The organism is Cellulosimicrobium sp. I38E, from assembly GCF_001647255.1.
GTDB lineage: Bacteria > Actinomycetota > Actinomycetes > Actinomycetales > Cellulomonadaceae > Cellulosimicrobium > Cellulosimicrobium cellulans_E.
The window spans coordinates 1-57,435 of record NZ_LUAZ01000029.1; the positions used below are offsets into that span (position 1 = coordinate 1).

The 57,435-nt window shown below is 74.1% G+C and carries 49 protein-coding genes and 3 tRNA genes (1 of these 52 only partly in view); 17 read left to right on the forward strand and 35 right to left on the reverse strand.

Annotated features, from left to right (window positions below; translation table 11 throughout):
• The 10 genes from A0J59_RS10895 to A0J59_RS21595 all read right to left on the reverse strand — a co-directional run.
• The coding region (locus A0J59_RS10895; RefSeq protein WP_156532966.1) for an HK97 family phage prohead protease at positions 1-611 on the reverse strand (611 nt) is incomplete at its 3' end.
• Between the two features lie 3 nt (positions 612-614).
• Positions 615-1,766: a phage portal protein gene (locus A0J59_RS10900; protein ID WP_064316112.1), complete on the reverse strand. Its 1,152-nt coding sequence runs from the start codon at positions 1,764-1,766 to the stop codon at positions 615-617.
• Between the two features lie 50 nt (positions 1,767-1,816).
• The gene (locus tag A0J59_RS21585; RefSeq protein WP_156532968.1) at positions 1,817-1,987 is read right to left on the reverse strand and encodes a hypothetical protein; all 171 of its coding nucleotides are present in this window, start codon (positions 1,985-1,987) and stop codon (positions 1,817-1,819) included.
• A 3-nt stretch (positions 1,988-1,990) separates the two neighbouring features.
• A complete protein-coding gene (locus tag A0J59_RS10905; RefSeq protein WP_156532970.1) occupies positions 1,991-3,568 on the reverse strand; it encodes a hypothetical protein in 1,578 nt (525 codons plus the stop codon).
• A complete protein-coding gene (locus A0J59_RS10910; protein WP_064316114.1) occupies positions 3,565-3,894 on the reverse strand; it encodes a hypothetical protein in 330 nt (109 codons plus the stop codon). The genes A0J59_RS10905 and A0J59_RS10910 overlap by 4 nt, the downstream gene beginning before the upstream one ends.
• The gene (locus A0J59_RS21590) at positions 3,891-4,274 is read right to left on the reverse strand and encodes a hypothetical protein (protein WP_156532972.1); all 384 of its coding nucleotides are present in this window, start codon (positions 4,272-4,274) and stop codon (positions 3,891-3,893) included. Before A0J59_RS21590 ends, A0J59_RS10910 begins: the two co-directional genes overlap by 4 nt.
• A complete protein-coding gene (locus tag A0J59_RS10915) occupies positions 4,271-4,912 on the reverse strand; it encodes a DUF2637 domain-containing protein (RefSeq protein ID WP_064316115.1) in 642 nt (213 codons plus the stop codon). The genes A0J59_RS21590 and A0J59_RS10915 overlap by 4 nt, the downstream gene beginning before the upstream one ends.
• Before the next feature lie 229 nt (positions 4,913-5,141).
• On the reverse strand, positions 5,142-5,972 hold the full coding sequence (locus tag A0J59_RS10925) for an Lrp/AsnC family transcriptional regulator (RefSeq protein ID WP_064316117.1): 831 nt from the start codon (positions 5,970-5,972) through the stop codon (positions 5,142-5,144).
• Positions 5,973-6,066: 94 nt separating this feature from the next.
• Entirely contained in the window at positions 6,067-6,261 is a 195-nt protein-coding gene (locus tag A0J59_RS10930; RefSeq protein ID WP_064316118.1) for a hypothetical protein, read from the reverse strand.
• Complete coding sequence (locus tag A0J59_RS21595; RefSeq protein ID WP_156532974.1) at positions 6,258-6,461, reverse strand: helix-turn-helix domain-containing protein; 204 nt, start codon at positions 6,459-6,461, stop codon at positions 6,258-6,260. The genes A0J59_RS10930 and A0J59_RS21595 overlap by 4 nt, the downstream gene beginning before the upstream one ends.
• 101 nt (positions 6,462-6,562) lie before the next feature.
• Here A0J59_RS21595 and A0J59_RS10940 point away from each other — a divergent pair, with 101 nt between their 5' ends.
• On the forward strand, positions 6,563-6,874 hold the full coding sequence (locus A0J59_RS10940) for a helix-turn-helix transcriptional regulator (RefSeq protein ID WP_082918931.1): 312 nt from the start codon (positions 6,563-6,565) through the stop codon (positions 6,872-6,874).
• Here the strand turns inward: A0J59_RS10940 and A0J59_RS10945 are convergent.
• Positions 6,840-6,912 (reverse strand) — tRNA-Arg (locus A0J59_RS10945). The genes A0J59_RS10940 and A0J59_RS10945 overlap by 35 nt on opposite strands.
• Before the next feature lie 230 nt (positions 6,913-7,142).
• Here A0J59_RS10945 and A0J59_RS10950 point away from each other — a divergent pair.
• Positions 7,143-8,069, forward strand: coding sequence for an ABC transporter ATP-binding protein (locus A0J59_RS10950; RefSeq protein ID WP_082918932.1), 927 nt, complete (start codon positions 7,143-7,145; stop codon positions 8,067-8,069).
• Positions 8,066-9,439: a hypothetical protein gene (locus A0J59_RS10955; protein WP_064316120.1), complete on the forward strand. Its 1,374-nt coding sequence runs from the start codon at positions 8,066-8,068 to the stop codon at positions 9,437-9,439. Before A0J59_RS10950 ends, A0J59_RS10955 begins: the two co-directional genes overlap by 4 nt.
• Before the next feature lie 110 nt (positions 9,440-9,549).
• Here the strand turns inward: A0J59_RS10955 and A0J59_RS10960 are convergent.
• The 8 genes from A0J59_RS10960 to A0J59_RS10995 all read right to left on the reverse strand — a co-directional run bounded on the left by A0J59_RS10960 (position 9,550) and on the right by A0J59_RS10995 (position 21,910).
• Positions 9,550-9,638, reverse strand: a tRNA-Ser gene (locus tag A0J59_RS10960).
• A 102-nt stretch (positions 9,639-9,740) separates the two neighbouring features.
• Positions 9,741-11,018 carry a threonine/serine exporter ThrE family protein gene (locus tag A0J59_RS10965; protein WP_047231930.1) on the reverse strand — a complete coding sequence of 426 codons (1,278 nt, stop codon included), beginning with the start codon at positions 11,016-11,018 and terminating at the stop codon, positions 9,741-9,743.
• 109 nt (positions 11,019-11,127) lie between these two features.
• Positions 11,128-15,597 carry a collagen binding domain-containing protein gene (locus tag A0J59_RS22085; protein WP_064316121.1) on the reverse strand — a complete coding sequence of 1,490 codons (4,470 nt, stop codon included), beginning with the start codon at positions 15,595-15,597 and terminating at the stop codon, positions 11,128-11,130.
• A 253-nt stretch (positions 15,598-15,850) separates the two neighbouring features.
• Positions 15,851-15,935: transfer RNA gene (locus A0J59_RS10975), tRNA-Ser, on the reverse strand.
• Positions 15,936-16,037: 102 nt separating this feature from the next.
• Complete coding sequence (locus tag A0J59_RS10980) at positions 16,038-16,670, reverse strand: ATP/GTP-binding protein (RefSeq protein WP_047231929.1); 633 nt, start codon at positions 16,668-16,670, stop codon at positions 16,038-16,040.
• A 391-nt stretch (positions 16,671-17,061) separates the two neighbouring features.
• Positions 17,062-17,448 carry a DUF742 domain-containing protein gene (locus A0J59_RS10985; RefSeq protein ID WP_031317001.1) on the reverse strand — a complete coding sequence of 129 codons (387 nt, stop codon included), beginning with the start codon at positions 17,446-17,448 and terminating at the stop codon, positions 17,062-17,064.
• Between the two features lie 34 nt (positions 17,449-17,482).
• Positions 17,483-17,932, reverse strand: a complete 450-nt coding sequence (locus A0J59_RS10990) for a roadblock/LC7 domain-containing protein (protein WP_024839165.1) — start codon at positions 17,930-17,932, stop codon at positions 17,483-17,485.
• 36 nt (positions 17,933-17,968) lie between these two features.
• Positions 17,969-21,910, reverse strand: coding sequence for a nitrate- and nitrite sensing domain-containing protein (locus A0J59_RS10995; protein WP_172820046.1), 3,942 nt, complete (start codon positions 21,908-21,910; stop codon positions 17,969-17,971).
• A gap of 231 nt (positions 21,911-22,141) precedes the next feature.
• Here A0J59_RS10995 and A0J59_RS11000 point away from each other — a divergent pair, with 231 nt between their 5' ends.
• Both A0J59_RS11000 and A0J59_RS11005 read left to right on the forward strand, forming a co-directional pair.
• Complete coding sequence (locus tag A0J59_RS11000; protein ID WP_047231928.1) at positions 22,142-23,119, forward strand: NAD(P)H-quinone oxidoreductase; 978 nt, start codon at positions 22,142-22,144, stop codon at positions 23,117-23,119.
• A 70-nt stretch (positions 23,120-23,189) separates the two neighbouring features.
• On the forward strand, positions 23,190-23,834 hold the full coding sequence (locus A0J59_RS11005) for a bacterial proteasome activator family protein (RefSeq protein WP_047231927.1): 645 nt from the start codon (positions 23,190-23,192) through the stop codon (positions 23,832-23,834).
• A gap of 35 nt (positions 23,835-23,869) precedes the next feature.
• Here the strand turns inward: A0J59_RS11005 and A0J59_RS11010 are convergent, their stop codons facing one another.
• The 5 genes from A0J59_RS11010 to A0J59_RS11030 form a co-directional block, all read right to left on the reverse strand.
• Positions 23,870-24,790 carry a DMT family transporter gene (locus A0J59_RS11010; protein WP_064316123.1) on the reverse strand — a complete coding sequence of 307 codons (921 nt, stop codon included), beginning with the start codon at positions 24,788-24,790 and terminating at the stop codon, positions 23,870-23,872.
• A 107-nt stretch (positions 24,791-24,897) separates the two neighbouring features.
• Positions 24,898-25,848: a carbohydrate ABC transporter permease gene (locus tag A0J59_RS11015; RefSeq protein ID WP_047231925.1), complete on the reverse strand. Its 951-nt coding sequence runs from the start codon at positions 25,846-25,848 to the stop codon at positions 24,898-24,900.
• Complete coding sequence (locus A0J59_RS11020; RefSeq protein WP_047231924.1) at positions 25,845-26,828, reverse strand: carbohydrate ABC transporter permease; 984 nt, start codon at positions 26,826-26,828, stop codon at positions 25,845-25,847. Before A0J59_RS11020 ends, A0J59_RS11015 begins: the two co-directional genes overlap by 4 nt.
• 182 nt (positions 26,829-27,010) lie before the next feature.
• On the reverse strand, positions 27,011-28,417 hold the full coding sequence (locus tag A0J59_RS11025) for an ABC transporter substrate-binding protein (RefSeq protein ID WP_047231923.1): 1,407 nt from the start codon (positions 28,415-28,417) through the stop codon (positions 27,011-27,013).
• A gap of 257 nt (positions 28,418-28,674) precedes the next feature.
• Positions 28,675-29,685 (reverse strand): LacI family DNA-binding transcriptional regulator, encoded by a 1,011-nt coding sequence (locus A0J59_RS11030; RefSeq protein ID WP_047231922.1) that lies wholly within the window; start codon positions 29,683-29,685, stop codon positions 28,675-28,677.
• 232 nt (positions 29,686-29,917) lie between these two features.
• Here A0J59_RS11030 and map point away from each other — a divergent pair, with 232 nt between their 5' ends.
• The 3 genes from map (at position 29,918) to A0J59_RS11045 (ending at position 31,471) form a co-directional block, all read left to right on the forward strand.
• Complete coding sequence (gene map, locus A0J59_RS11035) at positions 29,918-30,709, forward strand: type I methionyl aminopeptidase (protein ID WP_064316124.1); 792 nt, start codon at positions 29,918-29,920, stop codon at positions 30,707-30,709.
• Between the two features lie 89 nt (positions 30,710-30,798).
• Positions 30,799-31,275: a hypothetical protein gene (locus A0J59_RS11040; RefSeq protein WP_052877483.1), complete on the forward strand. Its 477-nt coding sequence runs from the start codon at positions 30,799-30,801 to the stop codon at positions 31,273-31,275.
• Positions 31,276-31,294: 19 nt separating this feature from the next.
• The gene (locus A0J59_RS11045) at positions 31,295-31,471 is read left to right on the forward strand and encodes a helix-turn-helix transcriptional regulator (protein ID WP_156186311.1); all 177 of its coding nucleotides are present in this window, start codon (positions 31,295-31,297) and stop codon (positions 31,469-31,471) included.
• Between the two features lie 80 nt (positions 31,472-31,551).
• Here A0J59_RS11045 and A0J59_RS11050 read toward each other — a convergent pair whose 3' ends face one another.
• The 3 genes from A0J59_RS11050 to serS form a co-directional block, all read right to left on the reverse strand.
• Entirely contained in the window at positions 31,552-31,998 is a 447-nt protein-coding gene (locus A0J59_RS11050; RefSeq protein WP_064316125.1) for a GNAT family N-acetyltransferase, read from the reverse strand.
• Positions 31,999-32,094: 96 nt separating this feature from the next.
• A complete protein-coding gene (locus tag A0J59_RS11055; RefSeq protein ID WP_053369822.1) occupies positions 32,095-32,880 on the reverse strand; it encodes an HAD family hydrolase in 786 nt (261 codons plus the stop codon).
• A 35-nt stretch (positions 32,881-32,915) separates the two neighbouring features.
• Positions 32,916-34,199 carry a serine--tRNA ligase gene (gene serS, locus A0J59_RS11060; RefSeq protein ID WP_024839177.1) on the reverse strand — a complete coding sequence of 428 codons (1,284 nt, stop codon included), beginning with the start codon at positions 34,197-34,199 and terminating at the stop codon, positions 32,916-32,918.
• A 72-nt stretch (positions 34,200-34,271) separates the two neighbouring features.
• Between serS and A0J59_RS11065 the strand changes: the two genes are divergently transcribed.
• Both A0J59_RS11065 and A0J59_RS11070 read left to right on the forward strand, forming a co-directional pair.
• On the forward strand, positions 34,272-35,411 hold the full coding sequence (locus A0J59_RS11065; RefSeq protein WP_047231918.1) for a diacylglycerol kinase family protein: 1,140 nt from the start codon (positions 34,272-34,274) through the stop codon (positions 35,409-35,411).
• A 145-nt stretch (positions 35,412-35,556) separates the two neighbouring features.
• Positions 35,557-40,248, forward strand: coding sequence for a hypothetical protein (locus A0J59_RS11070; RefSeq protein ID WP_064316126.1), 4,692 nt, complete (start codon positions 35,557-35,559; stop codon positions 40,246-40,248).
• A gap of 6 nt (positions 40,249-40,254) precedes the next feature.
• On the opposite strand, the gene bsh is transcribed toward A0J59_RS11070, so the two are convergent.
• The 6 genes from bsh to A0J59_RS11100 all read right to left on the reverse strand — a co-directional run bounded on the left by bsh (position 40,255) and on the right by A0J59_RS11100 (position 46,663).
• Positions 40,255-41,202, reverse strand: coding sequence for a choloylglycine hydrolase (bsh, locus tag A0J59_RS11075; protein ID WP_047231917.1), 948 nt, complete (start codon positions 41,200-41,202; stop codon positions 40,255-40,257).
• Positions 41,203-41,318: 116 nt separating this feature from the next.
• Complete coding sequence (locus tag A0J59_RS11080) at positions 41,319-42,224, reverse strand: glycosyltransferase family 2 protein (protein WP_082918934.1); 906 nt, start codon at positions 42,222-42,224, stop codon at positions 41,319-41,321.
• A 187-nt stretch (positions 42,225-42,411) separates the two neighbouring features.
• Positions 42,412-43,236, reverse strand: a complete 825-nt coding sequence (locus A0J59_RS11085) for a DUF5926 family protein (RefSeq protein WP_064316127.1) — start codon at positions 43,234-43,236, stop codon at positions 42,412-42,414.
• Positions 43,237-43,246: 10 nt separating this feature from the next.
• Complete coding sequence (locus tag A0J59_RS11090) at positions 43,247-44,338, reverse strand: pirin family protein (protein WP_064316128.1); 1,092 nt, start codon at positions 44,336-44,338, stop codon at positions 43,247-43,249.
• 652 nt (positions 44,339-44,990) lie between these two features.
• Positions 44,991-45,998, reverse strand: a complete 1,008-nt coding sequence (locus A0J59_RS11095) for a hypothetical protein (RefSeq protein WP_047231914.1) — start codon at positions 45,996-45,998, stop codon at positions 44,991-44,993.
• Positions 45,999-46,087: 89 nt separating this feature from the next.
• The gene (locus A0J59_RS11100; protein ID WP_064316129.1) at positions 46,088-46,663 is read right to left on the reverse strand and encodes a DinB family protein; all 576 of its coding nucleotides are present in this window, start codon (positions 46,661-46,663) and stop codon (positions 46,088-46,090) included.
• A 131-nt stretch (positions 46,664-46,794) separates the two neighbouring features.
• Between A0J59_RS11100 and A0J59_RS11105 the strand changes: the two genes are divergently transcribed.
• The 7 genes from A0J59_RS11105 to A0J59_RS11135 all read left to right on the forward strand — a co-directional run bounded on the left by A0J59_RS11105 (position 46,795) and on the right by A0J59_RS11135 (position 54,382).
• Entirely contained in the window at positions 46,795-47,409 is a 615-nt protein-coding gene (locus A0J59_RS11105) for a TetR/AcrR family transcriptional regulator (RefSeq protein ID WP_047231912.1), read from the forward strand.
• A gap of 94 nt (positions 47,410-47,503) precedes the next feature.
• Positions 47,504-48,814, forward strand: a complete 1,311-nt coding sequence (locus A0J59_RS11110; protein WP_082379488.1) for an MFS transporter — start codon at positions 47,504-47,506, stop codon at positions 48,812-48,814.
• 100 nt (positions 48,815-48,914) lie between these two features.
• Entirely contained in the window at positions 48,915-49,583 is a 669-nt protein-coding gene (locus A0J59_RS11115) for a heme oxygenase (biliverdin-producing) (RefSeq protein WP_064316130.1), read from the forward strand.
• A 234-nt stretch (positions 49,584-49,817) separates the two neighbouring features.
• Positions 49,818-51,089 carry a hemin ABC transporter substrate-binding protein gene (locus A0J59_RS11120; protein ID WP_064316131.1) on the forward strand — a complete coding sequence of 424 codons (1,272 nt, stop codon included), beginning with the start codon at positions 49,818-49,820 and terminating at the stop codon, positions 51,087-51,089.
• A 152-nt stretch (positions 51,090-51,241) separates the two neighbouring features.
• Positions 51,242-52,252 carry an iron ABC transporter permease gene (locus A0J59_RS11125; protein ID WP_082918938.1) on the forward strand — a complete coding sequence of 337 codons (1,011 nt, stop codon included), beginning with the start codon at positions 51,242-51,244 and terminating at the stop codon, positions 52,250-52,252.
• Positions 52,249-53,121, forward strand: coding sequence for a heme ABC transporter ATP-binding protein (locus tag A0J59_RS11130; protein WP_064316132.1), 873 nt, complete (start codon positions 52,249-52,251; stop codon positions 53,119-53,121). The genes A0J59_RS11125 and A0J59_RS11130 overlap by 4 nt, the downstream gene beginning before the upstream one ends.
• Before the next feature lie 235 nt (positions 53,122-53,356).
• The gene (locus tag A0J59_RS11135) at positions 53,357-54,382 is read left to right on the forward strand and encodes an Abi family protein (protein WP_064316133.1); all 1,026 of its coding nucleotides are present in this window, start codon (positions 53,357-53,359) and stop codon (positions 54,380-54,382) included.
• Here the strand turns inward: A0J59_RS11135 and A0J59_RS11140 are convergent.
• Positions 54,379-56,484, reverse strand: a complete 2,106-nt coding sequence (locus tag A0J59_RS11140) for an elongation factor G (RefSeq protein ID WP_064316134.1) — start codon at positions 56,482-56,484, stop codon at positions 54,379-54,381. The genes A0J59_RS11135 and A0J59_RS11140 overlap by 4 nt on opposite strands.
• Before the next feature lie 119 nt (positions 56,485-56,603).
• On the reverse strand, positions 56,604-57,435 hold the 3' portion of the coding sequence (locus tag A0J59_RS11145; protein ID WP_064316135.1) for a MerR family transcriptional regulator. It continues 2 nt past the right edge of the window; 832 of the gene's 834 nt are visible here — the last part of the coding sequence; the start codon is cut by the window's right edge — 1 of its three bases falls inside, at position 57,435; its stop codon occupies positions 56,604-56,606.

Below are 57,435 nucleotides of genomic sequence, written 5' to 3' on the forward strand. Positions count from 1 at the left end.
GCCCCGCCCGCCCCGCCGGTCCAGGCCGACGCCGCGGCGTCGGCCTGGACCGGCGGGGCGGGCGGGGCGGTGCACGGCGGGGTGCCGGCGGCGTGGACCTGGCCGCAGATCGAGCAGGGCATGGTGGTTCCCTTCGTGGTGGTCGGGCGGGAGGCGGCGACGTCCAGGACGCGGGCGTCGTCGTAGGCGGGGACGGACACGAGGGAGACCTCGCGCAGGGTGGCGGCCTTGGCGATGAGGGTGCCGTCGTCGGCCCACGTGTACTCGGTGATCTCGGTCCCGACGCTGAATGCGTCGCGCAGGCCGTTGGCGGCCTCGGTCAGGGCGAGGTCGCCAGCGGGACCGGCGGGCAGGTGGAACGTGCCGGTGGCCTCGGCGTCGGTCATCGCGACGTCGGTCAGGTAGCCCACGGACCGCTCGTCGTCGTGCTGGACGAGCAGCTTCACGCGCCGGCGCTCGGCGTGGACCTCGAGCGAGCCGGGCTCGTAGATGATCGGGCCGATGGACGCGTTGCCCTTGACGCCGAACGGGACCAGGACGCCGGAGACCTCGCGCTTGGACGCGGAGGCGGTGACGAGGTGGGCGGCAAGGGTCGCGCGGATGGGGTCCATGAGTCATTCCTCCAGGGCGGCGCCGCGCTCCATGACGCGCAGCTCGTCGTCGGTGTACAGGCCGACCTCCTTGGCGACCTTGTAGGCCTCCATGCGGTCCTTGAAGTCGCCGCGGAGCAGTTCGAACGTGTCGAACGTGGCCCACTGGCCGGCGGGCAGGATGTCGTCCAGGGACAGCCGGCCGGCGATGGCCTCCAGGTAGCCCATGGCGAAGTAGTCGATGAGTTCGCGCGAGCGCGCCGGCGTGTTCGAGTACGTGAGGTTGGAGCCCTCGACCGCGACGTCCGCGACCCATGCCGGCGCGCCGGCGGCGCGGACCAGGGCGAGGTCGGTGGCCTTGCGGCCGTCGATGAGCAGTTGCTCGGGGGCCTGGCCCATCGTCTTGGCCTCGATGGACTGGTTGGTGAACGAGACACCGCCGTTGGCGCCTCGCCGGGCCTTGGCCCAGCGCGCGATGAGCGCGTCCACCTGCTCGTCGCTCATCGGCTGCCCGCCGGTCTGGTGCAGGTCGATCGACGGGACGGGGTTGTCCGACGCGCGGGCCGCGGCGCGCTCCAGGGCGTAGGCGGTACGGATCGTGGGGGCGGCGAAGTTGAGCAGACCCTCGTGGGGGCCGTCGATGCGGTAGATGTCGCGCGGGTCCAGGTCCTGGGACTCGCCGACGAGGCCGACGAGGTTGCCGTCGGTGTCGAAGCGGCCGTGGTACTCCGGGATCCACTGGAAGCGACGGGCGCGCCCGCCGTCGGACGCGGCGTCGCGCTCGACGGCGACCCACCACGCGCGGCCGTACCAGAACAGCGCGTCGGCGGTCCATCCGAGGGTGAGGAACCGGGACCGGTTCACCTCGGGCTGGCGGGTGACCCACGGCTGCTCGGCCAGCGGCTCGGCGCCGCGCATCGCGACGATCTGAAGCCGGCCGACGGTCGTGAACAGCACCTGCCGGCAGCGCGCGAGGACCGGGAGCGACATCGCGAGGGCGCGGTCCACGTGGACGTACTCGGTCCCGAACAGTTCCTGCATGAGGATGCGGGCGAGGACGTCGTTGTTCTGCCAGGGGGACGCCGGCGGCATCGCGCGGCCGGTGACGGCGACCTCGCCGAGCGCGGACGTGGCGCGCAGCGCGCGGCCGGCGCGCAGGTCCTTGATCCATCCCATGACGACTAGTAGCGGGAGGGTGGGGGGATTCCATCGAATCCCCGCGCGTGTCACTTGCCGCGCAGCTGCTCCGCGACGGCCTTGTCCCCGGGGTGCGCGCGCAGTTCGTGGTGGCGGGCCTCGCGCAGCGCGGCCAGCCGGTCCAGGTCGGGCAGGCCTCGCCAGCCGCACGGGCACAGGGCGAGGAACGATCCGCCGCCGACGTCGACACGAACGCGCATGGGTCACTCTCCGGGGACGTAGACGAACGGGTCGGGCATCGGCGGGGTGCCGTGGTCGTACAGGCGCAGGGCGACGGTGCCGGCGATGAGCCGCGGGATCGGGACGGCGGACTGCGCCCGGTCCCACGCCTGGGCCTGGCCCATGCGGCGCAGCGCGGCGCCGGCCATCTCGGCTTCCCACGCGGGGTCGCCGTCGTGCACGAGCAGCGGCTCGGCGTCGCCGGCGTCGTCGCGGTTCTCGATCGCGCCGAGGACGTCGCCGGTCGCGGTGGCGAAGTCGCGGGCGCCGGTCGTCTCGACGTGCACGCCGAGTTCGGTCAGGTCGTCGGTCGCGGACTTGGCCGGCCCGCCGTCGTCGGCGCCTATGCCGCGCACGGTCCAGTCGCGCGCGAGGTCCCGGACGGCCGGCACGAGCCAGCGCGTCCCGGGCGCGGACTGGACGACGCGCCAGCACGCGCGGCCGGCGTCGTCGCGCCACGCGGCGACGATCGCGGCCTCGGACCGGTCGAACGCGATGTCGTAGGCGATCGCGACATCGGCCGGGCCAGTCAGGGCCGGGTCGCCGCACCCGGCGAAGAGGTCCAGGTCGACCACGGTCTCCAGGCGCTTGGTCCACCGGTTGGCCATGTTGCGGGCGAACGTGCCCGGGGACAGGGCGCGGCGCTCGGCGCGCCAGCCGTCCAGGGTGATGAGTTGGCCGAGCGCGGGGTGAAAGGCCGCGGCCTCGTCGCTGTTGAGGTCGACGTCGTCGGGGACGGACCACTCGAAGTACGCCATGTCGCTGGTCGGGTCGTCGTGCTCGGCGCGGCCACGCTCGACCATGCCGAGTAACCACTCCGACTCGGCGGTGCCGGCGGCGCTGATGACCCACAACTGCTGGTCAGTGCGGGTGAGCATCGCGCCGCGGATCGCGGCGTCCAGGGCCTCCCCCTGGGCGGCGTCGAACGCCCAGCCCTCGTCCACGCCGACGAACGGCGGTGACCAGCCATGGATGGACTTGGGCGTCGGGGCGAACGGGCGCAGCGCGGACCCGTTGGGGAACGTCAGGGACTCCGAGCCCTGGGACTGGCGCACGGCGACGAGGTCGGCAAGCGGGGAGCCGTCGCCGGTCACGGCGTCGGCGGTGTCGTGCCAGCGGGCCACGGCGTCCTTGCCGAGCTGCGCCGTGGTGAACAGGTCCGCGCCGTCGGACGTCATGGCGCGGTCGACCGCGACGGCGCGCAGCAAGACAGTCTTGCCGGCCTGGCGCGGGACGAGGACGACGACGATCTTGTACCGCCACGGCACGCGGGCGCGCTTGGCCCGGCTGATCGCGGCGCGGGCCGCGACGTAGTCGCCCGCGGCCATGGCCTCGCGCGCGTCGGCGATCGCGGCCCGGCGGATCATCGCGACGGCCTCAGCGTCGGCGGGGCGGTACTCGAGCGCGACGTCCGCGACGTGCGACTGCCACGGGAGCAGGGGCGAGCCGATCATGGCCGCGACGCCGGCGCAGCGCGGACCCATCGTCGGCATCGCGAGGTCGCGCGCGGTGCCGAACCGGGGCGGCGGGAACGTCGCGACGTCGAGCGCGGCCACGCTCACGCGTCGACCCCGATGCCGCGCTCCAGCCGCTCCAGGTCCCGCTGGATCGCGTCCCACTTGTCATCGACCGCGGCCACGGGCATCGGCAACTTGTCGCGCAGGTCCGCGAGCAGTTCCTGGGCCTTCTGCCACGCGACGGACAGCCGGCCCTCGCGGTCGATCCGCGCGGCCAGGACGAGCAACTGCGCCACCAGCGGCTCGTGCTGGGGTTCGATGAGGTCGAGCGAGCGCAGGTGATCGATCGCGAGCCGCTCGGCTGCCTCCTGCTCGCCGCGGGGCGGGGCCGGCGGGGCGGTGCCGTCCAGTGCCGGCTGGTATGCGGTCACGATCGGCGTCCTTCCAGGTCAGACAGGTTTTTTCTGGGCCGCTCCGGGGAGGGACGGACAGAGGGCGCGGGGTGTCCGGCGGCTGCCTGGCTGAAAAAGGCGCGGCCGTCGACAGGCTCAGAGCGACGGAACGTGGCGAGCAGTTCGGGCGTGAGCGGTCGCGAGCCGCGGACGGCGTTGCAGCGCAGACCACAGACCGGGCAGGCCTTGTGATGGGCGGGGCGCAGGTTGGCGAGGTCGTTCGTCCCGCCGAACTCGACGGCGAGCAGGTGGTCCGCGCTGTCCGCGCCGCCGTGGCGGCACAGGTGGCACACCGTGCCGTAGGTCAGGTGGCACGCCTCCACCTGCCTACGCCACGGCCGGCCAGCGCGGCGCGTCACGCGGGGACCTGCTCGCGCACGATCGTGTGGACCGTGGACTTGGGCATCCCGACGCGCTCGGCGATCGCGCGCACGGACATGCCCTGGGCGCGCAGCGTGCGCACGGTGGCCTTGGGGTCCTCGGGCTGGCGACGCGCGGCGAGGCGGGCGGTCCAGTCGTCGGGCACGACGAACGGCACGAGGGACGACGACGGGCGCGCGGGCTCGACGGCGGGGCGGGCGATCATGCGCGAGGCGATCTCGTGCATGGCGAGCAGGGTGCCGATCGGGAACAGCGCGGCCAGGCTCGCGCCCACGATGCCCTGCCAGCCACCGGGGCCGAACGACCACGCGTGAGCGGCGTTCGCTGCCGACGACACGAGCGTCCAGAGCGCGACCCACGTCCAGGCGCGCGCGGCCGACTCGTCGCGCGCCGTCGCGGCCAGCGCGCTGTAGGTGTAGACGAGGATGGCCACGTCGATGAACAGCGGCACGAGCGCGGCGAGCGACGGCGGGACCGCGGCCCACGGCGCGATCGCGGACAGGCCGGCGAACGACAGGACGAACGACACGGACGCGAGGCCGGCGCACGCGAGCATCGCGAGGACGAGGGCCGGCTTGGTGTCGGGGTTGATCCGGGCGGGCTGGTGAGCGGTCATGAGTCCTCCAGGTGGTCGAGCAGGTCTAGGTCATGCGCTGCGAGAGCTGCGTGGTCGATCTGGTGGGCCGAGAGGTCCGGGCTCGCGTCTCGCGACTCCGTCGTCCGGGCTGCTTGTGCCTTGCGGGCCGCGATGGTGCGCCGCCGGCAGAACGGGCAGATGGGCAGTCCGTCGCGCGTCGTCCGGTCCGTGCGGTAGCCGTCGTCGCACGTCGGGGGCTCGGGCCACGTCATCGGTGCTCCAGGCGGCGCAGGGCGTCGCGCGCGGCGCGCGCGGCGTCCGTAGGCGCCGAGCCGACGGCCGGGAGCATGAGGTCTGCGCTCGATCCGTACCCGCGCGGCGCGTGCGCCGCTTCAGGAACGGCACGCGGAGCGTGCTCCTGAGAGTCTGTAGAGGCGAGGGGGCCGTCCGGGCGGGGACGAGGCCCGCCGGTCCCTCCCCGTAGGGGGGTGGGGTGTCCGCTCAGTTCCACATGGTCTGACCTGCGCGAACGCTGGTTCTTGATCCTCGTCCGGGTGTACTTCGTCTTGATTTCCGCGATCCGCGCGAGCGTGGCGGCGCGGTGCTCGGCCTGCCGCGCGTCGTTGAGCGGGCGGGCCGCGATGATGAGGTCCACGAGACGGCGCTTGACGACCTTGATCCAGCCGGGCGTGCCGTAGCGGCGCGAGGCCGACTCGATCGTGATGCCGCCGCGGGTCCACTCGATCACGCCCAGGTCCTCCAGCAGGGCCATGCAGCGGGCCGTCCACTTCAGGGACAGGCCGGCGCGCTCGGCGATGTCGGCCACGGTCGCCTTGCCGGCCGCGGACCCGAACGGGAGCGCGTTCACGAGGGCCTGGAGCGTCGAGCGGACGCCCTGCATCGCGCGGCCGTGCAACTCGCCCCACCCGCTGTTCGCGAGCGACGTCACGAGGGACGGCGCGGACCAGCCGGCAACCGGGACGCGCGGGGCGCCGTCGTAGGGCTTGGACGTCGCCCGGGTCGGCTTGCCCTTGCGGCGGCTCACCGGTCGACCGCCGGCGTAGTGCGCGGCCGTGCCGAGGAAGAGGGCACCCGGCACGGCCGCGGCTCGGCGAACTCCGGAGTCGCGCGCGGCGAGCGGCCGAAGCGCTCGGTGTACGCGGCGACGTAGCGCGAGCGACGCTCGGGGACGATCATCGAGCCACCCCGGCACGGATCGCGGCGAGGCGGGCGAGGCGGGTGGCACGGCGGACCGCGTGGTCGTGCTTCGCGTGCCACATGACGTTGACGGGGGCGCCGAACTCGTCGAAGCCCTCGCAGCTGTACCACGGGAACGGATCGAACGTCTGCCGCGCGATGGACGGCACCTTGCCGGCGTAGGGCTTCATCGTGCCGTCGCCGCGGTGCGCTCACGCTGGATGCGCTCGACCTCGGCCCTCTCGAACAGATAGGCGCCGTTCGAGCCGGGGTACTTGAACGCCGGCGTGATGTGCCCGGCCTGCACCCAACGTGTCAGCGTCGAGCGATCGATACCCAGCCACGAGCACGCCGTTGCGCTCGTGACCGTGGTCTCTTCGATGTCGTCCATGCGTGCAGCATCGTCCATTGGACGATGGATGCGCAAGTGCTGTGCATGGCGCGTATGGCGCGCTCTTGTGTGGTATGGGCCGGTCGTGCAATGCTCGTTGCATGAGCATCGAAACATCGGGCTACAGCGCGGCCGATCTAGAGCCTGACCTCGCCGATCGCATGCGCAAGGCGCTGCGACTGTCGGGGATCGGGGTGCAGGAGATGGCGGACTACCTGGAGGTCGCGCGCGGGACGGTTGGAACCTGGATCAACGGGCGGATCACGCCGAGCGCGCAGACCGTCCGTCTCTGGGCGCTGCGCACCGGGGTTCCCTACGAATGGCTCCGGGACGGCAAGAACCCCCGCCAGGATGATCCTGACGGGGGTTCCCGTGATGTGCGCCCGAAGGGATTCGAACCCCCAACCTTCTGATCCGTAGTCAGATGCTCTATCCGTTGAGCTACGGGCGCCGGTCCTGCGTGACCGCTGATCGCTCACCGGCCGTCGAGAACACTACCGTGTCCCCGCCCCGAACCCAAACCGATCCGGCCCCGGAGGGCCCGGGGTGACGGACGCCACGCCGTCCGACCCTCGCCGCACCCGACGCGCCGGGCGGTCCCCCCAGGGTCGGACACGGGCTTCTCGACGTCCCGTCCCCAGCCCGACGTGGCGGGACCGGCCGCCGTCGGACGATCGATCCATGACGTTCACCGGCCCCTCCCCTGCCCCCGGCGGCTCGCCCCTCGTCGCGAGCGCGCTCACCAAGGTCTACGGCTCCGCCCAGACCGCGACGCACGCCCTCGCGGGCGTGAACCTCACGGTCCACCCGGGCGAGTCGCTCGCGATCATGGGCCCGTCCGGCTCCGGCAAGACGACGCTCCTGCACGTCCTCGCGGGCATCATCACCCCGACCTCCGGCTCGGTGTCGTGGCGGGGCGAGGACGTGGCGACGCTCTCCGAGGCGCGGCGCACGATCCTGCGCCGCCAGGACTTCGGTTTCGTCTTCCAGTCCGGCCAGCTCCTGCCCGAGCTGCCCGCGGTCGAGAACGCCGCCCTGCCGCTCATGCTCGCGGGCACGGCGCGCGCCGAGGCCACCGCTGTCGCCGCGCGGTGGCTCGCGCACCTCGGCCTCGCCGGGATGGAGCAGCGCCGCCCGGGCGAGCTCTCCGGCGGTCAGGCCCAGCGCGTCGCGATCGCGCGCGCGCTCGTCGGGTCGCCCGGCGTCGTCTTCGCCGACGAGCCCACCGGCGCGCTCGACCAGTCGACCGGTGCCGAGGTGCTCGACGTGCTCACGCGCGCCACCCGCGACTCCGGCGCCGCGCTCGTCGTCGTCACGCACGACGCGGGCGTCGCACGCCACTGCTCGCGCACCGTGACGATGCGCGACGGGCGCATCTCCGGCGAGTTCTTCGCGCCCGGGGCCCAGCCCGCGCCGAGCGCGGGGCAGCAGCCCGTGGCGAGCACCGCCGTCGGGCAGCCCGCTCCCCTGCCGCCGGCGCCGCCCGCCGCCCCGTATGACGCCGCCACCCAGGCCGCGATGGCCGCTCACCCCGCCGCGGGGTACGCGTCCGGCGGTCCGGCCGCGCCCACCACCCCCACCGCATCGAGCCAGGAGAGCACGCGATGAGGACCGTCGACCTCTGGTGGCTCCTGCGCCGCCGCAGCGCCGACGAGCGCGACCCGCAGGGCCTGACGAACGTCCTCGCGATCATCGCCTTCGGCGTGACGACGGCGATCCTGCTCGTCGTCATGGGCGGCTTCCACGCGTTCCTCGAGCGTGCCGGCGGCATCGACGGCATGCGCGAGGGCATGGACTCGGCCATCACCCCGTACGCCACGCAGTACCCGCTCCTCGCGGGCGTCGCGTCGCTCCTGCTCCTCATCCCGCTCGTGACGCTCGGTGCGGCGGCCGCGCGCCTCGCCGTCGCGCGCCGGGACGCCCGCCTCGCGGCGCTGCGCCTCGCGGGGGCGACGACGGGCCAGGTCACCACCCTCACCGCCCTCGACGCCGCCGCGCAGGCCGTGATCGGCGCGCTCGCCGGCCTGCTCGGCTACGGCGCGCTGCTGCCCCTCGTCGCGCAGCTCCGCTTCCAGGGACGCACGTTCGCGATCGGCGAGCTCTGGGTGGGTGTCCCCGCGCTGCTCGGCGCGGTCGTGCTCGTCGTCGCGATCGCGCTCGTCTCGGCGCTCGTCAGCCTGCGCCGCGTCGCGATCACCCCGCTCGGCGTCGCGTCCCGCGTCACTCCACCTGGGCTCAAGGCCGTCCGGCTGCTGTCGATGGGCCTCGCGTTCGTCGCGCTGATCGTCGCGACGAACCTGTCCTTCGGGTCCGTGGCGGTCGTCCTGACCGTCCTCACCGTCATCCTGCTGGTCGGCTTCGCGACGGTGAACGTCGTGGGACCGTTCGTCATCTGGCTCGTGGGCAAGATGACGGCCGGGAGCGCACGACGCGTGCCGACGCTGCTCGCCGGGCGGCGGATCGTGGACAACCCGAAGACCGCGTGGCGCTCCGTCGGCGGGGTCGCGCTCGCGACGTTCATCGCGGGACTGACGAGCATCTTCGCGCTCCTCGACCCCGGCCTCGGCGCCGACCCGGACGAGGTGCAGTACCTCACCGACATGAAGACCGGCGGGTTCCTCACCCTCGCCATCGCGGGCGTGCTCGCCGCCGTCTCGACGGGCGTCATGCAGGCGGGACGCGTCATCGACCAGCGCAACGAGTACCGCACGCTCGTCCTGTCCGGGACGGACCTGCGCACTCTCGACCAGGCGCGCTTCCGCGAGACGCTCGTCCCGCTCGTCGTGAGCGTCGGTGTCTCGACGTTCGCCGCGCTGCTGTTCATGGTCCCGGTGATCGGTCTCAACGCGTTCGCGAACGTCGAGGTCGTCGTGCAGTTCCTGCTGTGCGTGGCGGCGGCGTCAGCCCTCGTGCTCGCCGGGGCGGGTGCCTCGCGGTTCGTCGTGCGGTCCGCGCTCGCGACCACGGGGAGCGCGTAGCCACCCGGAGCTGTCGGCGCCCCGCTGGTCCCCGGACCCGCGGGGCGCTGACAGCGCTCCGCCGGGCAACAGAAAAGGCCCCGGGCGCTGAGCACCGGGACCTTCCTGAGCGGAGACGGAGGGATTTGAACCCTCGAACGGATTGCTCCGTTACCACCTTAGCAGGGTGGCGCACTAGACCTGACTATGCGACGTCTCCTCGCAGGCTCGACGGGAGAGCCTGCGTCGCCCAGGGTACAAGGGCGCCGCCGCGAGACCAAACCGCCGGTTCCGACGGCGTCGCGCACCCCTGTCCGAACGCCTAGCGCTCGAACGTCCACTCGCGGTCCGTCAGCATGCGGGCCACGGCGAGGCCGATCGCGAGCGCGACGATGACCAGCCCGGCCTCGACGGCGTAGGCGAGCGCCTGCGCCGTCGCGCCGGTGTTGAACTCGTACACCGCCCGGTACGCCGTGACCCCCGGGACCATGATGACGACCGCCGGGACCGACACCGTGATGCGCGGGACGCGCAGCGCCGGGGCGACCGTGGCCGCGAGCAGGCCCACGAGCAGCGCGGCCGCCGCCGCGGCCGCCTGGGGCACGACGTCGGCGTCCACGAGGAGCAGCCGCCCGACGTTCGCGACCATGCCGATCGACGCGGCCCCGAGCGCCATGGCCCACGGGCTGTTGAACATCAGGGCGAACCCGAGCACCCCGAGGAAGCTCGCGACGCTCCGCAGGCCGAGGAACAGCGGCTCCGCGAGACCGGGCGGCGGCACCGGGTCCGGGGTGAGCCCCGCCGCGGCCGACACGCCCCACACGGCCAGCGCGGCCGAGGCGAGGATCATGAGCGCGTAGGTCACCCGGGCGACCCCGGCGGAGAAGTCGAGCTTGGCGAGGTCGAGCGCCCCCGTGACGAGGGCGAACCCGGGCACGAGGAAGAGCACCGCGGAGACGTACCCGGCCTCGTGCCCGCCGTCGACGCCCGCGAGCGCCGACAGCGCCAGGACGAGGACCAGGTAGGCGAGGCTCGCGACCGCCGCCGCGAGCATCGTCACGCCGAACTGGTTGATCCCGCGGTGCAGCATCGCGCGCCGCACGCCCTGGCCCAGCGCCGCGGCGACGAGCACCGCGCCGCACTCGACCAGGCCGCCGTTGTTGAGGAACGCGAAGGCCGCGCACGCGATCCCCGCCCACAGGGCGTTCAGGAGAGCGCCGTACAGCGGTGGCCGGCGCGCGATCCGGTCGAGCTCCGCGTCCACGGCGTCGAGGTCGGCGCCGGCCGGCAGGGCCGCGGAGAACCGCTCGAGCTGCGCCAGGCGGTCGGCGTTGATCCCGATGGACCGGACCTCGGTGAGCTCGGTGCGGAAGATCGGGCCCCGGTACGACGTCGCGGTGATCTCCGTGAGCGTCACGTGGGCGGCGATGTGGTCGAGCCCCAGCGCCCTCGCCGCACGGGTCATGTGCGACTTCACGCGATAGCTGCCCGTGCCGGCGGAGAGCGCGAGGCGGCCGATCCGCAGCACGGTGCCCGACCGGCGGATGAGGTCGACGGGCTCGAGACCGGCTTCGTCGGCCGGGGAGGGCTCAGGCGTCACGAGGCCATGATCCCGTAGGTCCGCGCGCGCGGCACTCGCCGAAGGTCCCGGTCGCCCGTGCCCAGGGGCCGGTCAGCGGGGTCGCCCGGCCGTCCGGACGGGGCGCTCGTCAGGAGCGTCGCACCCGGCGGACCACGAGGAGCCCCCCGCCCGCGAGCAGGAGCAGCCCGGCCGCCGCGAGCAGCCAGGCCGCGTCCGCACCCGTCGCCGGGAGCGGGCGGTCCGGAGCGGTCGGTCCGGGAGGCGCTGCGCCTCCGCCGTCGTCCGGGGGTCCCGGCGGCTGGGGGGGCTCCGGCGGCGCCGGTGCGGGCGCGCACGCGGCCGCCCCGGACTCGGTCGCGCCGTCCTCGCCGATCACCCCGACCGTGTTGAGGAATCCGCCCGCCTCCGTCCCGGCCGGGTCGCACAGCAGCGCGTCCGGGACGACGTCGGCCGGCACCTGCGCGACGACCGTCACCCGGTAGCGGTGCTCGGCGCCCGCGTCGAGCACCGCACCCGAGGTCACCGTCGGCTGGTCCACGCCGTCCCAGTCGTCCGCGACCGGAACCCCGTCGAGCGACTCCACCGACGCGTCCAGCACCACGATGCCGCCGCCGAACGCGAGCCGGTCGACGAGGTCGTAGGCCCGCGCCGCGGTCGCCGTGTTGCTCACCACGACCTCGTAGGCGATGCGGAACACGCCGGGCTCGACCACGTCCGGCCCCTCGACCACGCTCTTGGCGACGTCGAGCGCGGTCGGCCGCTCGTTGGTGAACGTGCACAGCACCGTCTCGCCGGACAGGACGTCCACGGTCGCGGTGGCCCCGTCCACGGTCGTCGAGCCGCTGGAGCCGACGCACACGAGGTCCGCGAGGGTCCAGCCCGGGGTCGGCGTCTCGGTCACCGTGTAGCTCCCGGGCGCGAGAGGACCGGGCGTGAACGGCTCGGCGGCGTCGGTCAGGGTGAAGGGGGCGGGCTCGCCGCCCTCCGGCGCCCACGCGAGCCCGAACTCCTGCGACGACCCGGCCGGCTCCGTGACCTTGTCGACCACGAGCGTGCCCCAGGGGGCGTTCGTGAAGGTGCACACCACCGTCTCGCCCGGGTCGAGGGCGATCGTCCCGACGCCGTCCGACGCCCCGGACCCGGTCCCCTCCGGGTCACCGTCGACGCAGACCAGGTCCGTGTTCTCGAATCCGTCCTGCGCGATCTCCTCGACCGTGTACGACCCGGGGACCACGTCGTCGAACGTCTCGGTGCCGACCCCGTCCTCGGTGGTGATCGAGAAGCCCTCCGCGTCCGGCCAGTCCCCCGTGAAGTCGAACGTGCCGTCGGCGCCGTCGACGACCTTCGCCACGACGATCGTGCCGTGCCGCGCGTTCTCGGCCGTGCAGGCAGCGACGTCGCCGGGGTCCACGGTGAAGTCGGAGAGGTCCTCGAGCTCGAACGGGTCGCCGCCGCCGGCGGGAGTGATCGTGCAGGTGAGCGCGCCTTCGACCCACCCCTCCATGTCCGACTCCACGAACGAGTAGCGGACGCCCGGCACGATCTGCGGGAGGTCGAGCGTCACCGTGCCGCCGACCGTCGTCACCGGTACCGCGATGGGGTCGACCGCGCCGTCGAGGTCGGTCAGCACGAACTCGAACGTGCCGTCCCCGCCCAGCGAGGTCTTGGTCAGCGTGCCGCTGCCCTCCACCGCCGTGTTGGTCAGGGTGCACGACACCTCGGCGGCCACCGGGGCGACGAACTGGATCCCTGGCGCGTCGGGGTCGGTGTCGTCGACGCCGGTGCAGTCGACCTCGACCGCGGTCCAGCCCGGGACCGGTGCCTCGGTGATCGAGTACGCGGTGCCCGGGACCAGGCCGGACCACGTCGCGACGTCCGCCGCCTGCCCGGCGCCCGAGACGGTCTGGGGAGAGGACGCCCCCGCGGGCACCGGGTCGATCCCGAGGTCGAACGACCACGGGAGGTCGCCGCCGATCCCCGTCGCCACCTTGGCCACGGAGATGCTCGAGGTCGCGACGGTGTTCTCCACGGCACAGACGACGTCCTGCCCGGGCGTCGCCACGAGCTGGAACCCGGGGGTCGCGAGGTCGGCGTCGGTGAGGCCCTCGCACGAGACCTCACCCCGCGTCCACCCTGGCGGCGCCTCCCCGGTCTCCCGCACCGTGTACGTCTCTCCGGGCACGAGCTCGCCCCAGGCGACCGTCGGCTCGGCCGTCGTCGCGGTGCGCCCGTCCACCGTGCCGTCCGGGGCGACGAGCTCGACGCCCACGGACCAGTCGAACCCGGGGCCGGCCCCGTCGACGGTCTTGGTCAGCGACAGCGACGCCGGCGCGGCCACGTTCGTGAAGAAGCAGACGATGACCCCGCCCTCCGGGAGGTCCACGGTGACCCCCCGCCCGTCCGCGGTCGAGGACCAGAAGTCCGCGTTGCACTCCAGGTCGCCGCTCGAGAGCGCCCACCCTGGCACGTCCGCGGGCTCGGTGATCGTGTACTCACCCTCGTCCAGCCCGTCGAAGGTCCGCAGCGCGACGTTCGGGGGCGCCGAGCTGCCGTTCAGGGAGAACGGGGTGGGGCCACCCTCTGGCCCTTCGAGGACGAAGTCGAACTCCTGCTCGTACTCGACCGGGACGGTGCGCTTCACCACCGCGATCGAGCCGGGCGTGACGTTCGTGAAGAAACAGCGCACCGTCTCGCCCGGGAGGACGGTCAGGTCGATCGTGCGTCCCGCCGGGTCGGCGGAGTGGTCCTCGCCGCCGTAGGTGCACGCGAGGTCGGCGAGCCGGGTCGCGGGATCCCCGGCGTCCGTCAGCTCCTCGATCGTGTACGTGCCCGCGGGCACGTCCTCGATCGTGTGCTCGTAGAGCGTGCCGTCGCCCTGCTCGACCGTGATGGAGAACGCGTCGTTCCCCGGGAGGTCGCTCTCGAAGTCGAACGTGCGCCCGTCCACCCCGTGCGCCTCCTTGGAGACGACGACCGTGCCGAGCTGCGTGTTGGTGAACGTGCACTCGATGTTCTGCCCGGCCACCGGGGTGACGGTCACGGACCGTTCGGTCTCCGCACCGGCCGCGGTGCAGTCGATGTCCGGGGGGAGCCAACCGGGGGCCGGGCCCTCGGCGACGCTGAACGGCACACCAGCCTGCACGGGGAACGACGCGCTCTGGCCGTCCGCGAGCGTGAAGCCCGGCTGGCCCGTCGCCTCGAAGGTGAACGGCTCCGTGGACCCGTCCGGGACGGTCTGCTTGGTGACCGTGACGACGGCGGCCGCGTTGGTGATGACGCAGTCGGTCGTGCTCTGGGGACGCACCGGGAACCGGTCCTCCGGGTCGTCGAGGACGAACTGCTCGGGTGGTCCGCCCGCCGCCGGGACGGCGGAGCACACGATGGACTGCAGCTCCCAGGGCGACGGCACGTCGGTCTCCGCGAGCGAGAAACCGGAGCCGAACAGGACGTCGTCGTACCTGACCGTCTCGCCGCTCGCGAGCGACCCCGAGACGGTCGGCACGGGCGGCGGCCCCGGCTGCACGGGGCCCGTGTCGCTCGCCACCGTGAACCCGAACCGGGCTCCGGTGTCGGCGCTCTGCGGGACGGTCGCCTTGGTCACCGTCAAGGAGCCGCAGTTGGCGATGGTCATCCGGTCCGGCGCGTGGTCGGCGAAGTCCTGGATGTTCGCGTTGGGCGAGTTCCCTGTCCGGGTGAGCATCTCCGCGATCTCGTACGTCGCGCACACCGAGGGCTCGAGGACGCCCGCCGTGTTCAGGTCGATCGCGAACTCGCCGAAGGTCTCCTGCGGCTGGTTGGTCAGCGGCGGCCCCTCCGAGCGCACGCCGACCGCCCACGCGAAGTCGACGGAGCCCGGGTCCGGGGTCCAGGTCCCCGCCCCGAGCGGGTTGGCGCAGCCGTCACCCGCGGTCGGGGTCCAGCGCTGGACGGCGGCCGTCGTCCCCGACGAGGCGTAGTTGAACTCGAGCAGGACGTCGTCGCAGCGTCCCGGCCCCGGGCCCTCGAGGTGCTGGAAGACGCTGACCTCGCCCGCGCCGACGTACCGCGTCCAGTACCCGTAGAGGATCGCGTGCCGCTCCCCGTCGCCGTCGACGACGTACTCGAGGCCGTACGCGGTCGAGCACAGGTCGCCCTTCTGGTTCGGGTTCGACGGGCCGGGCCGCCACGGGTTGGTGCTCGGGCTCTGGCTGGGCGGGGCGCCCGACTGGTCGGGATTGGCGTTGCAGGACTGGGCGAGGCTCCCGTTGTCCCAGGCGAAGCTGGCCTGGACGATCCCCGACGAGGCGAAGCCCTGCTCCGTCGTGTACGGACCGGTGGGGGTGAACGTGAAGTCGCCGTCCGGCTGGACGCCCGTGATGAAGTCGTCCCAGTTGAAGGTCTCGGGCGGGCTGGCGGAGCCCGACGTGCCGTCGACCTCCATCCCGGTCTGCAGGCCCGAGGGCTCGAGCGTGGCGGCGCTCGCCGTCGGCGGAGGGGCGACCGGCACCAGCACGACACCGAGCAGCAGCGCGGCGACCAGTCCCGCGAGGAGCCTCCGCCGGTCCGGACGCGTCGAAGGACGACGGCGCCCGTGCGCCACCGCGGTCGTGCTCGTCATGGCCGCTCCCCCCGGAGACTGCATGTCACACGCTGCTCGGACGTGCGCCGTCGCGCGGCCCCCGGCCTGCCCGAGCCGTCCCGTCGCGCGCGACCCCACCCGCCGGACCGTCCCTCGTGACCGCGCCCACGGCGGGCCGGACCACCTCGTCCGAGCCCGACGATAGTACGGAGCCGGTGACACCGCGCGAGGATGCGCGGGAGACACGTCGGGCCGGGTCGGAGCGTGCGCTCCGACCCGGCCCGACGTCGTGCGGAGGGCGAGGGATTCGAACCCCCGGTGCGTTGCCGCACAACGGTTTTCAAGACCGTCACATTAGGCCGCTCTGTCAGCCCTCCCGGCGAGCCATTGTGGCACGCCCCGGCCGGGCACGACGACGGCGGACCGCCCCGAGGAGGGCGGCCCGCCGTCGTGCGGTCGTGCGGGGTACCGACGCGTCGTCAGGCGGCGCCGCGGAGCTGGCGCATCGCAAGCTGGACCAGCGCGATGAGCGTCTGCTTGGTCGCCGCCCGCGAGCGGGCGTCCGTGTAGAGCATGGGCACGTGCGCGGGGATCTGCAGCGCCTCGCGCACGTCCTCGAGCTTGTGCTTGGCCACGCCGTCGAAGCAGTTCACGCCCACGACGAACGGGATGTTGCGCGACTCGAAGTAGTCGATCGCCGGGAAGCACTGCTCGAGACGGTCGGTGTCCACGAGCACGACGGCGCCGATCGCACCGCGGACCAGGTCGTCCCACATGAAGAGGAAGCGGTCCTGACCCGGCGTGCCGAACAGGTACAGCCACAGGTTGCCCGGGAGCGACACGCGGCCGAAGTCCATCGCGACGGTGGTCGTCGTCTTGCGGTCGGACACGCCGCCCGCGTCGTCGACGCCGACCGAGTGCTCCGTCATCGCAGCCTCGGTGTTGAGCGGCTCGACGTCGGAGATCGACCCGATGAACGTCGTCTTCCCGACGGCGAACCCGCCGGCGACGACGATCTTGACGACCGTCGGCGCCGTCCGTGCGGTCGCCGCGGCTGCTGCGGGCTGCGCTGCCGGGGGTTGCGCCGCGGCGGTCGGCTGCGCCGGCGCCACGGAGGGGGCGGGCCGTGCCGGGACGGCGGGCTGCGCGGCGGCGGCAGGCTGCGCCGGGGCGGCAGGTTGAGCCGGGGCGGCAGGCTGCGCCGGAGCAGTGGGCTGCGCGGCCGCGACGGGCTGTGGCGCGGTACGTGGCTGAGCGGCTGCCTGAGCGGCCGGGGCCGCCGTCGTCGGAGCGGGGGCCGAGACCGTCGGCGCCGACTGCGGCGCAGGTGCCGCCGGGGGCGTGGCGGGACGCGCCGGGACGGCAGCCGCCGGAGCCTGGGTGGGCACGCCGACGGGCGCGCTCACCGGTGCCCACGCGGTCTGACGGACCGCCGACTGGCTACCGGGCACACCCCCGATCACCCCGGACGGCTGCCCTGCCTGCGGCGCGCTGCCCGAGCCGTCAGAGGGTGGAAATGCCATTGAGAACACTCTCCAAGACGCTCAGGGACAGACCCGAGTGGTTGCTGCCGTGACCCGTGTGGACGTTCAGCGGGGTCGACGTGTGGACGGTGATGTAGTTGTCCTCCTGAAGGTCCGCGACGAGCACCTTCGTCACACCGAGCGGGAGGCGCAGGAGCGCGGAGAGCTCGGCGATCGAGACGTACGTGTGCGCGGCGTGCTGGAGGATCGAGCGCTTCTCGGGCGGGAGCCCGAAGCTGTTCACGGCGCCCGGCATGACCTCGACGAGCGCCTCGAGCGGGAGGTCGGACGTGGCGGAGCGCACACGACCACCCGTGACCGCGTACGGGCGGACCGTCGCCGCCTCGTACCCGTCGTGTGCTCCCATGCTGCCGAAAGGTACGTTCGTCATCGATCAGTCCTCATCCCACCGGGGCTCGCGTCGCGCCGTCGACGGGAAGGCTACCCCGCATCTCCGAGATGAGCTGCGGCGTCAGTGTCGCCTCGGTACGGGAGACCAGGAGCGCCATCTCGTAGCCGATGAGGCCGATGTCGCAGTTCGCCTCCGCCACGACGCCGAGGACGGACCCGTTCGAGACGTTCATCAGGAACAGGAACCCGTTGTCCATCTCGATGATGGCCTGGCGGACGTTCCCTCCGTTGAGCTGCCGGGCCGCCCCACGGGTCAGGCTCGACATGCCGGAGACGATCGCCGCGAGCTGGTCACCGCTCGTGCGGTCGAGCTGGTCCGACATCGCCATGAGCAGGCCGTCCGCCGACACCACGAGCGTGTGCCGGCTGCCCGGGACCGTCCGCACGAAGTTGTCGAGCAGCCACCCGAAGTTGGTTGCCTCGGTGCTGAGCGCGTTCACTCTTCCTCCTCGTCAGTTGCCGCAGACGGCATGTCGTCACCGCGCCTGCGGCGCTGAATCAGGGACATAATCCATGGCCTGGGGGGTCCAGGTCGAACTCGTCTCGTCCTGGCCCTCGACACGGCCACGGGCCGTGGCCGACTGGAACGCCGACAGACGGGCCCGGAGCTGCTCCGGGTCACGGTCGATGCGCGCCGTGAAGCGGTCGACGTAGCCCTCGCGCTCCTCGCCCCGCGAGCGTCGGGTCAGGCCTGCCGCCGTCGTGCCGTCGACCTGGAGGGGCTGGTAGATGCCGTCGTTCGGGTCCGCCAAGGTCGCTTCCTGGAAGTCGGTGCTGCCCTGCAGCAGGGTGGACATCTCCTCGTACAGCACCGCGGACGCCATCCAGTCCGACCGCGCCTCGACCGAGTCGGCGATGTACCCGGGCTCCAGGGGCTCGATCGCCTCCCCCACCTGCCGCCGGACGAGCGGTGTCGGCGGTCCGTACCCGACCGCAGCCGGGCTCGGCGCGGCCTCGGGGGCAGCGAAGGACGCCTCGGGCGCCGCGAAGCCGGTGTCCGCGGACGGCACGTCCTGCACCGGGGCGAGCGTGCGCGTCTCCTGCACGGGGGCGAGCGTGCGCGTCTCCTGCACGGGGGCGGCGAACGGCTCCGGGGCGAACGACGCCGCGGTCGCACCGCCCGCAGGCTGTGCTGCCCGCGGCGCGAACGCCGACGAGCGCGCGGGGGCCTGGTGCTCCTGCGACGGGACCGCCGGGGCCGCGACCGGAGGAGCGGCGACCACAGAGGCTGCGGGGACGGGCTCCGGCGTCGGGGCTGCCGGAGCCGGAGCTGCGGGAGCTCCGGCGGGGCGTGACGCCAGGGCCTCCGGGGACGGCCCGGCCGGGCGCGCCTGCGGCGTCGCGGTCGTCCGGGGGCGCCGACCGAAGAGACCGCGCTTGCGCGCCTGGCTCTCGCGCAGCGAGCGACGCGTCGGCAGGTCGGCCATCAGCTCCTCGAAGCGGGGGAGCGCTTCGAAGGTGAGCTCCGCGGGGATGTCCTCCGCCGGCTCGGCCTCGTCGCGCGCCGACACGACCGGGACCGCCGCCGCCTCGGAGTCGGCCACGGCGGGCGCCGGGGCCGGGGCAGGGGTCTGCACGTGAGCCGCCGCCGGCTCAGCGGCCGCAGGGGCACGCTCGACCAGCGGGACGCGCGCGACCGTCGCCTCGTCGACGGGCTCGGCCGCGACAGCGGGCACGACCCGGGTCGCGTCGAGCGGCGCGTCGGCCACGGACGACGGTGCCCACGCCTCGGCGGCCGGCTCCGGCGTCCACGCCTGCTCACCGGGCTGCTCGGGTGCCCAGGCGTCAGCAGCCGGCTCCGGCGTCCAGGCCTGCTCGGCGGGCTGCTCCGGCGCCCACGCCTGCTGGGGGGCCCAGGAGTCAGGGGCCGGCGCGACGGCGGGATCCTGCGGCGTCCACACGTCCTGCTGGACCGGGGTGTCGGCCGGGGCCTCGGAGACGAGGGGGATGTCCGTCGCCGTGACGTCCGGGGCGACGGGCAGCTCCACCGGGTTCTCGGTGGCCGGACGGTCGCCGACCGGGCGGAAGCTCGAGAAGAGGGCGCTGCGCGTGCTCACGTCGAGGACGGGGATCTCGGCGGAGACCGGCTCGACGGGGCTCGCGGCCGAGCGCGACCTGCTCGGGAGCGCGGCGCCGGCGTCGGCGACCTCGGCGGGCGGGCTCCACGCCTCGTCCGCCGCCGGGAGCTGCTCCGGCAGCGCAGGCGTGGCGAGCGGGGGCAGGACGATCGCACCGGTCTGGGGACCTGACGCGAAGGACGCGCTCGGCGCCGCGGCGGCCGGGTCGACCGTGCGCGAGCGGCGGCGGGGCATGCCGGTCTGCGTGGTGCCGTCCGTGAGCGCGTCGAGGTCGACGGGCACCGCGGCGGGTGCCTCGGGCTCCACGGTCGGGAACGACGCCGTCGCGGCGGGTGCCGGGATCGACGGACCGGCCGGGGCCGCGACGTCGGCGGCGGGGAGCGCCGGGACGGCGCCCGCGCCGGCGAGCTGCTGGGCCGCCGCCTGCGTGCTCGTCTCGAGCGGGTCCGTCGGCTGCGGGAGCGGCACGTTCGAGTCGGGGACGAAGAGGGCGGCCGGGAAGGACACGACGACCTCGGTCCCCTGGTCGTCGCCGCCCGCGCTGAACCGGACCTTGGCGCCGAGACGGTCGGAGAGGCGACCGACGACGAAGAGGCCCAGGCGCTGCGCGCCGACGACGTCCGACGCCGCGTGCGTCGCGACCTTGCGGTTCGCCTCCGCGATCTCGTCCGGCGTCATCCCGAGACCGTGGTCGCGGACCGTCACGTAGACGAAGTGCTCGTCGCGGCCGGTCGTGACCTCGACCGGCGTGTGCGGCTCCGAGAACATCGTCGCGTTCTCGAGGAGCTCGGCGAGCAGGTGGGCGGCGTTGAGCGCGTTGTGCCCGAGCATGAGCGGGTCGACGACCAGGTTCAGTCGGACGCGGTCGTACAGCTCGATCTCGGAGGACGCCGTACGGATGACGTCCGAGGCCGGCATGGGCTGCCGCACGCGGCGACCCGAGTCGATGCCCGCGAGGACGAGGAGGGACTCCGCGTTGCGGCGCATACGCGTCGCGAGGTGGTCGAGGCGGAAGAGGTTGGACAGCGTGCCCGCGTCCTCCTCGGAGCGCTCGAGGTCGTCGAGGAACGCGAGCTGCCGGTTGAGGAGCACCTGGTCGCGGCGCGCGACGTTGACGAACATCTCCGCGATCGAGCCGCGGAGGGCGGCCTGCTCGCGCGCGACCTTGATGGTCGTCTGGTTCACGTCGTTGAACGCGGTCGCGAGCTGGCCGACCTCGTCCGTGGACTCCACCGTGATGGGTGCCAGGTCGATGCCCGGGCCCTGGCCCGGGACGGCGACCTGCTCGACGAGCCGCGGCAGCTGGTCACGCACGTCCTCGGCCGCGTCGGTGAGGCGCCGCAGCGGGTTGACGATCGCACGGGCGATGAGACCCGCGACGAGGATCGAGGCGATGACCGCCGCGAGGGTCGCGAGGATCGTGACGACCGCGCGGGTCGTCGCCGCACCCGCGAGGTCGGACGCCTTCTCCGCGGTCGCGCTGCGGACGTCGTCGCGCACCGGGCTCGTCTGGTCGCGGTCCGCCTGCGACAGGTCCGGCCACTGCGCGGCCTGGCTGGGAGGCGTCGCCTTGGGCCGGGAGCCCGCGAGGTTCTGTCGGATCTGGTTGTACGTCGCGCCCGGCGGCACCAGTCGGAAGTCTCCCGGGAGCCGTCGGACGGCCGTGCCCGCGCGCGCCGTGAGGGCGTCGCCGTTGGTCACCAGGACCGCGGCCTGCTGGCTCGTCTCGTTGCTCTCCTGGCCGACCTGGGCGGCGGCGAGGACCGCTCCGGCGAGCGGCTGCTCGAGCGCCTGCTGCGCGAGGAGCTCGTCGAGGAGGACGTAGGCGTCGAGGTACTGCGCGAGGGCACGGTCCGGGGCGGTGTCGGCGAGCGTACGGGGCACGTCGAGCGCTGAGTCGATGAGCGCGTTGTACTGCGAGATGCGCGTGAGCTGGCCGATGGACGACCGGTCGATGGACTGCCGGACCGCCGTCAGGTCGTTCCGGTCCGCGATCGTGTCGGCGACCGCCTCTCGCACGCGCGGGTCGAGCGCCGACGTGTCGAGCCTCTCGTACGCGCGGTCGCGCGCGTCGAGCGCCTTGTCCGTCTTCTCGCGCTGCGCCATCATCTGCGCCTCGCTGTCCTCGGTCCCGGCGTTCGCGTCCAGGAAGGAGTACGTGCGCTCGGCCGCGATCTCGGTCCCCGCCGCGTCCTGCGCCGCGAGCGCACCGACGAGCGCGCTCGTCTGGCTGGCGTCGCGCGCCGACCCGATGGCCTGGGCCGAGATGATCGCGGCGGCCGCGAAGAGGACGAGGACGGGCACCGCGAGAGCCGCAAGGATCTTCCCGCGAACGCTCAACCTGCGGAGCATACGAACCTGCCTCCATCACCCTGGTCCACCCGTTCGGCGGCGCGGTCGGCGCGCGTGGCAGCGGCGCCTCCCGGGCTCCGCTCCCCGGTCGTGCGTACTAACTATCGGTGCACATCCCCCGGACACCTAATCCGCGAGGAGCGTGAACTTTCGCCCCGCTCCCGCGACGCCCCGTCGGCGAACCGGCGCCTCCCGGGCCGTCCGCGTAGTCTCGGCGATGTGCGAGGCGTCACGATATCGGCCCCCGGTGGCCCTGAGAAACTAACGGTTTCCGCGCTCCCTGACCAGACCCCCGGACCGGACGAGCTCGTGGTCCACGTCGCTTCCGCTGGCGTGAACCGCGCTGACCTGCTACAACGCGCCGGATCCTACCCGCCACCCGCCGGAGCACCGGACTGGCCCGGCCTCGAGGTCTCGGGCACGGTCGCGGCCGTCGGGGAGTCCGTGACGGGATGGTCCGTGGGTGACCGCGTCGTCGCGCTGCTCGACGGCGGCGGCTACGCGGAGCAGGTGCGTGTCCGGTCGACGCAGGTGCTCCCCGTCCCCGACGGCGTGGACCTCGTGGACGCCGCCGCGCTCCCCGAGGCGGCGTGCACGGTGTGGAGCAACGTCGTCGACGTCGGTCGCCTGGCCCCGGACGAGTGGCTGCTCGTGCACGGCGGGTCGGGCGGTGTCGGGACCCTCGCCGTGCAGGTCGGCGCCGCGCTCGGTGCCCGCGTGGCCGTCACCGCCGGCGGGCGCGACCGGGCCGACCGGTGCCTCGCGCTCGGGGCGAGCCTCGCCGTCGACCACCGCGAGGAGGACTTCGTCGCCGCGGTGCGGGACGCCTCCGGCGGGCACGGCGCGGACGTCGTGCTCGACGTCGTCGGCGCCGCCTACCTGCCGCGCAACCTGGAGGTGCTCGCCACGGGCGGGCGCCTGGTCGTCATCGGCATGCAGAAGGGACGACGCGCGGAGCTCGACCTGGGTCTCCTCCTCGCCCGGCGCGCGACCGTGGCCGGGACGACGCTCCGGGCGCGGCCCCCGGCGGAGAAGGCGCGCATCGTGCACGAGGTCCTCACGCACGTCTGGCCGATGGTGGAGGACGGGCGCGTGCGCCCGGTGGTGCACGCACGCCTCCCGCTCGAGGAAGCCGCACGGGCGCACGAGCTGCTCGACTCGGGCGAGGTCTTCGGCAAGGTGCTCCTCGTGCCCTGACCCCGGCCGACCGCACAGGAGAGCGTGCGCCGTCGGTGCGCGCGTGGGCACCGCGCGCCAGACTGGACCCATGGCTGACGAACCCCGCGACCCCCGTCCCGACGAGCCGACCGCCCCTGAGCCCGCGAACGGTGCGGAGGACGCCGTCGACGAGACCGACGAGCCCGCCCGCGCCACGGTCGTGATGCCGGACGGGACGGGGGTGAGCGTCGTCGAGAGCGACGACTCGACCGACCCCGACCGCAACCCGGCGACGGTCATCGAGGAGCCGGCCAAGGTGATGCGCATCGGCGGCATGATCAAGAAGCTCCTCGACGAGGTCCGGGACGCCCCGCTCGACGAGGCGGCACGGTCGCGGCTCGCCGAGATCCACGAGCGCTCGCTCACGGAGCTCGAGGAGGGCCTGTCGCCCGACCTCGTGGCGGAGCTGCACCGGATCACGCTCCCGTTCTCGGACGACACGGTCCCGACCGACGCGGAGCTGCGCGTCGCGCAGGCGCAGCTCGTCGGCTGGCTCGAGGGCCTGTTCCACGGCATCCAGACGGCGCTCGTCGCCCAGCAGATGGCGGCGCAGGCGCAGCTCTCGCAGATGCGTCGCGCCCTGCCGCCGGGTTCGCTGCCACCCATGGGCCCCGGCGCGCCGGGCGGGATGCCGGGGCACCCCGGCCGGCCGGACGAGCACGACGGACGGCCCTCCCCGGGTCAGTACCTCTGAGTCACCGCGCCCTGCCGCCCGTCCGGGCCCCGTGGTCAGGCGGGCGGCGGGTCGAGCGGCGCGACGTCGTCGGGCGGGGTCGCGTCCCGGCCGCCCGGGCGCGCGGCGGTCATGGCGATCGCGCCGGACACGAGGACGAGTCCGACCAGCTCCGGGACCGTGGGCACCTGGCGCAGCACGACGGCCCCGACGACGGCGGCCGTCGCCGGGAGCAGCGCGAGCAGCACGGAGAACGTCGCCGCGCTGACCCGGCGGAGGATGACCTGCTCGAGCGCGTACGGGACGACGGACGAGAAGAGGGCGATCCCGGCGATCGCGACCACGTGCCGCCAGTCGCCGAGCACGGGGACGGCGTCGGGCGCGAGGAACGGCGCGAACACGAGGGCGCCTACGGTCATCGCGACCGCGAGCGACGTCACGCCCGACCCGGAGACGGCGACCCGCCGACCCAGCAGGATGTACGCCGCCCAGCACGCGGCCGCGACGCCGATCGCGGTGAGCCCGAGCACGGCGTCCGCGCGCGGGAGGTCGGACTCGATCGTCACCCCGGCGAGCAGCACGACGCCGGCTCCCGCGACCGCGATCGCGCCCCGCTCGCGCCACCCGCTGCCCGTGACCGCCGCGACCGCGACGGGGCCGAGGAACTCGATCGCGACGGCCGTCCCGAGCGGCAGGTGGTCGATCGCGACGTAGAACGCGAGGTTCATCGCGGCGAGGGCGACGCCGAAGACGGCGACCCACGCGAGGTCGTGCCGGGTCCACCGGTGACGCCACGGCCGGCGCCACGCGAGCAGCAGCACCGCGGACGCCGCGATGCGCAGCCACCCGACCTCGATCGCGCCGGCCACGGCGAACAGCCCGACGGCGATCGCCGCGCCCAGGTACTGCGTCAGCCCCGAGACGACGAACAGCGCCGGGACCGGGACGCGGTCGAGGGCGACGGGGCGGGTGGGCACCGCCCGACTCTACGACCGCTCCGGCAGGGAACCGTCGCCCGCAGAGCGTGCGGTTGCGGCCCGTCACACAGGACCGACGGGCCGCGACCGCATGCTCGAGGAGTGCGTCAGCCCTTGACCGAACCCGCGAGGAGGCCGCGCACGAAGTACCGCTGGAGCGCGAGGAACACGATGACCGGGACGACCATCGAGATGAACGCGCCCGCGGGCAGCAGGTGCCAGCTCGCGCCGCGCGAGCCGGACAGCTCGGCGAGGCGCACGGTGATGGGCGCGGTGTCCTGGCCGGACGCGAACGTCAGGGCGACGAGCAGGTCGTTCCAGACCCAGAGGAACTGGAAGATCCCGAAGGCCGCGATCGCGGGCACGAGCAGCGGCATGAGCACCTGGAAGAAGATCTTCACGTGCCCGGCGCCGTCGACGCGGGCCGCCTCGACGAGCTCGCGCGGGATGTCCTTCATGAAGTTGTGCAGGAGGAAGATCGCGAGCGGCAGGGCGAAGATCGAGTGCGACAGCCACACCGGCCAGAACGACCCGTCGATCCCCCAGTCGACGTACTGCGTGAGCAGCGGGACGAGCGTGACCTGGATGGGCACGATCTGGAGCGCGAACACGGCGACGAACAGCAGGTTGCGTCCCTTGAAGTCCACCCACGCGAACGCGTACGCCGCGAGCGACGCGAGCGTGATGGGGATGATCACCGCGGGCAGCGTGATGACCAGGGAGTTGATGAAGTAGGTCGCGAAGCTGGTCGACCCGCCGAAGAGGGCGTCGGTGTAGTTGTCGATCGTGAACTCGGGGTTGGCGAACGCCTCCCACCAGCCCGACCGCCGGATCTCGCGCGGCGGGCGGAACGAGGTGACGAGGAGACCGAACGTCGGGATGGTCCACAGGACGGCGAGGACGATCGCGATGATCGACGCCGGTCGGGACGAGACCCTGCGGCGCACCTTTCCGGCGCGCTCGTCGAGGCCCGCGACGATGCCCTTGCCGCTGCCCTCCTCGGCGGTCTCGTCGACGAGCGGGGCGTCCGGGACGGAGGCAGACAGTGGGGTGCTCATCGGATCTCCTCCGCCTGCTTCAGCTGCCGCACGTTGTACACGATGATTGGGATGACCAGGACGAACAGGATGACCGCGAGCGCGGCCCCGAGCCCCTGCTCGCCCTGCCGCAGCGCTTGCGTGTAGAACTCGTTGGCGACGACCGACGTCTCGAAGCGACCACCGGTCATGGTGCGGACGATGTCGAAGACCTTGAGCGTGCCGATCGCGATCGTCGTGAGGACGACCACGAGCGCGGGGCGGATGCTCGGGACCGTGATGTAGCGGAACATCCGCATGCCGCCGACGCCGTCGAGGCGGGCTGCCTCGACGATGTCGTCCGGGATCGCCCGGATCGCGGCCGCGAGGATCGTCATCGCGAACCCGGCCTGGATCCAGATCATGACGAGGATGAGGAAGAACGTGTTCGCCGGCGCGCTGAGCAGGAACTGCTGCGGCTCGAGCCCCAGCCAGACGAGGACCTGGTTGAACAGGCCGATCTGCGGCTGGCTCGCCGGCTTGTACTCGTACATGAACTTCCAGATGATGCCCGCGCCGACCATGGAGATCGCCATCGGCAGGAAGATGAGGGTCTTCGCGAACTTCTCGAAGCGCGACCGGTCGACGACGACCGCGTAGACGAGGCCGAGGAACGTCGAGACGAGCGGGACGACGATGACCCAGATCGCCGTGTTGCGCAGGACGATCTGGAACTCGTCGCGCGTGAAGGCCGTGACGTAGTTGTCGAGACCGACGAACGCGGAGCCCGTGCGGTTGTAGAACGAGTCCCGGATCGTGCGCAGGCCCGGGTAGAGCAGGCCGAACGCGAGCATGACGATCGCGGGCCCGGCGAAGGCGAGCGCGACGACCCAGCCCGGCACGCGCCGCGGCCGGTCGACGAGGAAGAGGATCAGGCCCATGACGACGACGAAGAGCAGGATCGCGACGAGCATCACCGCGAGCTTGCCCCCCGTCCCGGCGGGTTCGAGCAACCAGTCCATGTGAGAGCTCCTGAGGTGGCCGGCGGCGGCCGGGCGACGACGTGGTGTTTCAGCGGGGACGGCCCGGGGACGGGCCGCCCGGGGATCGGCCCCCCGGACGACCCGCCCCCGGGGTCGACGCGTGGACCCGGGGCCCGGCTCGCGGCACGTGCCGCGCGATCGGGCCCCGGGTCACCCGCGGGTCAGGACGTCGGCCAGGACGCCTCGATGGCGTCGAGGACGGCCTCGTCGGACTTGTCGCTCGCGATCCACTCGGTCATCTCGGTCCAGAAGGAGCCGGCGCCGACGGCGGCGGGCATCATGTCCGACCCGTCGAAGCGGAACGTGTAGCTCTCGTCCGTGAGCAGCTCGTACGCCTGCTGGTCCATGGGCGACTGCAGCAGCTCGGGGTCGAGGCCGTTGTTGGCGCTGATCCAGCCCTGCGGGGTCACGCTCGCCTTGGCATTGGACCACTCCGGGCTCGACAGGTAGGCGTGGAACGCCTGGACCTCGGGACGGTCGGTGAACGCGGCGACGAACTCGCCGCCACCGAGCAGCGGCTTGTCCTCCGCGGTCTCGCCCGGGAGGTAGAAGGCCCACACGTCACCGTCGGGCGCGACCACCAGGTCGGGGTCCAGGGTCGTCCAGTTGGCCTGGTAGAACGTCGCCTGGCGGTGCATGTAGCACAGGCCGTCGATGATCGGGTAGCCGCCCTCGGTGAACTCGGTCGTCGCGATGGTGCTCACGTCGCCGAGGCCGCCGTTGACGAACTCCTCGTTCTTCAGCACGTCGCCGACCGTGGCGAGCGCCGTGGCGATCTGCGGGTCGTTGAACGGGATCTCGTGGTTGACCCACTGGTCGTAGACCTCGGGACCCGCGGTGCGCAGGACGACGTCCTCCATCCAGTCGGTGGCCGGCCAGCCGGTCGCCTCGCCGGACGCGATGCCGGCGCACCACGGCTTGATGTCGCCGCCGGGGTTGTCCGCGACGATCTGGTCCGAGAGCTCCATGAGCTCGTCCCACGTGGTGGGGACCTCGTACCCCGCGTCCTCGAACATCGACGGCGAGTACCAGACGAACGACTTCACGTTGGCGCCGAGCGGGGTCGCGTAGAGCGTCCCGTCGACGGTGCCGTAGTCCTTCCAGGACTCGGTGTAGTACTGGTCCACGTTCGCCGCGGCGTCCTCGCCGACCGGCTGGATCGCGTCGGGGAAGTCCGCGACGATCCGGCGGAGCAGGCCCGGCTGCGGCAGGTACGCGATGTCGGGCGCGCTGCCCGACTGGATGCGGACGGGGAGCTGCGCCTCGAACTCCTTGGAGCCCTCGTACTCGATCGTGGCGCCCGTGCACTCCTCGAACGGCTCGTACGACGCCTGCTGCTGCTCCGCCTCGGTGTCGACGATCGTCGCGTACACCGACACCGTCTTGCCGGACAGGTCCCCGTACTGCTCGTAGTCGGCGCAGTCCACCTCGGCGCTCGGCGACTCGTCGTCGCCCCCGCCGCCGCCACCGCCGCTGCACGCCGCGAGCACGAGCGCGAGGCTCGCGCCGCCGGCGGCGACCACCAGCGTGCGGCGACGCGCCGCGCTGGTCCTCGTGGTCCTGGTCATGTCAGCCTCCACCTCGTCGTGGGTACGGACGCCGTCACCCCGGTCCGGTGAGGACCGGGCGCATCGCGACGTCGCGAGCGCGGGTGCGCTCTCGCCCTAGGCACCATGCAAGCGGTTGCATCCCGCTGCCGCAAGCACAGGGGAGGCGAGTTTGCGTAACGATTCCGTCACGTGCGCCGGGTGCGCGCTCTCTCGCCCCTCCTCTCCTGGCCACGCTCCCACGCGGGGTCGTCGAGCGCGCGGCGAGACGCGGGACCTCAGCCTCCGGCGCCCGGCGGCGCCGTCGAGCCGCGGCGCACCAGCTCGGTCGGATAGGTGAGGCTCTCTGGTACCGGGGCGCCGTTGATCATCTCGAGCAGGAGGAGTGCCGCGTCGAAGCCTTGCTGGTACGCGTCCTGGGCGATCGTCGTCAGGCCGACGAGCTCCCCGAGGTCGTGACCGTCCACCCCGACGACGGACAGGTCCTCCGGCACCCGCAGCCCGAGGTCTCGCGCCGCGAGGATCGCGCCCATGGCCATCTCGTCCGACGCCGCGAAGACGGCGGTCACGTCGGGCCGGCGGCGCAGGAGCTCCGCCGTGGACTCGCGCCCTCCCGCGACGTCGAAGTCGCCGTTCACCTCGAGGTCCGGCTCGACGACGATCCCCGCCTCCTCCAGCGCGCGGACGTAGCCCCGTGCCCGCTCGACGGGCGGCGACCACGACGACACGAGGTCGGGCACCCCGGTGACGTGGCCGATGACCCGGTGCCCGAGCTCGAGCAGGTGTCGTGTGGCGGCCCGGCCCGTCGCGACGTCGTCGAGCCGGACCGTCACCTGGTCGGCCGGCCCCGACCCGACGAACGCGAGCGGCCGGGCGAGCCCGACGAGCGAGCGCACCTCGTCGTCGTCGAGCGGCAGGCCGACGACGAGCGTCCCGTCCACGCGGTGACGCAGCACGCTCGGGTCGACCCGGCGGCGCGACGACGTCCGGCGCACGTCGAACGTGTACAGCAGGACGTCGTAGCCGAGGTCCCGCAGCGCGCGCTCGGCGCCCTCGATGACGTTGGCGAAGAACCACCGGTTGACCCACGGGGTGAGCACGCCGATCGTGCGGGTGCGGCCGGTGGCCAGCGACGCCGCCGACGGCGTGGGCACGTAGCCGAGCCGTGCCGCCTCCGCGAGCACCCGCAGGCGCGTCGCCTCCGAGACGTTGGGCAGGCCGCGCAGGGCGCGCGAGACGGTCGCCGTGGACACGCCGGCGGCCTGGGCTACGTCGTCGATACCTGCCACGACGGGTGATGCTGCCACGCCGGGACGCCGGGTGGCGAGGCGCCGTGCCGCATCGTGAGCAGATCGATGCAAGCGCTTGCGCCCCCGCCCGGCGTGCCCGCGCCTCGCCCGCCGCCGCACCGCGGCACGGTGACCGATATCGTGGGAAGGCCCGTCCCGCGGCACCGCTCGGCACCGCTCGAGCCGGCCGCGCCGCCGTCGGGCACCCCACCTGCGAACCGGAAGGACCACGATGATCGAGCTGAGGACCCCGCGGGAGATCGACCAGATGCGACCCGCGGGGCGGTTCGTCGCCGACGTCCTCACCACGGTGCGCGCCGCCACCAAGGTCGGGACGAACCTGCTCGAGCTCGACGAGGTCGCGCACAAGATGATCCGCGACCGCGGGGCCGAGTCCTGCTACATCGACTACCACCCGTCGTTCGGCGCGAGCCCGTTCGGCAAGGTGATCTGCACGTCCGTCAACGACGCCGTCCTGCACGGCCTCCCCCACGACTACGCGCTGCGCGACGGCGACCTGCTGAGCATCGACTTCGCCGCGTCGGTCGACGGGTGGGTCGCGGACTCGGCGCTGTCGTTCGTCGTCGGGACGCCGCGCGCGGGTGCGCTCGGCGAGGCCGACGCGAAGCTCATCCAGACGACCGAGCGCGCGCTCGAGGCCGGCATCGCCGCCGCGCAGCCGGGCAAGAAGGTCGGCGACATCTCGGCCGCCATCGCGGACGTCGCGCACGCCGCGGGGTACTCGGTGAACACCGACTTCGGCGGGCACGGAGTGGGCCGCACGATGCACGGCGAGCCCCACATCCCCAACGACGGCCGCCGCAAGCGCGGGTTCCCGCTCAAGCCGGGCCTCGTCATCGCGATCGAGCCCTGGTTCCTCGAGACCACGGACGAGATCTACACCGACCCCGACGGCTGGACCCTGCGCTCGGCCGACGGGTCGCGCGGCGCGCACAGCGAGCACACCGTCGCGATCACGCCCGACGGCCCGGTCGTCCTCACCGCGCGCGAGCCGCGGGACTGAACCTCTCCCATGTCAAGCACGCTTGACAGCGTGCGCCGACGCTGGTTGGCTCGACCTGTCAAGCACGCTTTACGCATGAGGAGATACCCGTGAGCGACGCACCCGTCCCGGCCGACGACGGCAGGCTGCAAGACCACGAGCACGTGCTCGGCGACCGCGCCGCTCCCTGGTGGGCCTGGGCAGGGGCCGTGCTGGTCGCGCTCGCCGTCGCGGCGTCGGTCGGCGTCGCCGCCGGCCTGTTCCGGCGCGAGGACTTCTGGCTCGTCGCGGCTGTCTTCACGGTGTGCGTCCTGCCGCCCGCCGCCGCGCTCGGCTGGTTCCTCGTCGTCCGGCCGCGCACGAGCACGCCCGAGCCGCACGCCGAGGAGAACGTCGAGCGGCGCTGGACGGAGCGGGCGGCGGCCGGCGCGTTCTGGGACGTGCTCGTCGTCGCCGGGCTCGCGCTCACCGCGGTCAGTCTCACCGGGCTGGAGCTGAGCGTCTCCTTCGTCCTCGCGGTGGTCGTGCTGGTCGCGATGGTCGACTTCGTCGTCCGGCACGCCGTCGTCTCCCGGCGCGAGTCGTAGGGCGCCCGTGGACAACGACATGGCAGCCCGCCGCGCCGGGCTCGGCTGGTCGCAGGCCGAGCTCGCCAGCCGTCTCGGGGTCTCGCGACAGACCGTGATCTCGATCGAACGCGGCCGCTTCGACCCGTCGCTGCCGCTCGCGTTCCGCATCGCCGAGGTGTTCGGCTGCCGCATCGAGGAGGTCTTCCGCCCCTGAGCCCGGAGAGCCACCGAGCCGTCGCCGCACACCGGGACGGAACCTGATAGCGGTTCTCGACACCCTCGCGCACGAGATCCTCAGGGTTTCCGGAGGCGCTTGCGGAAGAATGTCGCCGACTCCTCGAACCCGAGCCTCGCGTAGAACCCGGCGGCCCGCCGGGTGGCCAGCGCGACGTACGCGGCACCCGCGTCCTCGGCCCACCGCTCGGCCGCGTCCATGAGCAGGCCGCCTACCCCGCGACGGCGGGCGTCGGCGTCGACCATGACCTCCTCGACCCACGCCACGGGCGCGTTGGCGAAGAGCGTCGCATGGCGGTGCGCCACGAGGTGACCGACGACGTCCTCCCGCGCCTGCGCGACGAGCACCAGCGCGTGCGGGTCGGCGAGGAGCAGCGCGAACGACACGTCGAAGGCGCAACGCTCAGGGACGTACGACGTCGCGAAGTCGACGACGAGCGGCCAGACCGCCCCGGCGTCGTCCGCCCGCGCACGGCGGACACAGACGGTCTTGGCGTCGGACGTCATGTCAGCAGACGCTACCCATCCCGTCGAGGTAGAACTGCAGGTCGCGACGTAGAACCCCGCGAGCTCTATCTCGCGTCCTGCGGTTCTACCTCGCGGTCAGGGCAGGAGGCTGCGCAGGACGTGGGCCGCGCCGTCGTCCTCGATCGAGCCGGTGACCTCGTCCGCGGCGGCCTGCACGACGGCGTCCGCGTGGCCCATCGCGACGCCGTGCGCCGCCCAGCGGAGCATCTCGACGTCGTTGCGCCCGTCGCCGACCGCGACGGTCCGGTGGGGCTGGACGTGCAGCGCGCGCCGCACCAGCTCGAGCCCGGTCGCCTTCGTGACGCCCAGCGGCGCGATGTCCATCCACGCCGTCCAGCCGACGGCGTACGTCACGTCGTCCAGGCCGAGGCGCTCGACGAGCTCGTGGAACTGCTCGCTCGTGGACCCCGGCGACCGGACGATGACGCGCGTGACCTCCCCCGACCACAGCTCGTCGAACTCGACGACGCGGTGCACGCCGTCGAGCTCGCCGTCGGGGAAGAGCTCGTTCATGCGGAACCCGACGCCCACGTCCTCGACGGCGTACCGCGCGTCGGGCAGGTGCTCGCGCAGGAGCCGCAGGGCCGGGCCCGGGTCGAACGTCACGACGTCCTCCAGCACGTACCCCTCCGGCTCCTCGGGGTCGAGCCGCGCCGTCACCGCGCCGTTCGACGCGACGACCCAGCCGCGGTCGATCCCCAGGATCTCCGCGACGGGCGTCATCGCGATGAGCGAGCGCCCGGACGCGAGCACCACGTGGTGGCCCGCCGCGCGCAGGTCGGCGACGGCGTCGCGCACGTCCTCCGACAGCTCCTGGTCGTACGACATGAGGGTGCCGTCGATGTCGAGCGCCACGAGCATCGGCCCGGACGCGTCGTCCGGGACGAGGGGACCCGTCACGCCACCACCGGCTCGAGCACCTCGAGGCCCCCGAGGTACGGGCGCAGGCCCTCCGGCACGCGGACCGAGCCGTCGGCCTGCTGGTGGTTCTCGAGGATCGCGACGATCCAGCGCGTCGTGCCGAGCGTGCCGTTGAGCGTCGCGACGGTGCGCGTCTCGTTCTTGCCGTCGACCTCGACGCGCTCCCGCACGTTGAGGCGGCGCGCCTGGAACGTCGTGCAGTTCGACGTCGACGTGAGCTCCAGGTAGCGCTGCTGCGTGGGCAGCCACGCCTCGCAGTCGAACTTGCGCGCGGCGCTCGACCCGAGGTCGCCCGCAGCGGTGTCGATGACGCGGTACGGCAGGTCGACGAGGCGCAGCATCTGCTCCTCCCAGCCGAGCAGGCGCTGGTGCTCCGCCTCGGCGTCGGCCGGGTCGCAGTAGGAGAACATCTCGACCTTGTGGAACTGGTGCACGCGGATGATGCCACGCACGTCCTTGCCGTGCGAGCCGGCCTCGCGGCGGTAGCACGCGCTCCAGCCGGCGTAGCGCAGCGGCCCGGCCGACAGGTCGACGATCTCGTTCGCGTGGTAGCCCGCGAGCGCCACCTCGCTCGTCCCGACGAGGTAGAGGTCGTCCTTCTCGAGGCGGTAGATCTCGTCCGCGTGGGCGCCGAGGAACCCGGTGCCCTGCATGACCTCGGGCCGCACGAGCGTCGGCGTGATGACGGGCGTGAACCCGGCAGCGACCGCCGTGTCCATCGCGGCGTTGAGCAGCGCGAGCTCGAGGCGCGCGCCTACGCCCGTGAGGTAGTAGAACCGCGCGCCCGACACCTTCGCGCCGCGCTCGGTGTCGATCGCGCGCAGGCCCTCGCCGAGGTCGAGGTGGTCGCGCGGCGTGAAGCCCTCCGCGGCGAAGTCGCGGATCGTGCCCTCCTCGCGCAGCACGACGTAGTCGTCCTCGCCGCCCGCCGGCGCGCCCGCGACGACGTTCGAGATGCGGTAGAGCAGCCCGCGCAGCTCCTCCGCCGCGGCGTCCGCGTCGGCCTGGCGCGCCTTGACGTCGGCCGCGAGCTGCTTGGTGCGCGCGAGCAGCTCCTGCTTCTCCTCCCCCTGTGCCTGGGCGACCTGCTTGCCGAGGGACTTCTGCTCGGCGCGCAGGCTCTCGAACTCGCTCAGCGCGGCGCGGTGGCGCGCGTCGGCGTCGAGGGCGGCGTCCACCAGCGCAGGGTCGTCACCACGGGTGACCTGGCTGGCACGGACGATGTCGGGGTTGTCGCGCAGGAGGCGGAGGTCGATCACGCCAGCAGCCTAACGAACTGCGCGCCGCCCGGTCGCAGTCCTTTCCCGCCCCGGCCCCGCTACGGTGTCGCCATGTCCTGGACGCTCTGGCTCGCGATCGCGGCGCTCGCCGTCGCGGTCGTGGCACTCGTCGTCGCGCTGGGCCTGCGCGCGCAGCAGACCCGGCAGCGCCGCGCCCACGGCGACGACGCGCCTCCCGTCGAGGAGCCCCCCGTCGAGGACGACCCGCGCGAGCTCGTCGCGTTCGTCGCCAACCCGTCGAAGCCCGACGTCGTGGGCCTGGAGGCGCTCGTGCGCGCCGCCTTCGCGGACGCCGCGCTGCCTGACCCGCTGTGGTTCGAGACGACGGTCGAGGACCCGGGCGTCGGGCAAACCCGCGCCGCGCTCGCACGGGGCGCGGACGTCGTCGTCGCCGTGGGCGGGGACGGCACGGTCCGCGCGGTCGCCGAGGGCATGGTCGGCAGCGGCCGCACCATGGGCCTGGTCCCGGTGGGCACCGGCAACCTCCTCGCGCGCAACCTCGACCTGCCGGTGGGCGACGCGCGCGCCGCGCTGGCCGTCGTGATCGCGGGGTCCGACCGGCCGGTCGACGTGGGCTGGGTCAAGGTCCTGCGCTACGCCGACGTCACCCCCGCCGAGGGGGACGAGCCGGGGACGGCGCCGGACCCCGCCCGGGACACCGACAAGGAGCACATCTTCCTCGTCATCGCCGGCCTCGGGTTCGACGCCGCGATGGTCGCCGACACCGACGACGACCTCAAGGCGAAGGTGGGCTGGGTCGCCTACTTCGTCGCGGGCATCCGGCACCTGCACGGGCGCCGCATGCGCGCGCGCCTCCAGCTCGACGACACGCCGCCCGTCGACGCGCGGCTGCGCTCGCTCCTCATCGGCAACTGCGGCCGCCTCCCCGGGGGCCTGACGCTCCTGCCCGACGCGGTGATCGACGACGGGATCCTGGACATCGCCGCGATCGACACGCGCGGCGGGGTCGTCGGCTGGGCACAGCTGTTCGGGGAGGTGGTCATGCAGGGCCTCGGCGTGCGCAACGACCTGCCCGCCAAGATCGGACGCATCGACCACGCGCGCGCCCGGCGCGTCCGCGTGCGCGTGGAGGGCGGCGAGCAGGCCCAGGTCGACGGCGACGTGCTCGGCCTCGCCGTCGAGATCGAGGCGCGCGTCGACCCCGGCGCACTCGTGGTCCGCACCGCCTGACGAGGACCGCGATCGCCGAACCTGGCGCTCGCTGTGGGCGCCCCGCGCGAGGGGCGTGGAGGGCGCGTGAGCGTCCCGCGCGGACCTGCGACGACGCCGCTCGTCGGCCCGGTCCGGGCGCGAGGCGCCCCCGTAGGCTGGTCCGGTGACGTTCCCGGCCGCCGCGCTCCCCCCTGCCCGCACGCTCCCCGCTCGTCGCTGGGGGCGCCGGGGCACCCGTGCGACGGCGCTGGCGACGGCCGTCGCGCTCACCCTGCTCACCGCGCTCGGGGCCGTCGCCGCGCCCTCCGCGGCCGCGGCGCCGTCGGGCACGACGGCGGGCACGACGATCGCGGGCGGCTCTCCCGTCCCGACGCACGACCCGCGGCCGGTCGTGCTGGTCGCCGTGGCGGGGCTCTACTGGAGCGACGTCTCGCCCACCGCGACGCCCACGCTGTGGTCGATGATCCGGACCGGCTCGGTCGCGTCGCTCGGCGTCGGGCGGACGACGTGCGCGACGGACGCGTGGCTCACCCTGTCCGCCGGGCAGATGGTGACGTCCTCCCAGCCGGCAGCCGAGGAGCCGACGGCGACGCCGCCCGCCGACGCCGAGCCGCCCACCACCGGCTGCCCGCCGCTGCCCGCCCCCGCCACGACGGCGTCGGGGGCGACGACGCTCGAGGCGCAGCCCGCCGACGTCCCCGGGTGGGCGACGCTCACCGCGCCGTCCGAGGAGGAGGCGACCGCCCCGACGACGCACCACGCGCCCGGGACCGCGGCGGCCCGGCTCGCCGAGACCGGCGTGTGCACGACGGCGGTCGGCCCGGGCGCGGCCGTCATGCTCGCCGACGCGACCGGGCACGTCGAGCGGTACGCGTCCGCGCTCGCCGCGCTGCCCGAGGGCGGGCTCGACGCGTGCGACGTCACGGTGGTCGACCAGGGCGAGATCGTCGACTCCTCGTCCGGACGGGGCCAGAGCCTCGACGCGCTCGACGAGGCGCTCTCCCGCGTCATGGACGAGGTCGACCGCGGGACGCGCGTGCTCGTGGCGGGCGTGCCCGCGGGGCCCGTCGGCGAGCCGGGGCTCCCGGTCGTCGTCGACTGGCGCAAGGGCGAGCCCACACGGCGCTGGCTGCACTCCCCGAGCACGCAGCAGGACGGCATCGTCCAGCTCGTCGACCTCACGGCGACGGTCGTCGAGCAGGCCGGCGGCAGCACCGAGGGGCTCGACGGCGCGCCCCTCTCGCTGGGCGAGGTCCGGCGCATGGACGTCGCGCGCACGGTCGAGAACCGCCAGTACCTCAACGTGCTGACGAGCACGATCCCCACGCTCTACCCCGTGCTCGTCGGGCTGCTCGTGGCGACCCTCGTGCTCGCGCTCGGCGGGACCCTGTGGGCGCGGCGGTCCGCCGCGCGCCGCGGCCTGCCGCCACGGCCCGGGCGCGCAGGGACCCGCGTCCTGTCCGCGGTGCTCATGGTCGCCGCCGCGGCCCCCGTCGCGGCCTCGCTCGCGAGCCTGTCACGGTGGTGGGTGTGGAGCGCGCCCGCTCCGGCGCTCACTCTCGCGCTCGCGGTGAGCGCCGTCGCCGTCGCGCTCGTGGCCTGGGTCGTGTCGCGCCTCCTCCCGCGCCGCCCGTGGGCGCTGCCGACGGCGCTCGCCGGCGTCACGTGGCTCGTCCTCACCGTGGACGGCGCGACGGGCACGACGCTCCAGCAGGCGTCCCTGCTCGGCACGTCCGCCGTCGCAGGCTTCACGCGCTTCTACGGCTTCAACAACGTGACGTTCGCGGTGTACGCGGTCGCGGGCCTCGTGCTCGCGGGCGGCCTGGCGTCCACGGCGCTGGTCCGGGGGCGACGCCGGCTGGCGGCCTGGCTCGTCGTCGCGGTCGGGGCGGTGACGGTCGTCGTCGACGGCTGGCCCGCGTTCGGCGCCGACTTCGGCGGCATCCTCGCGCTCGTGCCCGCGTTCGCCGTCCTCGCGCTGCTCGTCGGGCGGGTGCGGATCACGTGGCTGCGCGCGCTGGTCGTCGCGGGGGCCACCGTGCTCGTGGTCGCGGTCGTCGCCGTCGTCGACTGGCTCCTGCCGGGCGGCAGCTCCCACCTCGGCGGGTTCGTGCAGACCGTCGTCGACGGCGCCGCGCTCGAGGTGATCGGGCGCAAGGCCGTGGGCGCGTGGCAGACCGTCGCGCAACCGGCCGGTGCGGTCGCCGCGGTGCTCGTCGTGCTCGTGGCCGTCGCCGCGCTGCGTCCCGAGCGCTTCCGCCTGCCCGAGGTCGCGCGCGCCTACGAGCGCTGGCCGCTGCTGCACGACCTCGTCGTCGCGCTCGTCGTCGTCGCGGGCGTCGGCTCCGTGCTCAACGACTCGGGCGTCATCATCGGCGTCATGGTCGTCGTCGTCGCGACGGCGATGGTCGTGCCCGGTTTCCTCGCCGACGCGGCGCCGAGGCGCGCGGCGGCCGCCGTCCCTGAGCCGGGGATCCGGCGCATGCCCACGATGCTGCTCACCGTGGGCGGCGGGCTCCTGCTCGTCGTCCTGCTCACGTCGACCGTGCTCGGCTCGACGGACCAGCGGCCCGCGTCGGCGGCGTCGCGGGCCGGCGGCGAGGCGTCGGTCACCCGGTCCGACGCCATCGCCACCGACCGCCCGCTCGTCGTCGTCGGGACGACGGGCGTGGCGTGGAGCGACGTCACGGCGGCCACCACGCCGACGCTGCACGCGCTGCTCACGGACGGCGCCGGCGCCGGCGGCGTCGCCCAGCCCACGGGCGCGGCGAGCCGGTGCACGGTGGGCGGGTGGCTCGCCCTCTCCGCCGGGCAGCTCGCCGACGTCGCGACCGAGCGCGCCCCGGACGGCTCGTGGGCGTGCCCGACGCCGCAGCCCGTCGCCACCCCGGACGGAGCCTCGGACGGCATCGCCGGCGGCGCCCGCATCGACGGGTGGGACGACCTCGTCGCGCTCCAGCGGGGTTCCGGGTACCAGGCGCGCCTGGGCGTCCTGGGCGACGCGCTCGGCGGCGACGGCTCCGCCGGCGGCACGGCGGCCGTGTGCGCGACCGCCGTGGGGCCCGGGGCGGCGCTCGCCCTCGCGGACTCCCAGGGGGAGGTGGCGCGCTACCGAGAGCTCGCGTCCGCGACGTCGCCAGGGAGCGACGCGTTCTCGTGCCCCGTCACCGTCGTCGACGCGGGCGACGCGACGGCACCGGCCGTCGACCCCGACCTCCCGGCCGAGGAGCGCGCCGCGCTACGGGCTTCCCTGCGGGCGGACCGGCTCGCGGCCGTGGACGCCACCGTCGGCGCGGTGCTCGACGCCGCCCCGACGGGGACGACCGTGCTCGTCGTCGACGTCGCCGGGACGCCCGGCACCCGGCCGGCGCTCGGCGCGACGCTCGTGCGGCCGTCGTTCGACGGACCCGAGCAGGCGCGCTACCTGACCAGCGCCGCGACGCGGACGGACGGCGTCGCGCGCGTCCTCGACGTCCCGGCGACCGTGCTCGACGCCGCGGGCACCACGATCCCCGCCCGCATCCAGGACACGCCGCTCGCCTGGGGCTCGCCGCGGCCCCCGGACGCGACCTCGACCGCGGACGCCCTCGCCGACCTCACGACGCTCGACCACGTGCGCCGCGCGGTCTACACCGCGTTCGTCGACGTGCCGCTCTACGCAGGCCTCGTGATCGCCGGGCTCTGCCTGCTGCTCGCGCCGCGGGCCGCGCGCGCGGCCGGCGACCGCGCCCGGGTCCGCTGGGCCCGCGCCGCGCACGTCGCCCGGGGCGCCGCGCTCGTCGTGGCAGCCGTCCCGACCGCGGCCTTCCTCGTGTCGCTCACGGGCTGGTGGCGGTTCGGGAACCAGATGCTCGCGATCGTCGTGTCGACGGTGCTCGCGACGGCGGCGGTCGCGGGCCTGGGGGCGCTCGCCCCGCGCCGCCCGGTGTGGCTCGGGCCGGGGATCGTCGCGGGCATCACGTTCGCCGTGCTCACGCTCGACGCGCTCGTCGGGACGCCGCTCAACCGCGCCAGCCCGCTCGGCTCCGCGCCGACGTTCGGCGCGCGGTTCTACGGGTTCGGCAACCCGACGTTCTCCGTATACGCGGTCGCGGCGCTCGTGCTGGCCGCGGCGCTCGCCCAGTGGCTCGTCGCCCGCGGGCACCGGTACGTCGCCGCGACGGTCGTGGGCGTCATCGGCGTCGTGACGATGGTCGTGGACGTGTGGCCGACGCTCGGCGCCGACCTCGGTGGCGGGCTCGTGGTGGTCCCGGCGTTCGCGGTCCTGGGGCTCGCCGCCTCGGGGGCGCGCGTCACGTGGCGGCGCTTCCTGCTCGTCGCGGCAGCGGGCGTCGGGCTCGTCGCCGCCGTCGGCGTGCTCGACTGGCTACGCCCGGCCGACGAGCGCTCGCACCTCGGCCGGTTCGTCGGCGAGGTCGTGGACGGCTCGGCCTGGGAGACGCTGCTGCGCAAGGCGGGCTACGCGGCCCGCTCCGTGCTGGGCGGCGTGCCCGTGTGGCTGACGATCCTGGTCCTCGTCGCGGCGGCGCTGGTGCTGTTCTGGCCGCGGCGGTTCACGCCGGCGTGGTTCGCCCGCACCGAGGCCGCGTGGCCGCTCGTGCGCCCGACCGTGCTCGCCCTGTGGATCGTGTGCGTCGCCGGGTCGCTGGTCAACGACTTCGGCGTGCGCATCGCGCTCGTCGCGCTCATCCCGGCGGTCCCGCTGCTCACCGTCGCGGCGCTGCACGCCGTCGGCGACGGCACCGGGACCGACGACGAGCCGGATGCGCGGGAGGACACCCCGAGCGTCGCGCCGGACGCGGCGGGGACGGCGTCGGAGGGCACCGCCTCGCGGGTGGGGAGCGCGACGCCCTGAGCCTGGCTACGCGAGGACGAGCTCGGTGCCGCCCACCGCGAGGTCGGCCATCGCGACGCTCTGTACGGCCGGGTCCTCGTAGGTGTTCCAGTAGTAGGTCGACGTGCGCGAGGAGAAGAGTCCCGTGTAGACGGTGATCTCGGACTCGCCCGACGCCATCACGGCGCTCCCCTCGACCATCGCGACCTGCTGCAGCGTGTGGAAGGCGCGGCTGACGTTCTGCTCCTCGCTCTCCTGGGTCGGGTAGTGGGCGTTGACGTAGGCGGCGCGGACGAACCGCGACGGCGAGTAGTAGTCCCCCGGGATGCCGCGCATGTGCGAGCCCGAGCCGAACGGGGTGAGGACCGCCCCGCCCAGCTCCGTGTCCCCGGGGAAGTCGGGCGAGGCGTTGAGATAGTTGCGCAGGTTCTCGTGGTGCCACCCGAACCCGGGCTGGTTGGTGAGCACGTCGACGTCGTCGTGGAACACGTGCATGCCGTCCGCCGTGTGCTCCACGACGACGGCGCGCGTCGCGTCGGCGACGATCCAGTGGAGCATCGAGCTCGGGTAGGTCTCGTTGATCGGCCGGTCGACGACCACGACGTCCTGGAGCGCGGCCTCCACCTCGTCCACCGTCGCGAACTGCGAGCACACCCACAGCGGGAGCTCGTAGGCGGCGACGTTGACCGCGCCGTCGACCGGGCCGGGGGCGTAGGCCGCGTACCCCGGGAAGTTGAGCCCCGCGACGGCGAGGCCCGCGTCGTTGCCGCAGTCGAAGTAGAGCGGCGTCCCCTCCGCCACGATGCCCATGCCGAGCGTCGCGTGGCGGATGCCGGGCACCGCGCCGAACGGCGACCTCGGCGCGTACCCGGTGGGCGTCAGCACCACCCGCTGCCCGTACCCGCTCGTCCAGTCGAGGTTCCGCGCGAGGTAGACGCTCCCCCGGCCGTCCGAGAACCTGATCCCCGTGCACATGGCGATGCCCCCGTCGTCGTCGGTCCGGCCTCGCGCGGACGCGGGCCACCGGGCACGGCACGGTGCCCGTCCACCCAGGGTGGGATCCCCGGGAGACGTTCGCCACCCGCGGGACGTCAGTGCTGGTCGGCGGCCCGCACCCGGTCGACCGCGGAGCGCATCTTGCGCGCGTTCACGGCCAGGAGCACGTCGCGGTACTGCGCGGCCCGGTGGAGCTGGCCCTTGAGGTCGTTGGACGAGGCGCGGTGCCGCAGGTCGCACGGCACCTCGACGGCGACGTACCCCTTGCGGAGCAGGTCGATCGTCATGCCGGTCTCCACGCCCCAGCCGCGTGCGAGCGGGGTCGCGGCCTCGAACGCCTCGCGCGTGAGGCAGCGCATGCCCGAGAGCGGCTGCGTCGGGGTCCACCCCGTGAGCGACTGGATCGCGCGGCGCGCTGCCCCGACGACGATCCCCCGGCCGCCCGCGCCCGGTTGCGGCGGGAGCAGCGCGATCGCGAGGTCCGCGTACCCGTCGAGCACGGGCGCGACGAGCGGCGCGGTGTTCACGGCGGTCTCGCCGAGGTCGCCGTCGATGAAGAGCAGGAGTCGCGGGGGGCGGTCGGCGGCGTCGCGCATCGCGACGACGGCCGCGCCGGTCTCCATGGCCGCGGCCTTGCCGCGGTTGTGCGAGTGGCGCACGACGACGGCCCCCGCCTCGCGCGCGACGTGCTGGGTGTCGTCCTCGCTCCCGTCGTCCACGACGAGCACGAGGTCGACGTGCGGGATCGCCTTGGCCGCGCGGACCGTCGCGGCGATGCGCCGGGACTCGTCCTTCGCCGGGACGATCACGGCGACGCGCTGGCGCACCGCGCGGCCGGTCCGGCCGTCGCCGACCGTCGGGCGCGGGGTGCGTGCTCGCGTGCCGGACGCCGAGAGGTACGTCGGCGGCGGCGTGCTCGCCGAGCCCGCAGCGGCAGGTGCAGGTGCAGGTGCACTGCCCGTGTTGTTCCCCGACTCAGTCGACCGATGGTCCGCGTTCACGCCGTCCAGCCTAGTAGTGCAAAGAGTTGGCCGCAGAAGTGTCGTCGTTCCACCAGCAGATCCGCTCGGGATCTTCGCAGGACGACCGGGCTGCGTTCCCAGGTCCCCCGGATCCTACTCGACGCGACAGCCCGCCGACAGGGGCGTCGGCGGGCTGCTCGTCGGGCCGTCGGCCGGCCGGTCGGCGTCAGCGCAGGGTCACCTGGCGCGACACGATCCCCGCCCGCGCCCGGCGCTCGTTCGCGTCGAGCGGCTCCGTGACGGCGAGCGCCTCGGTGAGGAGCGCGTCGAGCTCGGCGACCGGGCCCTCGAGCTCGTCCGCCTCCGTCCCGCGCGCCAGCTCCCACACCGGGACGAGCAGCCCGCTCGACCGGAACGCGCCGACGAACTTGCCGCCGGCGAGGCCCGACTCACGCCGCGCGTGCAGGCGCGAGATCGCGTCGATGAGCGCGTCCTCGGGCTCCGGGCGGGCCCAGCGCAGGAACTCGCGCGACATGCGGCACCAGTACGCCGAGGGGACGGCGTCGAGCTTGACCGTGGGCACCATCGACTCGGCCGCCTGGTCGAGCGAGGCGCGCAGGTCCGGCGTGATCTCCTCGGCCGGGTCGAGCCAGAACGCGAAGTCCTCGTGGACCGTGACGTCGAACGGGACGGAGAGGTCGAGGACGTCCTGGAGGCGCGGGCCGGCGTCGGGCAGCGCGCTCGTCTCGATGGACGTGCCGGGCTCGGCGTCGATCGCCTCGAGCAGCGCGGCGGCGAGGTCGCGGCTCGTGTCGCCCGAGCCCGCGAGCGTCTGGACCGCGAGGAGGATCGCGCCGTCCTGCCGGTGCAGCGCGGCCCAGCCCGCGGGGAGGACGGTGACGACGGTGACGTCGCGCGCGCCGTGCTCCGCGGTCGTGCGGGCGGTCGCGGTGGCCGAGGGCACGACCTCGCGCATCGCGACCCAGTCGGTCTCGCCGGGGAGCCCCTCGAACGGGCGCAGCACGAAGTCGGGCGTGGTGTTCTTGGCCATGCGCGGCAGTCTACTGGCGCCCCACCGGCCGGGTGCGGGGCCGCAGGCGGACGTCGGGCAGCGCGGGCGCGGGGAGCGGGCCGCCGTCGTACCCGACGACCTCGCCGTAGCGCCCGGCGCGCGCGCCGTCGGCGTACCGCGTCCCGCCGTGGTTCGGCCCCTCGCCGCCCGTGACCACGAGCTGCGCCTGCCAGTCCGCGCGGGCGCGGGCGACGTCGTCGTGCGACCGGCCGACGAAGTTCCACCACATGACGATGTCCTCGCCGAACGGCTCGCCGCCCACGAGCACGACCCGCGCCGGCGCGTCGGGCCCGGCCTCGACCGTGAGCGTCGCGGGCCCCGGGGCGACGTACCCGAGCGACGAGGGCGGGACCTCGTCGCCTTCCAGACGCACCGCCCCGTCGTCCACGAGCAGGCCGTGCTCGAACGCCGGGTCGACGTCGAGCGTGACGCGCGCGCCGGGCTCCAGGTCGACCTGCGCCCCGACGAGCGGCGAGTACGTCGTCGCGGGCGAGCGCAGCTCCGCGCCCGCGACGCGCAGGCTCCCGACGAAGACCTGGACCCGGGCGCCTGCGACCTCGACCACCGGCAGGTCGGCGTGGTGCTCGAACGCCGGCGGGTCCGTCAGCCGGTCGCCCGGGAGCGCGACCCAGAGCTGGACCCCGTGCAGGACCGGAGGGCGGACGCCGCGCGGCGACTCCTCCGAGTGGGAGATGCCACGGCCCGCGGTCATGAGGTTGAGCTCTCCGGGGCGCACGGTCTGGAGCGACCCCACGGCGTCCCGGTGCAGGATCTCGCCGGCGAACAGCCACGTGACGGTCTGGAGGCCGGTGTGCGGGTGGGGCGGGACCTGCATGCCGTCGGTGCCGTCGCCGATCGCCGGCAGCGGGTCCGGACCGTAGTGGTCGAGGAAGCACCACGCCCCCACGAGCGAGCGCGCGCGCTGCGGGATCGTGCGCCGCACCCGCATGGCGCGCGTACCCCCGAGCGGGACGTCGCGGTGATCGAGGATCTCCACGGTCGGCGCCGCGCCGGCGTCCTCGCCGTGACGGGTCCCGGCGGAGCAGACGCGCTCCTCGGGCCGGGTCTCGAGGTTGCTCATGGCACGAGCGTAGGCGCGGCGGACGGACCCGGCCTACCGGCCCGCGGACGGGTCTTCGCGTCGCGGGACGCCCGCGGGAGAATGGCAGCGAGGCCCCTCGGAGCAGGATTCCGAGGGGCCTCGCCGTGTCCGCGCGACCCCGGGGCGGTCGGGCCGGTGGCCCGTCGGGGCGCCGCTCGCGACGTGGCGGCCCGGCGCCCGCGCGCCCGGCCCGGATGCCCCGGGCAGGCGCGCTGACGCCGATCGCGGTCGGCCTTCCGGGTCCGGTCGGAACCTGCGCCGTCGCGCGCAGCCCCGCAGCAGGGGGTCGCGGGTCGTCCACCGTTCTCCGGTCAGCCGTGCCCTGGCGTTCGCGCCGGGCCGTCGTGCGCTCCAGGCGGGGCCGGGAGACCCCTGCGTACTGCGTGCCGGAACACCGTCGTCCGTCTGCGCCCGTCCGGGCCGTTAGGCACGTTTGTAGTCCTCACCCGGGGGGCCTGCAAGAGTTCCCAGCGATGTCATTTGGCCACTCGCGAAGGCCACAGGTTCGTCCACAGGCGGCACCGCGCCGTTCCCACGGAACCCACAACCCTGTGGATGAAATCTGTGGACAGTTCGCCCGGCCGACACGCCCGGTTCGGTCAGGGTGCGCGCCTCGTGCGCACGCCGCCCGTCAGACCCAGAACTGCGTCGTCGGCGTCGCCGTCGGCGTGAGCCGCTCGTCGAGGTCGAGGTCCCGCACGACGAAGCCGCCGTCATCCACGAGCGTCCCCGCGAGGCGCCCCTGGAGCATCGCCGCGAGCCGTGCGACGAGCACCCGGGCCCGCGAGCGCGCGATGACGTGCAGCCCCGAGGGGCGCTCGACCTCGAGCTCGTACGGGTCCTGCGGGACCCAGGTGACGCGGTAGGCGTGGGGGCCGTGCTCGCGCCAGTCGAGCGCGCCGAGCGCGAGCGGCACCTGCGGCACGCGCTGCGCCGCCAGCCGGACCGCGCCGTCGTACGGGGTCTCTCCCGACAGCACGTACTCCGCGAGACCGTCCGGGCGGGGGTGGACCGCGACGACGCGCGCGCTCGGGACCGTCGTGCGCAGGACGCCGAGCGCGTCGTCGGGCCTGAGCACCTGGGCGCTGTAGAGCGTGAGGTCGACCCCCGAGGCGGGGTCGGGCGTGAGCACCGTCCGGCCGTCCGCGACGACGGCGCCCCCGACGCGCCGCGCCGCCGCGACGGCCCAGCCCAGCACCTGGAGCTCGACGCCCTGGGGCAGCCCTGCCGCGAACGCCCGCGCGAGACCGTCCCGGTCGTCGGAGAGCGGGACCGGCGCGCCGCGCGGGGCGGGGTCGTCCACGTGCAGCGCGAACGCCTCGGCGCTCCCGCCCGCGAGGTCGAGCGCCTGCGTCTGCGGGGGTGTGAGCGGGAAGGGCCCGACGACGCGAGCGCCCTCGGCGAGCCGGAGCTCGCCCGGTGTCACCACGCCGTCGGGCACCACGCCCCGGAACCGCGCGCCGACCATGGGGCGGGTCGCTCCCCCGCCGCCGGGCGGCGTCGTCCACGCCGCGTCCGCGAACCAGGCGCGTGCGAGGGTGTCCACGGGCGTTCGAGCCGCACCGCGGGAACGAGGCACCGCGAGAAGGTGCGCTCCCGCGTGCGCGTCCGGCACGAGGCCGGCGACGGTGGCGTCCATGACCGGACCGTAGGGCGTCCGGAATGCCGGGATGTTACGCCCGTGTCACGGCCGTGCATCTCCTGCCACGGCACGTGCCGTGCGTCCGGTCAGGCGCCGACGTCGTGCAGGTGGTGGACGACGTCGTGCACGAAGTACTGGCCGAGCGTGCGGACCGTGAACACGGACCCGTTCGACCGCCGCCCGGGGCGCTCCCACTGGTCGGGGACGAGCGCGTCGAAGCGGCCCGCGACCCGGTCGCCCGCGATCGCGAGCTCGCGCGCGACGATCTCCGGGTCCTGGTGCGCGTAGTCCTCCTCGACCGCCGTCGCGTCCTGGTCCCAGTTCGCGAACCGCGGGTCGTCGCCCTCGACCATCGACTGGACGCGCACGTCGAACACGGAGAAGACGTCGCGCACGTGCGCCGCGTACTCGAGCACGGACCACGTCGTGGCGTCGGGGCGCACGCGCACGTCCTCGCGGCCCAGCGCGGCGACGTAGCGCGGGACCGCGTCGCGCACCGCGGCGCCCACGCGGTCGGGCGTCACCTCGGCCGCCACGAACCCGCACTCCGGGCACGGTCGCTCCATGACCCACGTCCAGTCCTTGGTGTCCGCGGGGACGGGCGGGAAGTCCGGGTCCGGGGCGGTGGCGGGGACGCCGTCGGGCGACGCGGTGGTGTCCATGGCGGCAGTGTGCCAGATGGCGGAGCGCGCCCGGGGACGCCCGCTGGCGGCTGCTGGCGACTCCGCCGCGGCCCGGTCGCCGTCCGCAGGAGCCGATTAGCGTTCTGACACGACCTCCCTATGATGTCAGCATGCCCAAGATCATCGGAGGGTCCCTCCACGAGCACCGCGCCCAGACCCGGCAGAAGCTCTTCGCGGCGCTCTCGACCCTCATGATGGATCGCGGCTTCGACGCCATCTCCCTCGCCGACATCGCCGCCGCCGCGGGCGTCGGCCGGACCGCGGTGTACAACCACTTCCCGGACAAGGAGGCGCTGCTCCTCGGGTTCATCACCCACGAGACGGAGCAGTACGTCGGGACGCTCGAGCGGGCGCTGGAGGACGTGGACGACCCCGTCGAGCAGCTCCGCACGTACATCCGCCAGCAGGCCCAGCTCAAGCGCATCTTCCACCTGGCCCCGGGCCCGGACCTGCGCACCGTGCTCTCGCGCACGACGCGCCAGCGCCTGCGCGAGCACGCCGAGCTCGTCGAGACGATCCTGCGTCGCATCGTGGCGTCGGGCATCGAGGTCGGGGAGTTCCCCGAGCAGGACATCGACACCACCGTGCAGCTCGTCAACGCGTGCCTCTCCGGCCGGCTCGTTCCCGACGACCCGGCCGCGCGCGAGCAGGCGATCGAGGCGACCGAGGCGTTCGTGCTGCGCGCCGTCGGGGCCGACGCGACCTCACCCGCGCTCGCGCACTGACGCGCCCGAACCGGCCGCCCTCACCCCTTCTCCCCCGAGCAGAAGCAGCGGAGAGCGCGTGATGCCCCCGGCAACCGTCGCCTAGCCTCGGGAGGTGCCGACCCTCCGCCGCCGCAGGCTCCCCGACGCCCCCGCCCGGGTGCGCACCGGGCTCGGCGCGCCGTTCCGGAACGTCTTCACCGCGAACCTCAGCTCCAGCCTGGGCGACGGCATCGCGCGTGTCGCGTCGCCGCTGCTCGCCGCCCGGCTCACCGACGACCCGTTCCTCGTGTCCGGCATCGCCGCCGTCTCGCTTCTGCCGTGGCTGTTCTTCGCGATCCCCGCCGGGGTCCTCCTCGACCGCGTCGACCGCCGGCACGCGCTCGCGCTCGCGAACGGCGCGCGCACGGTCCTCGCCCTCGGGCTCGTCGCCCTGGCCGCGACGGGCACCCTGACGATCTGGTGGCTCTACGCCGTCGTCTTCCTCTACGGCGCGCTCGAGACCGTGTACGACGGCGCGATCCGCGCGGTGCTGCCCTCGATCGTGCGGCCCGCCGACCTCCCCCGCGCGAACTCGCGCATCGAGGCGGGCGAGATCACCGTCCAGAACTTCCTCTCCGCGCCGCTCACGTCGGCGCTGTTCGCGGTCGCCGTCGTCGTACCGCTCGGGACCGGCGCGGCCGCCTACGCCGTCGCGGGGGCGCTCGCGCTGTTCCTGCCCGCCGTCGCCGCGGGCGAGCACCGGACCGCGGCCGTCGAGGGGGCCGAGCCCGCGCCGCCCTGGTTCCGCCAGCTCGGGGACGGGTTCCGTTACCTGTGGGCGCACCCGACCCTGCGGCCGCTGTGGCTGCTCTCGATCGTCGTCGGGCTCTGCTTCTCCGCCGCGACCGCGACGATCGTGCTCTACGTGCTCGACGTGCTGGGCGTCCCCGAGGCCTGGTACGGGACGTTCCTGCTCGTCGGGGCTGCCGGGTCGCTCGTCGCGGCGGCCGTGGCGAACCCCGCCAAGGAACGCTTCGGGACCGGCCCGACGATGGCCGTCGCGAACCTGGTCTCGACGGTCGTCCTCGTGCTCCTGGGTCTTGCCCCGCTCCTGCCCGGCTCCGGCGCCGCGGTGGCCGCTGGCGCCGCCCTGTTCGCGGTGAGCTCGGGGGCGGTCACGGTGTGGAACGTGCTCGTCATGTCGCTGCGCCAGGCGATGATCCCCGGCCGCCTGCTCGGCCGCGTGCACGGCACCTGGCGGACTCTCCTGTGGGGGGTGATGCCGCTCGGCGCGTTCCTCGGCGGGCTCCTGGCCCGCGCGGACCTGGCGACCCCGCTCGTCGTCGGCGGCGGTCTGGGCAGCCTGGTCGCACTGCTCGGCTTCCGGTTCCTCGCCGGGCTCCCCGACCCGGAGGACGTGGACCAGATCCCGGACAGAGGATAGGCAAGCCTCACCTGGCTGGGTTACAGTTCCTGACGCATCGTCATGACACTGCGTCAGGACGAGCAGCAGACCGACCCACGCACACCCGCAGGAGCCACCCGTGACTGCTCTCACCCACGACCTCGACCGCGCCGACGAGACCGTGCCGCTGTCCCTGCGCCTGCGCGAGGGCACGCGCCCGGAGCACGAACAGGCGGAGGGCTCCGGCTTCGTCGAGCGGCTCATGTCCGGGCAGCTCGACGTCGCGGCGTACGCCGACCTCGCGGCGCAGCAGTGGGCGATCTACGGCGCGCTCGAGGACTCGAGCGCAGCGATGCGCGCCGACGCCCAGGGCTCGACGCTCGTCTTCGACGAGCTCACGCGCACCCCCGAGATCGAGAAGGACCTCGCGTTCCTCGTCGGCGCCGACTGGGCCGAGCGCATCACCGTCCACCCCGCGACGGAGCGCTACGTCGCGCGCCTGCGCGCGGTCGGCGCGTCGCTGCCCGCATACGCCGCGCACGCGTACACCCGCTACCTCGGCGACCTCTCCGGCGGCCAGATCATCAAGCGCATGCTCGAGCGCCACTACGGGCTCTCGGGCGACGGCCTCGCGTTCTACACGTTCGTCGAGATCCCCAAGTCCAAGCCGTTCAAGGACGTCTACCGCGAGCGCCTCGACGGCCTCGTCCTCACGCCCGAGCAGCTCGACGAGACCGTCGCCGAGGCCAAGCGCGCCTTCCGCCTCAACAGCGACCTCTTCGCCGACCTGGGCGCCGCCCACCCCTGACCTCGAGATAGAGCCCGGTCGGCCGGGGCTCTGCCTCGGCCGACCACGACCCTTCCTCGAGGGAGTCGGGTTCTCCTCGGTCGAGGTGGGTTCGGTTCGCGCCGTTCGCGTGAGGCGCGTTACTCGCGAGGCGGTCGAGGCCGGCTCCAAGCCAGGTTAGGCTCGTCTTACCTGGGGCGGGCGACGGCCTCGCCGGGTCGCGCCCTCCCGCGCACCGCTCCCTGGAGACTCCCCATGCCTCACGCTGCCCGCTCCGCGCTGCACCCCGGCTCGACGACGAGCCGCTCGACGTCACCCTCGGGTCCGTCGGGCACCGCGCGCGGTCGGGCGCGACGGACGGTGACGGCGCTGGTCGGGGCGGGGGCCGTCGTCGCGCTGGGGCTCGTCGCCGCGTGCGCGCCGCTCCCCTACGAGCCGCCCGCGACGCCGTCGGCGGAGGAGAGCCAGGACGCCGCGCCCGTCGAGGCGGCGCCCGCGGAGACCGCCGACCAGACGGGCGCGCCGACCTGCACGACGCTCGGGGAGTCGCGCGCCGCGGGCGGCGGCTCCGACGTCGACCCGGCGTCGTTCCCCACCGGGCCCACGAGCGCGACGTTCGCCGACGACGCGATCCACCCGATCGCGGACGCACCGGCCCCGCAGCTCCCCGTCACGGTCGAGTCGGTCGACGGCCGGACGGTCGAGATCACCGACGTGAGCCGCATCATCCCCGTCGACCTGTACGGGACGCTGGGCGAGATCGTCTACAGCCTGGGGCTGGGCGCCAACGTCGTCGGGCGCGACCTGCCGACCGGCTTCCCCGAGGCGGCGGACGTCCCCGTGGTCACGGGCGCGGGGCACGCGCTCGACGTCGAGGCGATCCTCGGGCTCGACCCGTCCGTGATCCTCACCGACGCGACGATCCTCACCGACGACGTGCGCGGACAGCTCGAGAGCTCGGGCATCCCCGTCGTCTACTTCGACGAGGCGCGCACGCTGGACGGCGTCGACGACCGGATCCGCGCCGTCGCGACCGCGCTCGGCGTGCCCGCGCAGGGCGAGGCGCTCGTCGAGCGCACGGACCGGCAGATCTGCGCGGCGCTCGGCGCGGTCCCGCGGGACACGGGGAACCCCCGCGTCGCGTTCCTCTACCTGCGCGGGTCGAACATCAAGATGCTGTTCGGGCCCGGCTCGGGCGCCGACGACCTGATCCAGGAGGTCGGCGGCGAGGACGCCGGGACGGCGATCGGCCTGACGCAGCAGTACGCGCCGGTCACGAGCGAGGCGATCATCAGCGCCGCGCCCGACGCGTACCTCGTCATGACCGACGGGCTCGAGTCGATGGGCGGCCTCGACGCCATGATGGCGATCCCCGGCCTCGTGCAGACGCCCGCGGGCGAGGCGCGCCGCGTCGTCGACATGGACGGCTCGCGCCTCCTCACGTTCGGCCCCCGCACCGGGTCCACGATCGCATCGCTCGTCGAGGCCTTCTACGGGGTGCCCGCGCCGGAGCTCCCGGCCTCGTGAGCACGCCCCTCACCCGTTCCCTCGGCACGCCCGAGGACGCGCCTGTACCCGAGGACGCCACCGCGCCCGACGACGCCCCCCGCTCCGGCGACCGGCCCGCCCGGGTGGGCCCCGCCGTCGGGCAGCAGCGCCGCCGGGCCGCGCGCTGGCTCATGGTCGGCCTGGGCGTCGCGCTCGCGGTGCTCACGGTCGTGTCCGGCATGACGGGTCAGGTGCCCGTGTCCCCCGCGGAGGTGCTGGGCTCGCTCGCGCACCACGTCGGGCTCGACTGGGGGCCCATGCCGTCGCACCCGCAGGGCGAGAACGCGCTGTGGGTCGTGCGGTTCCCGCGCGTTGTGATGGCGATCGTCGTCGGTGCCGCGCTCGCCTGCTCGGGCGCGCTCATGCAGGGCGTGTTCGGCAACCCGCTCGCGGAGCCGGGTGTCATCGGGGTGTCGTCGGGCGCGGCCGTGGGCGCGTGCGCGGTCATCGTCACCGCGGGCGCGCTCGTGCCGGGCACGTGGGTCGCCGGGGCGGCGTTCCTCGGCGGTCTGGTCACGACGTTCGTCGTCTACGCGCTCGCGCGCGCCGGCGGGCGGACGGAGGTCGTGACGCTCGTGCTCACGGGCATCGCGGTCAACGCGTTCGCGGGCGGGATGCTCGCGTTCTTCACGTTCGTCGCCGACCCGGCGGCGCGCGAGCAGATCGTGTTCTGGCAGCTCGGGTCGCTCGGCGGCGCGACGTGGCAGTCCGTCGCGGTCGTGCTGCCGATCGCGGTCGTCGGGGTCACGGGCGCGATGCTCGTGCGCCGCAAGATGGACCTCCTCGCGCTCGGCGAGCGCGCCGCGCAGCACCTGGGCGTCGACGTCGAGCGGCTGCGGCAGCTCGTCATCGTGCTCGTCGCGCTGCTCGTCTCCGCCGGGGTCGCGTTCACGGGGATCATCGCGTTCGTCGGGCTCGTCGTGCCGCACCTCGTGCGCATGGTGTGCGGGCCGAGCCACCGCACGCTCATCCCGGCGTCCGTGCTGGGCGGCGCCGTCGTGCTGCTCGCCGCCGACCTCCTCGCGCGCAGCGCCGTCGCGAACGTCGAGCTGCCGCTCGGCATGATCACGTCGCTCGTCGGCGGGCCGTTCTTCTTCTACCTGCTCCGCCGCACGCGCTCGCGCCAGGGAGGCTGGGCATGAGCGACCTGCGCCACGAGGGCTCCTCGTTCCTCGGCTCGCTGCGGACCGCGGTCACCGGTGCCCGACGGCGGTCCCGCCTCCCCGGGCCCGTCGCGCCCGGCGACGTGGTCACCGCCGCGCACGGGGTCTCCCTCACGCTCGGCGACGCGCCGATCCTGCGCGACGTGTCCGTGGACGTCCGCGCGGGCGAGGTCCGCGCGCTGCTCGGCCCCAACGGCGCGGGCAAGTCGTCCCTGCTCGCCGTGCTCACGGGCGACCTGGTCCCTGAGGCCGGGGACGTCGTCGTCGACGGGCGCCCCCTGCGCGCATGGACACCCACCGAGCTCGCGCTACGTCGGTCCGTCATGCTCCAGCAGGTCTCGCTGAGCTTCCCGTTCACCGCCGTGGACGTCGTGCGCATGGGCCGCTCGCCGTGGCGGGGCACCCCGTTCGAGGACGAGGACGACGCCGCGGTCGCCGAGGCCCTGGCCGCGACCGACGTCGAGCACCTCGCCGACCGGCACTTCACGTCGCTGTCCGGCGGCGAGAAGGCGCGCGTCGCGCTGTCCCGCGTGCTCGCGCAGCGCACGTCGCTCCTCATGCTCGACGAGCCGACCGCCGCGCTCGACCTCAAGCACCAGGAGCTCGTGCTCCAGCTCGCGCGGGCGCACGCCGCCGCGGGCGGTGCGGTGGTCGTCGTCGTGCACGACCTCTCGCTCGCGGCCGCGTACGCCGACCAGGTCACCGTCCTCGCGGGCGGACGCGTCGTCGCCGACGGCGGACCGCGCGACGTCCTCACCGCCGAGCTGTTGAGCGGCGTCTACGACTACCCCGTCGAGGTGGTCGACCACCCCGGCGGCGGCGCACCGATCGTCCTGCCGCGCCGTTGACTGCGGTCCGGCTCTGTCAACGCTATGGAGGGCACCCGCGACGGGACGTCACCCCGCCCCGACGTCCACGCAGGCGACCGTCGTCGTAGTTCCTCGATCCGGCGATCGTCCGATGACGAACGCCACCGTTGTTGTTCGTGCTCATGAACGATAGGGTCGGGAGCACTACATCCCCCACGCCTCTCCACGATGCGCAACCCGGGGGATTTTCTCTGCGCAGGGGGCAAAGAGAGCAATGCCAACACGGCAGCCGCGACCTCGAGGGCCGCATCACTTCTCCAAGCCTGCGCTCACGCACGACGAGCTGGTCGCCAGAATGGTCGAGCGCGGACTCGTCGTCACGGACCCGGATCGCACCGTCCGGTACCTCCGCCACGTAGGCTACTACCGGTTCTCGCCCTACCTCATCCCTTTCCGCGAGGATCCGACCGCCGAGGCGCTGCGAACCGGAACAACGTTCGACCATGTGCTCGACCTGTACGTCTTCGACCGCAAACTCCGCCTGCTGGTCATGGACGCCCTGGAGCGCATCGAGGTCGCCGTCCGGTCCAGTCTCACCGACCACATGTCCGTGCACCGCGGTGGCCCTTTCTGGTACTGCGAGCCGGAGCACTTCAGAGACGAGCGTCGGCATCAGTGGTTCTTGGAGATGGTCCGGAAGACCTGTGAGGACCGGCTGGCTAGCGCGCCGGAGTCCGCCGGCGGCGACCTCGCTCACGCCTCGGCACTGGAGCACTACCTGACGACCTACGGAGAGCCAGCCCTTCCGCCGTCGTGGCTGATGGTCGAGATGCTCACCCTGGGCCAGTTGTCTGGCCTCGTCAGCAACCTGCAGCGCGCCACCGACATCGGTCGTGTGGCGCAGCCGCTGGGCCTCCCAGGACCGGTACTGCTGTCGTGGCTGCGCACGTACGTGCGGGTGAGAAACGTCTGCGCGCACCACGGGAGGCTGTGGAACGTCGGGCTCGGCGTCTATCCCGCGATCCCGACGTCACCCTCGGTAGGCTGGCTCACCGACACAGAGGTGCTCTCGTCCTCCGATCGCCGAAAACGCCTCTATCCCGTGCTCGCCTCTCTTCAGAGTGTGCTGGCCGTGGTGTCACCCCGTTCGTCCTGGGCGCGTCGGCTGAGCGCCCTGCTCGACCAGCACCCCGAGGTACCGCTGAAGGGCATGGGCATCCCGCCGGACTGGCGCTCGGACCCGTTCTGGTCCGAACGCCTCGCTGCCGTGAGCACTGCTCGTCAAGACGACCGTCTCTAGCGGCTCGCTCCCACCCCACCCGGGAGCACCTCGTAGCGGTCGGGGGTGGCCGTGAACGACCCGCGCCCACCGGTGATCGAGCGCAGGTCGAGGACGTAGCGGGTGAGCTCGGCCTCGGGCACGAGTGCATCGACGCGCACGCGGCCGTCGGGCAGGGAGTCGCTCGCGGTGATGTGGCCGCGGCGTGCGGAGAGGTCGCCCATGACGTCGCCCTGCGCGTCGGACGGGACGGTCACGGACACCGCCGAGACGGGCTCGAGCACGACCGTGCCCGCTGCGGCCAGCGCCTCGCGCACCCCGGCGCCGCCCGCGGTGCGGAACGCCATGTCGGAGGAGTCGACGGAGTGGGCCTTGCCGTCGAGCACCTCGACGCGCAGGTCGACGACCGGGTAGCCGTGCGGCCCGCCGCTCTCCATGGCCTCGCGCGCGCCGCGCTCCACGGCGGGGAGGTACTGGCGCGGCACCGACCCGCCGACGACGGAGCTGACGAACTCGAACCCCTCGCCGCGCGGGAGCGGCGACACGCGGAGCTGCACGACGGCGAACTGCCCGTGCCCGCCCGACTGCTTCTTCACCTTGCCCTCGACCTCGACGGCGCGCGTGATGGTCTCGCGGTACGCGACCTGGACAGGCTCGGTCGTGACGCGCACGCCGAACGAGCGTTCCAGCCGCTCGACCGCGACGGCGAGGTGGGTGTCGCCGAGGCCCCCGAGCACGGCCTGCGACCCGGTGAGGTCGACGTGCAGCGTCGGGTCCTCGGCGCGCAGGCGGGTCAGCGCCGAGGACAGCTTGTCGTCGTCGGACTGGGACACGGGTCGCAGCGCGACCGCGTACACCGGTGGTCGCTCGGGGAGGTCGCGCGCGGAGACGGGCGCGCGCCGCGCCGCCAGCAGCGTGCCGGTCGAGGCGGCCGAGAGCTTCGCGACGGCGGCCACGTCGCCCGCGACCACGCGGTCGACCGCGACGTGCTCGCGCCCGCGCAGCCGGAAGAGCCCGTGCACGCGGTCCTCGGCGCCGGTCGCGGTGCTCACGAGCCGGTCGCCCGTCGCGACCGACCCCGAGAGCACCTTGAACACCGACACCTGGCCCACGAACGGGTCGACGACCGTCCGGAAGACGTGCACGAGCGCGTCGGCCGCGGGGTCCGCAGCGACCTCCGTCGTCGCCCCCTCCGACGGGGACCCGTCGGCACCTGCCGACCCCGCGCCGTCGGGCAGCGCCACGACGGCCGCCCGGTCCGCGGGCGACGGCCCCAGCTCGCACACGAGGTCGAGCACGCGGTCCACGCCGACGCCCGTCACCGCGGACGCGAGCAGCACCGGCACGGCCTCGCCCGTGAGCACCTCGTGCGCGAGCGTGCGCTCGAGGTCGGCCGCGCCGGGCTCGTCGCCCGCGAGGTACGCCTCGAGCTGGTCGTCGTCGTGCGTGACGATCTCCTCCACGACCTCGTCGTGCAGCGCGTGCTCCTCGTCGCGCACGTCGGCGGGGACGTCCTCCTCGTGGGTGCGCCCGTCGCCGTCGTACTCCCGCGCGCGCTCGGTGAGGACGTCGGCCACGCCGTGCAGCGACTGCTCCTCGCCGAGCGGGAGCTCGAGCGGCACGAACGGCGCGTCGAGCGCGCCGCGCAGCGCGGCGAGCACGGTGCGGAAGCTCGCCCGCGCGCGGTCCTCCTGGGAGACGACGACGAGGCGGGGTATCCCCGCCTCGTCGCAGCGCCGCCAGACCTCCTCCGTGCCCGACTGGACCCCGTCGACGGCGCTCACCACCACGACCGCGAGGTCGGCCACGGCGAGCGCCGCGTCCACGGACCCCGCGAAGTCCGGGGACCCGGGGGTGTCGAGCAGGGTGACCTGGTGCGTGACACCGTCGGGCGCCCGCCAGTCCAGGTGCGCGACGCCGAGGCTCACCGAGATGCCGCGCGCGACCTCCTCGGGCTCGTGGTCGCAGACCGTCGTGCCCTCGGCGACGGACCCGGCCCGCGGGATCGCGCCCGCGCGATGGAGGAACGCCTCCGCGAGCGTGGTCTTGCCCGACCCGCTGTGCCCCACGAGGGCGACGTTGCGGGTCGTGGCCGGGCCGGTGGACGTCGACGTCGTGGCCATGGGTGCCTCCTGGCGGGCGGCGGGGCGCCGTGTCCCGCCAGGGTTCCAGGCTAGTGACGTCACGGTGATCCCGCCCGGGCCGATGGTCCCGGGTCGGGATCCCCCCGCGTCGGCGCTCCTCAGAGGTTGCGCTCGACGTAGACGCGCAGGGCGTCGCGGACGAACGTCGCGCCCTCGACGCCGCCGTAGTTGAGCGCGAACCGCGGGTCCCCGACGTACATCTCGCCGAGGCCGAGCAGGTAGCCCCGCAGCGGCCCGGGCTCGTGCGCCGGGTTCGCGGGCACGGCCTGCAGCCAGTCGACGTGGCGCCGCGCGAGCGCCTGCGCCTCGTCCGACGCCGGGTCGACGCCGGCCTCCGCCGCCGCCGTCCAGTCGCCGTTGAGCCGCTCGACGCGGTCCGTGAACGCCGACTTCTCCGCCTCGCTCAAGCCGCTCCACCAGGAGTGCCCGCGCGCGTACGCGTCCTTGCCCCAGCGGTCCTCGACCTCGGCCTGGTACTGCGTGTGGTCGAACCCGTCGAACATGTCGTCCGCCATGAGCTCGCCACCTCCTTCCATCGTGGTGATCGTCCGTTCGACCGACGCGATCTGCCGCGCCAGCCGCTGCCGCTCCGCCCGCAGCCACTCGAGGTGGTCGCGCAGCGCCCGCACCTGGGCGTCGCGCTCGGCGGTGCCCGACGGCGGTCCGTCGCCCCCGGCGTCCGACGCCCCGTCGAGCGCCTCCCGGATCGCGGGGAGCCCGAGGCCGAGGTCGCGCAGGAGCAGGATCCGCTGGAGACGCACGAGCGCGTCCGCGTCGTAGTGCCGGTAACCGTTGGACGCGACCCGGCTCGGGCGCAGGAGCCCCACAGCGTCGTAGTGGCGCAAGGTGCGGCTCGTCGTGCCGGCGAGGCGCGCGACCTCCTGGATGGACCAGTCGGCCGTGCGCTCGCTCGTCGTCCCTGCGGGGTGC

What these genes read in the sequence shown, in the direction of transcription:
- bsh (WP_047231917.1), bottom strand. Translation starts at nt 41,202, where the DNA reads ATGTGCACGGGGATCAGGTTCTCGGACGGCCGGGGGAGCGTCTACCTC.
- A0J59_RS11045 (WP_156186311.1), top strand. Translation starts at nt 31,295, where the DNA reads ATGGCAGCCCGCCGCGCCGGGCTCGGCTGGTCGCAGGCCGAGCTCGCC.
- A0J59_RS11050 (WP_064316125.1), bottom strand. Translation starts at nt 31,998, where the DNA reads ATGACGTCCGACGCCAAGACCGTCTGTGTCCGCCGTGCGCGGGCGGAC.
- A0J59_RS11140 (WP_064316134.1), bottom strand. Translation starts at nt 56,484, where the DNA reads ATGGCCACGACGTCGACGTCCACCGGCCCGGCCACGACCCGCAACGTC.
- A0J59_RS11085 (WP_064316127.1), bottom strand. Translation starts at nt 43,236, where the DNA reads ATGGCCAAGAACACCACGCCCGACTTCGTGCTGCGCCCGTTCGAGGGG.
- map (WP_064316124.1), top strand. Translation starts at nt 29,918, where the DNA reads ATGATCGAGCTGAGGACCCCGCGGGAGATCGACCAGATGCGACCCGCG.
- A0J59_RS11015 (WP_047231925.1), bottom strand. Translation starts at nt 25,848, where the DNA reads ATGAGCACCCCACTGTCTGCCTCCGTCCCGGACGCCCCGCTCGTCGAC.
- A0J59_RS10950 (WP_082918932.1), top strand. Translation starts at nt 7,143, where the DNA reads ATGACGTTCACCGGCCCCTCCCCTGCCCCCGGCGGCTCGCCCCTCGTC.
- A0J59_RS10915 (WP_064316115.1), bottom strand. Translation starts at nt 4,912, where the DNA reads ATGACCGCTCACCAGCCCGCCCGGATCAACCCCGACACCAAGCCGGCC.
- A0J59_RS11055 (WP_053369822.1), bottom strand. Translation starts at nt 32,880, where the DNA reads ATGCTCGTGGCGCTCGACATCGACGGCACCCTCATGTCGTACGACCAG.
- A0J59_RS11105 (WP_047231912.1), top strand. Translation starts at nt 46,795, where the DNA reads ATGCCCAAGATCATCGGAGGGTCCCTCCACGAGCACCGCGCCCAGACC.
- A0J59_RS10900 (WP_064316112.1), bottom strand. Translation starts at nt 1,766, where the DNA reads ATGGGATGGATCAAGGACCTGCGCGCCGGCCGCGCGCTGCGCGCCACG.
- A0J59_RS11100 (WP_064316129.1), bottom strand. Translation starts at nt 46,663, where the DNA reads ATGGACACCACCGCGTCGCCCGACGGCGTCCCCGCCACCGCCCCGGAC.
- A0J59_RS11020 (WP_047231924.1), bottom strand. Translation starts at nt 26,828, where the DNA reads ATGGACTGGTTGCTCGAACCCGCCGGGACGGGGGGCAAGCTCGCGGTG.
- A0J59_RS11090 (WP_064316128.1), bottom strand. Translation starts at nt 44,338, where the DNA reads ATGAGCAACCTCGAGACCCGGCCCGAGGAGCGCGTCTGCTCCGCCGGG.
- A0J59_RS10985 (WP_031317001.1), bottom strand. Translation starts at nt 17,448, where the DNA reads ATGGGAGCACACGACGGGTACGAGGCGGCGACGGTCCGCCCGTACGCG.
- A0J59_RS21585 (WP_156532968.1), bottom strand. Translation starts at nt 1,987, where the DNA reads ATGCGCGTTCGTGTCGACGTCGGCGGCGGATCGTTCCTCGCCCTGTGC.
- A0J59_RS22085 (WP_064316121.1), bottom strand. Translation starts at nt 15,597, where the DNA reads ATGACGAGCACGACCGCGGTGGCGCACGGGCGCCGTCGTCCTTCGACG.
- A0J59_RS11120 (WP_064316131.1), top strand. Translation starts at nt 49,818, where the DNA reads ATGCCTCACGCTGCCCGCTCCGCGCTGCACCCCGGCTCGACGACGAGC.
- A0J59_RS11125 (WP_082918938.1), top strand. Translation starts at nt 51,242, where the DNA reads ATGGTCGGCCTGGGCGTCGCGCTCGCGGTGCTCACGGTCGTGTCCGGC.
- A0J59_RS11130 (WP_064316132.1), top strand. Translation starts at nt 52,249, where the DNA reads ATGAGCGACCTGCGCCACGAGGGCTCCTCGTTCCTCGGCTCGCTGCGG.
- A0J59_RS10930 (WP_064316118.1), bottom strand. Translation starts at nt 6,261, where the DNA reads ATGAAGCCCTACGCCGGCAAGGTGCCGTCCATCGCGCGGCAGACGTTC.
- A0J59_RS10955 (WP_064316120.1), top strand. Translation starts at nt 8,066, where the DNA reads ATGAGGACCGTCGACCTCTGGTGGCTCCTGCGCCGCCGCAGCGCCGAC.
- A0J59_RS11135 (WP_064316133.1), top strand. Translation starts at nt 53,357, where the DNA reads ATGCCAACACGGCAGCCGCGACCTCGAGGGCCGCATCACTTCTCCAAG.
- A0J59_RS11025 (WP_047231923.1), bottom strand. Translation starts at nt 28,417, where the DNA reads ATGACCAGGACCACGAGGACCAGCGCGGCGCGTCGCCGCACGCTGGTG.
- A0J59_RS11095 (WP_047231914.1), bottom strand. Translation starts at nt 45,998, where the DNA reads ATGGACGCCACCGTCGCCGGCCTCGTGCCGGACGCGCACGCGGGAGCG.
- A0J59_RS11005 (WP_047231927.1), top strand. Translation starts at nt 23,190, where the DNA reads ATGGCTGACGAACCCCGCGACCCCCGTCCCGACGAGCCGACCGCCCCT.
- A0J59_RS10940 (WP_082918931.1), top strand. Translation starts at nt 6,563, where the DNA reads ATGAGCATCGAAACATCGGGCTACAGCGCGGCCGATCTAGAGCCTGAC.
- A0J59_RS21595 (WP_156532974.1), bottom strand. Translation starts at nt 6,461, where the DNA reads ATGGACGACATCGAAGAGACCACGGTCACGAGCGCAACGGCGTGCTCG.
- A0J59_RS11065 (WP_047231918.1), top strand. Translation starts at nt 34,272, where the DNA reads ATGTCCTGGACGCTCTGGCTCGCGATCGCGGCGCTCGCCGTCGCGGTC.